Below are 57,671 nucleotides of genomic sequence, written 5' to 3'. Positions count from 1 at the left end.
TTCCCCATCGAGTCAGTCGTCGAATGGATGGCACGTCTGCGTCTGGTCTCCGCCGACCAGCCTGATCTGGACCAGACGACCGACACGGAGAGTGCCGCGGCATTGGCAACCGATCGATCGGATTTGGGGCGGAATAACGCCAACAAGATTCGGCACACCGGGGTGGTCTCCCGTGCCGGTCAATGGTTGGCGATCGGTTATGTGGCGATCCAATTGTTGCTGCCCTTGCGTCCCTGGTTGCTGCCGGGCAATCCCAGCTGGAATGAACGCGGACAGCGTTTTGCGTGGCGGATGATGTTGCGTCACAAGCAGACACTGCTGTGGTTCAAAATCGAAACCGAAGCCGACTACCTGTTTGTCCCGGGTGGTTTGGTGATGTCCCCCAATCAACTCCAACGGGCGCCGCGTGATCCAGAGCTGATTCGCCAGGCTGCAAACGAAATCCGACGACTTGCTGCATCATTCGCGACCGAACGGCCACGCATTTACGCGCTGGCCCTGGTCTCGCTCAATGGCCGACCCGCCCGGCTGATGATTGACCCCGACACCGACCTGGCCGAAGCACGTCGCGGGTGGTTCAGCGACGATTGGGTCAGCCAGGATCCCGGTCCACTTCCGCCGTCTGCCTGGCGCGTCCCGACCGATCAATGGTGGCAGTCGGTTTCGATGCCAGATCGATTTCGACCACTCGCATCGCTCCGTCCGAGCGAGGCGCAAGCGATGTTCAACCGTCTTGGCCAGTCGCATCGGTCCGACGGCTCGGCAGCGTCGACTCCGAACCGCCAGAAGTGATCTGGTCGATCGCCCAACGACAAGCTTCGGCCACGACGGGGTCTGGATCGGCACTGGCCTTCCGCAGCAGCGGCAAGGCGGAGGCATCACGCTGGTTCCCAAAAACAATCGCCGCGTTTCGCATCATTCCGCGGCGACGCGTACGCCACAACGGCGTCTTCCGAAAACGATCCCGGAAGTCCTGATCATCCATTTCAAAAAACTGACGAAGGTCCAACTGTCGCAGCGGATGCATTGACCGCGGGGAAGTCATTGACCCCGGGGACATGGCACGTCGAGCCGGCTTTCGATTCCAGGGACAAACCTCCTGGCAAACATCGCATCCAAATACCCACTCCCCCATCCCCGATCGCAATTCGGGATCGATTGGCCCGCGATGTTCGATCGTGAGGTAGCTGATGCATCGCGAGGCATCCAACACGCCGGGACGCGGAAATGCATCGGTGGGACACGCGTCCAAACAGGCCGTGCAAGTCCCGCAGTGTGTGCTGTCGTGGGGCGCGTCGCAGGGCAAATCGACATCAAGCAACAGGCAAGCCAGAAAGAAGTAGCTGCCAATTTCTCGATTCAACAGCAAGGTGTTTTTCCCACGCCAACCGATTCCCGCCAACATCGCCAATTCGCGTTCCATCAGCGGGGCCGTGTCAACGCATCCTCGCACCCGAGTTTCGGGCGCGGCATCCAACACCAGCCGCCGCAATTTCTTCAATTTGCCGTGAATCGTGTCATGGTAGTCATCCCCGGGCCAGGCGTATCGGGCTACCTGACCGTGACCGACTAGCAAATCGCCAGCCAACTCCGTGGGATAGGGGAACGCCAGAACCATGATGCTCTTGGTTCCCGGCATCACGCCATCGGGATGCCGGTACGCCGGCAGCCGGTTTTCGAAATAGTCCATGTCCGCGGCATACCCCTGATCGATCCAGCGGACCAAATCGGAGTAGCCCTGTGAATCAACCGCCGGTGCGACGCCAATTCTGACGAACCCCAACTGATGGGCCAGATCGCGGAGGGGCTGCAACCACGACGGCACTTCGTTCGGGACGGATGGATCGGACAAAACGGTTCGTCGGATTGACGGCGGACGGGTGCGTGATGCCAAAGGCCGCAACGAGAGATTCAAGCGTAGACGGAGACCTTGATGCGGACCGTCCACCTTAGATCGTCCGCCGTGGTCGATTCGAACGCAAGGCCCGCGAGCGAGCCAAAGCGTTCCGCAGCGTGACCAGCAAGATTCCGCCTCGGGCGTGGCGAGGCTGATAAGATGGTGCTTCTGCACTCCAAATGTTCGTTTCGACGGTTCGTGCCGCGTCCCAGACAATGTCATCCGAAATCAATCCCTACGCCGCCCCCACGACGACCGGACCAGCGGCACTCCCGCAGCCCACCCCCTCCATGCCGGGGCGACTCCGGACGTCACTGTCGTTCCTCTGCGCTTCGCTGATCGTGCTCGGCTGTCCCATCGCGGCTTGGTTTGCCAACGAAGACATCGAGACCATCGTTGGTAGTGGCCCCGCTTTGGGGATCCTTTCCCTGATTCTGTTGTGGGGTTCACGTCGAGCGGACCTGCGCGGCCTGATGCCGATCAGCATTGCCATGTTGCTGATCATTTTTGCGATCTTCTTGACCATTTTTCTGCTGTCCTGGAGACCGGCGGACGCGCAACGACCGATCGGAACCGCGACGATCTTTTGCGCCGGATTCATGCAGATTGGAATCTTGGTGATTGCTTTTACAGCGGCGGCGCGAAAACGAATGGCAGAGGAATCAGACATCGAGATCCCCGATTCCGGCAGCGAGCCGCTTCGAGAACCGGCGAACGCATGACACCGTTCAGCCGCGAAGCGGCGACAGCAGTACCGCCTCAACGAGTAGAGCGGCAATCTTCCCTTGCTGCGTCGACTGGATGCATCACCGGCCGCCTCTGGGCTAAACTAGGCTCTGTCTGAAAGTCGGACGAGCGAAATGGGGCCATCGCCGCTGGTTCTCAGACAAGACCTAGCTGGACAGCACCACTTTGCGTGAGCCGCGTGGCGCTAACCGCGGGTTTTCCCGCCTCAACCGGCGGCTAGCCCCTCGCCGCTCCTAGCACTGCAAATCAAGGTGTTTTTGGATTGATAGTGGCGCTGCCCAGCGAGCAGCGTTCCGAATCAGATCGCGGCACCCGCCCTCCCTTCCGAAACCGATATTCTTCGAATGCAACCTCCGTCCCCCAGGCTTCTGCCGCATTTGATCGGCACCCTCTGCTTTGCCGCGACAGTCGGGATCAACGCGTCCTGCTTCGCGGTTGACTCTTCCGAATCAATCGAGTTGGTCTTGCAAGCGGTTCAAAACGCCGATCAGGACTCGACGCGTGAAGCATTGCTTCGCGGCATGTTACGAGGTCTGGAAGGGCGACGCCGCATTGCCGAGCCGGCGACGTGGCGTTCGTTAAGCCAAGAACTGAGCACCAGCGAGAATTCGGCAGTCCGTGATGCGGCCGCTCAGCTGTCACAGATTTTTGGGAACGAAAAAGCGCTACAGAACGCGTTGGTGACGGTAAGGAATGAAGGAGCGTTCCCCGCGGATCGTCAGTCTGCCCTGGCGTCGCTGGTGTCCCAGCGTTACCCCGAGCTATCGAAATACCTCGAACCCCTGCTTGACGTTCCAGAATTACGGGTCGACGCGATCCGCGCCTTGGCGGTGATTCCTCGTCAAGACGCCCCTTCGATCCTGTTGGAACGCTATCGGGATTTCCCCAGCGAAGCACAGCGTGCCACTGTGGAAACGTTGGCGACACGCGAACGTTACGCTCAAGCCCTGGTCGCCGCTCTCAAGCGTGGCACCGTCAAGCGTGAAGAAATCCCCTCCTACGTCGCAAGGTCGTTGGATGAGCTGATGGGTGAGTCCTTTCGGAACGTCTACGGAACCATCCCGGCGCTGCAGCAGGACACGGCCGAACGCATCGCCAAATTCAAATCGATCATCACGCCCGACTTGCTGGCCAAAGCCGATCCGTCCAACGGCCGCGCGGTCTTCAACAAAACGTGCGGGGCATGCCACCAGATGTACGGATCCGGTGGGAACATTGGCCCCGACTTGACCGGGTCGAACCGCGCCAACCTGGATTACCTGTTGCTCAATAGCGTGGCCCCCAGTGCCGACGTTCCGGCAAGCTATCGCACCGTCGTGATCCAAACGGTCGACGGGCGCATTCTGACGGGCGTCTTGGCCGAGGAAGACCGTCAGCGGGTGGTGCTCAAAATGGTGGACCAGCCTCGCGTGGTCATTGCTCAAGATGACATCGAAGCCAGGAAGGTTTCCGAAAAGTCGATGATGCCCGAAGGCCAGTTGGAACAGCTTCAAAAGCGGGACTTGATCGATTTGGTCAAGTACATGCAAACCAAACAACAAGTGGAGGCGGCACAGTGAGTCCGATGCATCGCACGTTGATGATTCGAGTCTTGTCATTCGCACTGATCGTGATCGCCGCGTGGTCACAACCGGCGGCGTTGTTCGCGCAGCAGTTGTTGGAAAAGAAGCAACACCGAACCAGCGACGCCCCGTTTTTGTCGCCGCCGGATGCGGTCAAAAAGATGTCGATTCCTAAAGGATTTCAGGTGTCAATCTTTGCCGCCGAACCAGACATCGCCGAACCGATTGCGTTTTGCTTTGACGATCGAGGTCGTTTGTGGGTTGTCGAAAACTTCAATTACCGGACGCGGCGGGAACACACCGATGATCGTGTCAGCCGGATCCAGATTTTGACGGACCGCGACGGTGACGGCGTCTTCGACCACAAGAAAACCTTTGTGGACGACCTGACCTTCACGTCCGGAATCGCGGTCGGGCTTGGTGGCGTCTACCTCGGATCCCCGCCGCATTTGAAATTCATCCCCGATGCCGACGGCGACGACCGACCGGACGGCCCCGCGGAAATCCTGCTGGATGGATGGGGAATCAACGACCGCCACGAAACGCTGAACAGTTTTATCTGGGGCCCCGACGGCTGGCTGTACGGTTGCCACGGCGTCTTCACCGAATCGTTTGTCGGCAAGCCCGGGCAGGACGAATCGCAGCGCCAGTTCATCGACGGCGGAATCTGGCGGTTTCACCCGGTCAGTAAAAAGTTTGAAGTCTTTGCCCGCGGCCTATCCAACCCGTGGGGATTTGATTTCGATGATCACGGCCAGTCCTTTGCGACCTGCTGTGTGATCCCCCACCTGTTCCACGTCGTTCAGGGAGGGGTGTATCACAAGCAAAGTCGTCCGCACGTGAATCCACACATCTACGACGACATCAAGACGATCCGCGACCACACGCACCTTTCGGCTCATGGCGGTGCCAGGTTTTATCTGGCCGACGCCTTTCCGGCCGAGTACCGAGATCGCCTGTTCATGTGCAATATTCATGAGCACTGCGTGTTGACCGATGTCATGGTGCCCAACGGTTCGAGTTTCATCGGCAAACACGGGGACGATTTTCTGCCGGCGAACGATCTGGCTTGGGTCGGTTTCAGTTTGGAGATCGGTCCCGAAGGCGGCGTGTACGTGTTGGACTGGCACGACACGGACATCTGTGGCAATGCGATCAATTTTCCGCAGAGCGGGCGGGTGTATCGAATCATGCCCGAAAACGCTTCTCCAATCGAACAACCGCGATTGCGTGAACTGGCCGACGCCGACCTGGTCAAGATGCAATGGCACACCAACGACTGGTACGTGCGGCAAGCGCGGGTGCAGCTGCAGCACCGGGCCATTTCCGGAACGCTGGATCGCGGTCTGGTGAAAACCGAATTGCAAGACATGTTTGAATCGGCCGAATCGTCACCGCATCGTCTACGCGCGTTGTGGGCAATGCACGTGACCGGAACGCTGGAGGGCGACCGATTGCGCGAGTTGCTCAAGCACGACGACCCTTATGTTCGCGGATGGTCCATCCAATTGTTAACCGACCCGTCCGCGATCGACGCCTTTCGCCCCGAGCGTGCCCAGGGAGAAACCGTGTCGGAGTACGAGCCGTCAACGTTGCAAGCGTTCGCCGATCTGGCCCGGCACGATCCGTCGCCGATCGTCCGCCTGTACCTGGCGTCGGCCACCCAGCGGATGCGGTTCGAGGATCGATGGCCGATTTTGGAAGGCCTGCTGACACATGAGGAAGACGCTCAGGATCCCAACTTGCCGCGGATATATTGGTTCACCATCGAACCGATGGTGATGCGATTCCCACAAAAGTCGCTGCAACTGGTTCTGGGGGGCGTGCTGCCGAAGCTTCAAGAGTTCGTCGCGCGGCGGCTGGTCGTCGGTGATGACGATCCGTCGTCCCAGAATTCCGCCTGGAAGCCAGTCGCCGACCAATTGCTTCCGGGTTTTGCGGTCCGCGACGTCGGGGAAGGCGGTATCGTGGGTCACGACGTGTTCAAGAATCGCCCCGCGCTGCAAACACACCCCAAAAACCAGAGTCAACCAAGTCGCCTGACACGCAGCGTTCAGATCCCCGCGGAACGGAACACGTTGCTGCGGATCCGAGTCAGCCATCATCCGCACGGCGATTGGCAGCTACGAGTGCTGGCCAACGGCGAGGTCCTTGCGGACGAAATCATCGGACCTGAAACGGTTTCCAACGAATGGCGTGAAATCGAAGTTGACCTCAGTCGATTTGCCGGACGCCCGATCGAATTAACCCTGGAGAATCGTGCCAACGACTGGCATAACGAATGGGCTTACTGGAACGAAGTCAAGTTGGAGAGCCGTTGAAGGATCAAAACCGCCAGAAGCGACGCTTCGTCACGTCCTTCCGTCCGACATCGATGACTTCGTTGTAACCCGCCTGGTCGAAGCGTTCGAGCAACTTGGCCGTCCCTTTGTGCAACTTGTAATCCATTTCATTTTGGAACAAGGGCACGATGGCCAGGAAATAGATCGACTTGTCGTCCGACAATTTCAGCTCGATGAATTCTTGTGGCACCGTGCTGGGGAACGTCAGCAGCCAGCCGATGAAGTCGTTGGAGGGGTCCAGCGGTTCGGCGGGATCCCCGTTGGGGACGGTGTGACCGTCAAACAGCCAGGTTTCGTACTCGTGAGGAAACCGTGCCAAATACTTCAGCCATTGTATCGGCCAGTAGTTTTTGGACTCCTCCAACGAATTCTCATCCAACTTCCAGTCCGAAGGCAGACAAACCATCAGCTCGGTGTATGCGAGTTCCTCCGCACCTTCGGGTGGGGACATCGCCCGGTCGCTCATTCCCGAGGTCACCAGGGTGTGAAACGGTCGTTCCTCGGTGGGCCGCACCCAATGAACGTCAATGTGCACAAGATCCGAAACCAGTTCGTGCCAGACGCTGTTGACTTCGCCGATGTATTTTTCGATGTGCGCGTCGATGCGGCGGATCGACTGTTCATCGCCGATCGCGACTTCGAATTCGCGTGATCTCGCTTCGTGTCGGTACACCGTGCTGCCGCCGCTGGTCACCTCGTCCGGGATTTCCAGCGGCGGGTAGGGGACCTCGATGGTTTCGCCGCATCGGCTGCAAGCCGTCGTCCTGCCCGAATTGGAGTCACTCGTTTTGAATCGCTTTGCACATTTCGGGCATCGAAATTCGACTTGCACTGCACTTCTCCCCGTCACCGTCCGGTTCTGCTCATGATGACAAGTTTAGCTGGAAATGTCGCCATCGTGCCGCAGGCTTGCCGGGCGTGATGTTCTTCGAACACGATGCAACCCGCCAGACGCAGGCGTTGCCCGACCGGTCAGGGTTCCTGAACGGGCGCCGCATCGTCGGACCGCTTCTTGCTGCGGGCGGTTCTGCCGGCCGAAGCGATTTCTTCGGGGTGGTCGATCACCAGGTAATGCCCATGGTCGGCGGTCAGAATGACGGCCGTGTGGTCCCAGGCGTTGTTGCGATCGACCCAGTCCATCACGACGCGAAAAGCCTGTTCGCCGCTGAGCACCGCGCCGATGCTGTTGTCCAGGTTGTTGGAGTGGTTGGCCCAATCCACATCCCCGGCTTCAACCATCAACCAAAATCCGTCGATGGATTGCTCCAGCACCAACAGAGCAGCTTCGGTCATATCAGCCAGCGTCGGGTTCTCACGCACGTCTTCCGGCGAATACCTCTCGGCGTTTTTGACGTCGATGGTCGGCTGGAAGTCTCCGTCGGCCGTCGCAAACGGCAGGTGACCGCCCTTGGTTCCAAAGAATCCTAACAAACGTTCGCCGTGATCGGCCGCCTGTTGGGCGGTTTCCAATAACAGGTCTCGCCCCGATTTTCCCTTGGTCCTTTGGGCGACACGGTAGCGGCCTCCATGCTTCAAATCGCTGGCACGCAGGTCGTCCTGATGGAAATAGGGATTGCCTTGGGCAAAGTTGCGCCCCTGCACTTTGTCGGCCTGTTTGCCTTCACCCCAGCCACCGCCGATCAGCACATCCACACCGGGAAGCGGAGGTTCACGGTGAGCCGCAGAAGGCAGACCGACCAAGTCGCGGGAAATATCCTGGTAATCCTTGCGGGAAACATTGTTCGCGTACGCGGCGGCCGGAGTGGCATGGCTGACGGGCACGCTGGTCACCACGCCGATCATGAAGTCCTGCTCGGCCTGCAATTGCCGTGCAATCGGTTGGACCTGGTTGCCCTCGACGTCCACATTGATCGCCCCGTTGTAGGTCTTGATGCCGCTGAACAGGCTTGTCGCCGATGAAGCGGAGTCCGTCACGGTGTGGGCGCGGCTTCGATCCTTCCCCAACAGGTAGGGGCTGCCTGTTCGTTCGTGCCACGGAGCCGTTCCTCCCAACCGCACGTCAAATCCGCTGTGAGTCCCCTCGTTGACGCTCAGCACCGTCTGGGCATCGACGTCGGTTCGGGCTCCTCCGGCCGCAGCACTGGTGCACACAAATCCAAAGTCGGTGATCGCGCGACGATCGTCTTGAAACGCCAAGCCCGAGCCCCGACCGGAAGGCTGGTCGGCGTTGCCGGTCTTGTAGATCGAAGCGGCCCGCGTGGTGTTCCAATCCATGCCGTCAAAGACCATCACGATGATGTTGCTGTACCCCGCATCAACGGCGGCCTGTTGCAGATCGTAGACCGCCGTTTGGTCGAAGTACAAAGCGATCGGATTGAAGGCATCGTTGTTCGACTGTCCGGTCAGTTTGTCCAGTCGCTGTTGGTCCGCATAGGCACTCCCACGCTCTCGCAAACGGTCCAGCGTGATGCCGTAGGTGTAAACAGGAATCAGACGATTGCTGTGGCTGGTCCAACTGCTGTACTTGCCCTGCTCGAGTCCCCAGTGACCGTAGACCGGTTTCTGCGTCGTGACCGACCGCTTCTGCAAATCTCGCATCACGTCGGGTTCGGTTACCTCCGTCTCTTCCGAGGCATTGGACTGGGTGTCGGTCGGTTCGGCGGCCGAAACGCTGGCATGGCGAGATGGATTGTCAGCCGGCACGCCGGAAACGTGGGCCCAAGTGAAAGCCAACAGCAGCAGAAACAAGTGGGGATTGCAACGCGTCATTGTCAAAGTAGCAGACCGTAGCGGTGGGATTCAGGAGGGAAGGCGACGTCCCGTCCGGGACGTGCGGGGCACTAAAAGATAGTTGTTTCGCGGCCAAAACGAGAGAGGCAAGGGGCCGAATTTGGGATCTTCGAACTCCCTTTTTCGTCGCGCCCAGCGTCGACGTCGCGCAGTCTTGTTTCACCCTCCGTCCTGTAGCGTCGCGGAGGAGCTTGCGACGACGGGGGGAGGGGACGTCCGGCGTCTTTGATTTCAGCTGGCTCTATTAGCTGGGCAGCGTTACTTCGCGTGAGCCGCGTGGCGCTAGCCGCGGGTCTTCTCGCATCAACCGGCGGCTAGCGCCTTGCCGCTCATTTAACTGCAAATCACGGTGTTTTTGATTGAAAGTGTTCACCCTCCGGCCCCGTTCAAGCGGTCTCGCGGATGCTGACCGATCCTTCTGATGCGACCACGATATGGTCCAGCACGGTGATCCCGATCAGCCGTCCCACCTCGGTCAAACGATCGGTCACCTGGTAGTCCTCTCGGCTGGGCGTCGCATCGCCGGAGGGATGATTGTGAACCAAAATGACCGCCGAGGCGGAATCGCGGATGGCGGGCCGGAACACCTCGCGGGGATGCACCAGGCTGGCATCCAAAGTGCCCCGGGTGATGAAATGCGTGTTGATCGGCAGATGCTTGGTGCTCAGCGTGACGATGTGGAACTCTTCCTGCACGCCACTGATGGCCAATCCGCCGAAACGCTCGTCGCAGTACTTGACCGCCGCGCTGGTACTGGTAATCGGCGAACTTGAAACCCGATGCAGTTTTTCATGGCGGCTGACGCGACGGCCCAATTCGATTCCGGCCATGATGGCCGCATAGCTTGTCACCGTCACCGCGGGACTGATGCGACGCAGTTCGTCTTTGCTCGCCCGACGGAGGTCGGAAAGCTTACCGGAGTACGTTTTTGCCAACCGTTTGCCCGCATCGATCGCCGATTCGCCTTTGACCCCCACGCGGATCAGAATCGCCAACAGATCCGCATCGGAAAGCGGCTCGGCACCGCCGGCGAGCAAACGTTCTCGTGGTCGTTCGCCTTCCGGCTGCGCCGTGACCTGGGACCCGTTGATCTGTCTTGAAATCCAAGGATCCGGATCGCTGCGGACGCGGGCGTCGCGCCAGGAGAACGTTTCTTCCTGAGATGTCTCGTATCGGTCCAGGATGCCCTCCCGGACCAGGTCGCGCAACGTGGCCGCCAGGAACTGCGGCGTCAAATCCGGACACCGCTGACGTGCTTGCTGTTTGGAAAACGCCGCGACCGGCGCCAATGTCTCAAAGAGTCGACGGAGCTTGCGCTCTCGCTTTTCCGATTCACCCATTTCGTTGCCCCAAGTCGAACGTGGCTGTCCACGGCATCGGACCACGGAGCGCACTTGGTCATTCAAGATGCATTCGCCGACCCAACACCCAACCTGAACCGAGAGCGTAACGGATTGGAGCAGCCCCGTGGTGGCTCAGCGATGTCGCCCCGCGACAGACGACGGATCAGACGCTGTCCGAAGGAAATCGATCGCGCGTTGCAGATCGGCGGGCAAAGGAGCTTCGAAGGTCATCATTTCGCCGGACTGGGGATGCTGCAGCGTCAACCGACGGGCGTGCAGCGCCTGCCGCGAGAGGACCTCGGGACTTCCGTCGATGGCTCCCTGCCCTCGCAACCACGACTCCGTGGCGACTGCGTGACCGGCGTACAAGCGATCGCACAGGATGGGACAACCGATGTGCGCCAGGTGCACGCGGATCTGGTGGGTGCGGCCCGTTTTGGGACGCACGTTGACCAGACTGAATCGCCCGACCCGTTCGGCGACTTCGTAAAACGTGCTGGCCGGTCGGGTCGTCGGATGATCGTGGCGAATCGCCATTTTGTCGCGCTGATACGGATGTCGGCCGATGGGCGCATCGATCACGTCTCGGTCACGATCGATCCGTCCCACCGAGATCGCGAAGTATTCCTTTTCCACCTCGCGATCATGCCATTGCTGGGCCAGCGCGATGTGCGTCGCATTGGTCTTGGCGACAACGATCACACCGCTGGTATCCCGATCCAAGCGGTGCACGATCCCGGGCCGCGTCGGCCCGCCCACGTCCGACAGCGACTGAAACCGATAGGCCAACGCGCTCGTCAGCGTCCCGGTCCAATTGCCGCGCGCCGGATGCACCACCATGCCGGCCGGTTTGTTGACGACGACAAACCCGTCGTCCTCGTACAGGACGTCCAGATCGATCTTCTCCGGCACGACCTCATCGGAGAATTCCGGCGGCAAGCGGAACCGAATGGTCTGGCCGCCACGAACTTTGAAACTGGGACGGACCGTGCGACCGTCCACGTCCGCCTGGTCGTCTTGAACGGCCTGGCGGATTTGCGTTCGACTGTACCCGTCGCAAGCGGCGGTCAGGAACAAATCGATTCGCTGGCCCGCTGCCGAATCCGGAACGACGAACTCGCGTGACGCTCCGTCATCCGAGTCCGAATCATCCAATTCGTCAAAGGATTCGCCTTCTGCCGGGTCGGTCGGCTCCGACACCGCTCGTTGCGCGGACACCGCAGGCTGCTCGGGCGCCGCCGGGTCACGTGGATCGAAATTGCTCACACGCGACTACTGGCTGTCGTCGGAATCGGAGTCAGCCGGCGCGTCCGAAGGCTCGGATTCTGCTGCGGGGGATTCATCCGAATCACCGCTCTCGGTCGTCCCCGTTGCTTCGGGCGCCGGTGCCGGATCGGTCGCCGCATCACTGGTGGGTTCTGCAGCCGGGGAATCCGCCCCGGCATCGCTGGACGCACCGTCGGCTTTGGGCTGCTCAGGTGCATCCTCCGCGGGTGATTCGTCTGCGGGCAATTCCAAGCCACCTTCGAGCGATTTCGCCGGAGTGTCCTCCGCTTCACCGGATTCAGAACTCGACATCTCGTCACCCAAATCCAACTCCGGCAAATCCAGATCCGGAAGCTCGGGAAGCGACGATGCGCCCGGCAATTCGGGGGGCAAAGACGGGTCGGCGGGCGAGAAATCTTGCTCGGAGAACCAGGCGATGAAATCTTTGGTGCTGGGGTCCGACAACCGGTCGATCCGTTCCTGAGCCACTTCGACCATTTGCTCGGATTCATTCGCGTCGATCGTCCGTTTGTAGGCCTCGATCGCTTCGTCGATCTCTCCCAACGACTCCGACGCCATCCCCAGACCGAAATTGGCTCGCGAATCCAGGATCGTGTCGTTGGACGCACCCCGGGCATCGATGAACTGCGTTTTGGCTTCGGCCAACAGCGTCTCCGCCTCATCCCGATCGGTGTACAGGGCGCTGATGCCGCGTGCCAGGTTGTCGTTGCCCTGGTACAGCAGCGACCAGGCTGCAGCGACGGTTCCGGGATATTGCTGGGCCACTTCGGGGTTATCCATCAGCAATTGCAGCGTCGCATCACTCCGCTTGGCGGTTTGCCCGCTGGTGTACAAACCGATCGCAATCAAGCCCACGACGATGGCGACGATGCCCGCCAGAATCAACTTGGAATAGGGTTCAATTTTCTTGTAAGCGTTGGCCAAGCCGTCGGCGACCAGGTTGTGTTCAAGTTGATGCTGACGCTCATTCATGGGTCGTGCCGGGGCGGGCGTGTTTCAAACGGGGGATCAGAAGGGTTCGACTGGCGATTTCAGGGTGAATTCGGCCTTTCCGCGACGTCCTCCAGCAGGCCGGGCGCGGACTCCGCGGGTCGCTCGCGGGGGCGGAAGTATAGAAATCGTCGAAACTTATCGTCAATAGAACCGCCGTCATTCTGAGGCATGCTGACGCAGTTCTTCCAGCGATGCGAACTCCAAGGCCGACACGTGGGTCGCCGCCAACACGACTTGCGGCGCCCTGCCGGCGTCGAAAGCCTCCTTCCAGCGAGCCGCACACAGACACCACCGATCCCCGGGTTTCAATCCTGGAAACCGGTACAGCGGATTGGGGGTGCTCAGATCGTTGCCTTTCGCTTTGCTGAACTCCAGGAACTCCGCAGTCATGATCGCGCAGATCACGTGAATGCCGGCGTCGGACGATCCGGTGTTGCAGCAACCGTCCCGATAAAACCCGGTCATCGGATCCGTGCTGCAGGTTTCCAGGTCGGTTCCCAGGACGTTTTTTGCCATGACTTGGTGGGGTGGAAGGACGGCGTGGGGAATTGGGCGCCTCGATTGGACGGCGCCGCTGTGCGGCAGGCTGGCCCGCCAGAGCGTGGGAATTACCGCACGGAGACCGTCCGGCGACGGTCGCCACACGGAGTCGTAATATACCCGCTTTCCAAGTCACACCGGCGTTGTCCAACTTGGTCCATCCATGGTGGGGCGCGCCCCGTCCATGGTGGCGCACGCGCTCTTTCGATCCATCGGGCGTTGATTGAAGTGTAACGGGATGGCGGCCGCGGGGGCAGTCGGCGGAATCGGCGCGGCGTGTTTTGTCGTCGGCGACACCGCGTTTTGTCTTCGGCAACACCGTGTTTTGTCGTCGGCGAGACTGGGCGGACGCAGACCCGATGCCGTTGCGGCGGTATGATGCGATGGATCCTGTTTCACGGGATCCTGTTTCACGACCGATCGGGTCGATTCCGCTACCAACGTCACGGATTCCACGGTGTCATGGATGCCCTGTTGAATGAATTAACGCCTCCGCAACGAGATGCCGTCTGCCATGTGGACGGGCCGATGCTGATCCTGGCCGGACCGGGCAGCGGAAAAACGCGCGTCGTCACGCATCGGATTGCGTACCTGCTGCAACACGGGATCCCAGAATGGCAGATCGCGGCATTGACGTTCACCAACAAGGCTGCCGACGAGATGCGGTTGCGGGTCGACGCGCTGGCCCCCGGACGACAGGTCTGGATGGGGACCTTTCACCGGTTCTGCGCCCAGCTGTTGCGGCGGTACGCGTCGATGGTCGGGCTCCAGGAAAACTACTCGATTTACGACACGTCCGATTCCAAGCAGGCCATGAAGCGGGCGATCGAAGCGGCCGGCGTCTCCACCAGCCACGCTTCGCCGGAGCAAATCGCGCAGTCCATCAGCAAGGCGAAGAATCAGTTGATGACGCCCGAGACGATGCAAATGCACGGGCTTTCGCCAAAGGAAACGGTGGCCGCCAAGGTGTATCCGGTTTATCAGCAACAACTGTTGACCGCCAACGCCGTCGATTTCGACGATTTGCTGCTGCACGTCGCCAATCTTCTGCGCCATCAGCCCGAGTTGCGATCCGATTTGGATGCCCGATTCCGCTACATCCTGGTTGACGAATACCAGGACACCAACCTGGCGCAGTACGCGATCGTTCGCGCGTTGTCGATCGACCACCCCAACCTGTCGGTCACGGGGGATCCCGATCAATCGATCTACGGGTGGCGAGGCGCCGATTTGAACAACATCCTGGACTTTGAGAAGGACTACCCGTCGGTCAAAACGGTCCGGTTGGAGCAAAACTATCGCAGCACACCCAACGTGCTGAGGGTGGCCGACCAATTGATTCGGCACAATCGCCGCCGCAAACAAAAGGAATTGTTCACGGACAATCCGGATGGCCAGCCGGTCATCTTGCGGATGTTCGAAAACGGGTACGAAGAGGCTGACGCGATCGCCGACGAAATCGTCTCCGCCGTCTCGACGGACGTCGCACGTCCCAGCGACTTTGCAATCTTCTGTCGGATGAATTCCCTGACGCGATCGCTGGAACACGCCCTGCGCGGACGCGGGGTTCCCTACCAGATCGTCAACGGTGTGGAATTCTATCAACGAAAAGAGATCAAGGATGTGCTGGCGTATCTGCATCTGATCAACAATCCCGGCCACGATGTTGCACTGCAACGCGTGATCAACACGCCCACCCGCGGCATTGGCGCCAAGACGGTGCAGCGGCTTCAACGCTTCGCCGACGATCACCACGTGCCGATGTTGGAAGCGGCGCGTCGCGCCGACGAGATCGATTCGCTGGCCAAACGCAGTGCGACGATGGTCAAGAAATTCGTCACGCTCTACGACCGGCTGGCCACCAAAGCAACGGCCCCCTTGGAGGACTTGCTGCGTTTCGTCGTCCAAGAGAGCGGCTACGACAAACACCTGGAAAAACACTCGATCGAAAGCGATGACACCAGTCCGCTGGCAAACGTGGATGAACTGATTAGCGCTGCCGTCGACTTTGACCGCCGTCACCCCGATGATGGTTCACTGGAAGCGTTCCTGGAACAGGTGGCTTTGGTCAGCGATACCGACGCCTTCGAGGACAACGATCAGCGCGTCACCCTGATGACCCTGCACGCATCCAAGGGATTGGAGTTCCCCCGCGTGTTCATCGTGGGCGTCGAGGACGACCTGCTGCCGCACAAGCGTTCCAAAGAAGATGATTCACAGTTCGAAGAAGAACGGCGTCTGTTGTTTGTTGGCATCACGCGTGCCAAGCAATGGCTGCAATTGAGCTGCTGCAAGCGCCGGATGATTCGCGGTGACACGCGTCCCGTGATCCCCAGCCCGTTTTTAAATGAATTGCCGCTGGAGGAAATGGAGCGGATCGAATCCACGGCCCGAAGAGACTGGTTCGATCACGATATCGACCAAAGTCACCCGGACGCCTGGGAACTGCCGGAGATCCAAATCGATTCCGATTCAGCTGATCCCGAATCGATCGATACGTCCTTTGATTTTGGTGCCAATCAGGATCCAGGTCGGGACGACCATGCCCAGGAAACGTTGGCCCGCTTCGACGAAGCCGATGCGAAACCGGCACCGGCCGCCAACGCACACGACCAACCGATCCCCGAAATCGGATCGTTGCGCACCGCGGCCGACCTGCTTTCGAACAAGCGACCGCCGCTGACCGCATTCCGCGAAGGGATTCAGGTTCGACACTACGAATACGGCGAAGGCACCATCATCGCGGTTTCGGGACGCGGCCCCAAGCGAATGGCGCGCATCCAATTCGCCGACGGCGAACACAACTTTCGGCTGGCATTTGCGAAGCTGGAAGTTGTCGGTTAAGCGGGGCACGGCAATTGGAAGCGGAGAGTCTTCGTTCGCGCGCTTGACGCAATTGCCACCGCCAGAAGGTGCCGCTGCCGTGATCTCGACGCTCTGGCGAGCGTCGCTCCATTTGTGAGCCGGACGGTGGAGGTGCCGCATTTCCAACGTCTCGGTGGGCCACGGTCGCCGCGTCAGAGATTCAGGTCCAGCGAATCTTTCATTGACGCCTGCAACTCCTTGAGCTCCGCGACCAGCTTGCGAAGCGTTCCCTGATGCTCGGCAGACTGTGCCAAGTCGTGCTGTTCGTGCGGATCCGCAACCACGTCATACAACCTGGCGACCCCTGCCCTGGGATACACAATCAACTTGTGAGTGTCGGTTCGAATGCTGCGTTGACGATCCAGGTAGGCACCGTAGATGGATTCGTACCGGCTCGGTTCTCCGTCCAACAACGGCAACAGACTTTGAAAGTCGACGTGCTCCGGTTTCTCCACTTCGGCCAGTTCCAATGTGGTTGGCATGATGTCCTGCAGGTACACGGGCTGGTCGATCTTTTCTCCGGCCGGCACATCCGGACCGATGACCATCAACGGAACACGGACGCTGTGATCGTAAAGGTTCTGCTTGCCCATCAGCCCGTGCTGTCCACACGCCAAGCCATGATCGGCGCTAAAGAAAATCCAGGTGTTGTCCGCGCGGCCGGTGTTCTCGAGTGCATCCAGAATGCGACCGATCATGGCGTCCATGTGCGTGATGATGGCATAGTATTCCTGACGGTGTGTCTTGACGGCCAACGGGGTCCGCGGAAACGGTGCCAGCCGTTCGTCTCTCAATCCGTGCCCGGCGCCCATGGCGTCGGCATACGGATACTCCGGCAAAAAATTGCTCGGCAGTTGGATTTGGTCTCGGGGATACTTGGCGACGTACTCGGCCGGGGACTGTCGCGGGTCATGGGGAGCGTTGAAGGCCAGGTACATGAAGAAAGGCGCCGACTCCTCAGACGCCTGTCGAAGAAAGTCCTCGCTGTGATTGGCGACCACTTCGCTCCAGTGGGTACCGCCTTGCCAGAAACCTCCAAACTTCGGATCGCTGGGTGACCAAGGATCCGTCACTTCCCCGGTCTGCGGATCGACCTGCGGTCGGTCATAGCCCGCATCGGTCTGCTGCGGCATCCCGCCCCGCACGTCGCGGACGACGTCGAATGCCTTCTCCGCATTGGCGCGGCAGTGCCACTTGCCAGTCATGTAGGTCCGGTACCCGGCGTCCTTCAGGTACTCGCTCCACCACCGTCCCGCTTTGCGCTCCTGTTCGGAATTCCGGTACAGCGGTTCAGCGTTCCAAATGAAGCGCCCGGAGTTAAGCATCATGCGACTGGCGACGCACACCGCTCCCGACCAGGAGCCCATGTTGTAGGCGTGCGTGAATGTGGTTCCCCTCTGTGCCAAACGGTCCAGGTTAGGTGTTTCGACTTCGGAATTGCCCAGCGCCGCGATGGTATCGAAACACTGATCGTCAGCAAAAATGAACACGATGTTCGGTCGTTTCTGGTCGTCTGAGTCGGCGGCCGTGGCTTGAGTCCCGATCAATGCCAAGGCGGCCAGGGCTGCAACGGTCAAGCGAGCCTGTAAACGGGGAGCGCCGGTCAGAAGTCGGAGGGTCATAGAAAACGTCGTCGCGTGTGGGGAATGAGGTCGTCGGTCACCAGGATAAACGAATTGCTGCCGGCTTGGGGCTTCGCCGGGCAAACCGACTTCGCGTCAAACCGCGTCACGGTCGTCGTCGTTCGGTGGCCGTTCGGTGGCCGGGCTGCAACTTCCACGCTCTGGCGAGCGTGGCTACGATCGCCCAGGCTCGGGCGAGCGTGGATATCCAAAGCCGGCCCTGTGAGACGGCGCACCTTCCGTCGGCTGCCCGCCAGCGATGCAAATCACTTCGCTATCCCCAACGGTGCGGACGCCCAATCAGGGTTTCCAGATCCGCAAAAAACTCCGGGTACGTCTTGCCGGTACAAGAGGGATCCAACACACGAACGCCCTCGGCAACCAATCCCGCCAACGAAAGACTCATCGCCATGCGATGATCGTGATACGTTGCCAGCACAGCCGGTTGCACGCCGCCCACCGGCGGAACGATCGTCAACCCGTCGTCGTGCTCCTGCACGGTTGCTCCCAGTTTGCGGAGTTCACACGCCAGATCGCCGATCCGATCGGTTTCTTTGAACCGATTGTGCGCGACGCCGCGCACCCGAGTCGGGCCGTCCGCGAACAAAGCGACCACCGCCAGGGTCTGAACCGTGTCACTGATTTGATTCATGTCGACGTCGATGCCACGCTTGGCGCGACCGGAGATCGTCATGCCGTGGGGACCGGATTCGTAGCGGCAACCCATTTGCTCCATCACCTGGCAGAACCCCACATCACCCTGCATGGCCTGTGGGGTCAGCCCCAGGACCGTGACTTCGCCCCCGGTGATTGCGGCAGCCGCCCAAAAATAGCTGGCCGCCGACGCATCCGGTTCGATCTCGTAGGTAATTCCCCGGTACCCGTCTCCATCGACGATCACGCGAGTCGAAACGCCCTCGGTGGTCGCAGATTTCGTGCCTTCAGCGCCGACGTCTTCAATCCGGATCCGCCCGCCGAAGGATCGGATCACCGCAGCGGTCATTTCGACATACGGTCGCGAGACCAGTTCTCCGACGACATCGATTTGAACTTGGCCAGGCCGCGATTCTGCCGCCTCAGCAACGTCCGCCAGCGCGATCGGGGCCGCCATCATCAAACCGCTCAGATACTGGCTGCTGACATTTCCGGCGACGCGAATCGGGTTCGCGTTCCAGCCGCGTGAATCGATTTCCACCGGAGGGCAACCGCCAGGCGAAAGACATTCGATGGTCCCTTTCTGGACCGAGGAAAGGGCGTCCACCAGATCGGAAATTGGACGCTCGTGCATCCGCTGGACGCCCCGCAGGTGATAGCGTCCGCCCGCGGCGGACAACGCGGCGGCCAAAAAACGGATCGTCGTTCCACTGTTGGCGACATACAAATCCCGACGGGCACCATCCCGATTCCATCCCGTTCGCCCTTCGACCCGCAACGATCGCCCGCCCTCGGAGACATCGATGCCGACGCCACATTGACGCAAGCTGTCGATCATCACGGACGTGTCTTCGCTGCGCAGCGCGCCGGACAATTCGGACACACCTTCGGCCATCGCGGCGCAAATCAACGCCCGGTTGGTCAGACTCTTGCTACCGGGAGGCCGAATCTGCCCGCGCACCGGGCCTCCGGGAAGAACAGTCACGGCCGCGGAAACGGCGGTTTCGGGGGCGGACGAGGGAGATTTCATACGGGCGGCGGTGGGGCGAGACGACGGCGATGGAACCGGGCAAGTCGTGACGCGTCACCATAAGGAATCTTGCCGCGTTGAGGGAGCCGGCTCGATCCGGCGGGTCTCCCAGCGAAACACCTTCTCCCGGTTGCTTCCGTCGCCAAATGCCGGAATGCCACGCCCTGGCAAGCGTCGCTCCACGTTGTCAGGCCCAGCCTGGCACTGCCTTGCCAACGCAGGTTGGACAACGCAAGCGAACCTTGACTCACCTTTCTAACGACGACCGACGGCCAAACGGGTGCACCTGTGCGGATGCGAACACCAAACCGCGGTCATCAATCAGAGAATGACGGATCCGTCACGCGCAGGAACCAAAAACGCACCCATTACCATCGCGGCCAGTGTCACCATGTGAACCAGCCAGACTTCGTCCAAGCGAGCGACGGTTTTCAACGTCACCAGGCTGATGATTACCAGCGCGATGAAGAACCTTCTTTCGGCGCGTCGCAGTGCTTCGCCGATCGTCAATTTAATTGCGAGCAAAGCCCAAAGGCCAAGCAGCGGCAACGCGGTAGCATCGACAACCGCGAGCAGTTGGAAGAGGTCTGGCATCGGATCCGTCCGCCGGTTTGAGAGAAGAGACATCGATCCGCGGTTGATCGACAGCACGTCCTGGCCGTCATCGTTGCGACCGCAGTTGCGATGAACTTTAGAAAAAAATCCGATCAAACGCTAGAAAGATTTCCCGCATCTCGCTGGACGCCGCGCGTGAAACACGACAAGAATACGCTCAGTGAATCAATGCAAAGGATCTTCGACATCACGAGTAGCACCACGGCATCCAGGCAAGTGTCGTCTTTGTCTTCTCTAAGACTGTGCGGTAGGAGGTTTTTACCCGATGTCAATCAATTCGAAAGTGGCCGTCAGAACGGTGGAACGGCCACCGGAGCGGTCTCGCAAGAAACAGGCGGTTGCGGCGGCGGTGATCGATCTGGGTGACTACACCGAGTCACCCCTGGGCGGCACCGAATCGTCATCGTCGTGGGCGGCCGACGCAACGGACCCTTCCACATCATCCGCGTGGGACTCTTCCCATTGCAAACACTTCAGTGAACGACGCATCGACGGCCAGCCGTTGTCGGTTCGGATGGCGCGGCGGTTGAGCGAATGCGAATGGGTCGACGGCATTTACGCCGTGGGCTGCAACGTTCCGACGTCGGTGATGCGAAATCACCAGATGGTTCTGGAGCCGATCAGTCTGCCGCCCTGCCACTTGGTCGAACGCCTGAGTGCGGTGGTGGATCGCACGGACGCCGAATGGATCGTCTACGTGCCAGCCAACCGTCCCTTTGTGGACGCCGGGCTGATCGACGGACTGATCGCGAAGGCCGCGCGAACAAGCAATTGCGACTACGTGGGCTACAACTCGGACAAGGCTGGCCCGAGCCGGATGCTGCACCTGGGGTTGGCCGGTGAAGTCGTGCACGCCGATGCCCTGCGACGCTTGCGGCGAAATGCCGACCGCCTGGCCCCGTGTTGCTCGATCGCCGAATGCATGCAGCACGCCCCGGGAGACTACCGGCTGAAATTCGTTCCAGTTCCGCGCGAACTGGATCGCGCGGATCTGCGTTTCGCGGTTGAAGACGAATCCGATTGGGACGATTTGCAGCTGCTATGCGAATCGGTTTCGGATGTCGACGCGAGCTGGATGCAGGTCAAGCAACTGGTCGAAGCAAACGAACCGCTGCGATCGTCGATGAAGTCGCGAAACGGCTGACCAGGTTTTCTGAGCCCGGATTTTGGGGTTCGGGCCACGTTCACGCGAGTGTTTCCAGGGCGAACGGCATTCAAGCAGCGACGGACAGGGCGATGCCCCGTCCGTCATGGTGTTGCCATGTCTGCCTGGCTACAGGCCCGGCTGGCTACATGTCCGCCCGACCTCACGTGCGAGTTGCTAGTTACGAATCATCACGCCGATGGCGTCCAGGTATTTCTGAACGGTTTCGACGCTGACGTCACGCCATTGCGTTGCTTTGTGTCGCAGCAGTGCCAGCTTCATCGATTCGACGGCATCGCTCAGGTCGTCCGGCAAAGCCGGCAGACCGATGAACGGTTGGACCGGCGCGTCATCCGAGGCATCGCTGCGATCGTCGGCACCGGTCGCGGACGAACCGCCTTCCGCTGACTGTCCGCCCAAGGATTGCAATTCTTCTTCGTCACCAAAGTCGGGTCCTTCGAAGGTCGGTCCCGAGGCGACGCTGCCCGAATCGTTGTCATATTCGCGATCTCGGCCTCCGCCTTGTGCCGGCAGCGTCACGTCCTCGTCCAATTCCACGTCGACGATCTGGCTGCGGCTGGGCCGCTGGCTATCCACCGCGCCTTCGGCTTGCCAGCGTTTCTCTCGCATCGCGGAGATGCTCCAGTTCTCTTTGCTGGCTCCCTCCAGCCACAGCGGCGCGTCCTCCCAGTCCAAGGCGGCCAGGAAATGGCTCCAGTACAGCCCGTCGTAACTTTCAAAGCTGTTGGCGAATCGATCGTAAACCCGTCTCAAACGCCCGACGTGCGGCGCCGTGACGCCGCCGACGCGTCGCGCCCAGGCTTCGTCGGAGTACTGGGTCGCGTCAACACCGGATTCGATCAAAGCCTGGCGCCATTCGCTGACGATCCGACCTTTCTCCCAGTTGGTGGTACTGATGAGCGTGTTCCAACGGCCGACAAATGGTTCGGCCAGCTCGCCCGCCTTGCGAAGTTCCTCTTCGCTCAGTTCGGCCGGGGCGTCGGAGCTAGCCGGGGCATCAGAGCTGGCCAGACCGGCGGGACTGGAAACACCATCCCAAGCCGCCTTGGCCTCGTCCAAATCTTCATCGCTGATCGCCGACGGGTCGTCGCCCGTCATGGAAACATCGTCGTCCTGCGGTCGCTCGTCCACCGACTCCAGGGGGGCAGTCTCAGGGTCGGAGGCGGTTTGATAATCGTCCTGGGGCATCAGTGTCCGTTGGGTTGAAATCCGTGCAGAAACATCCTCGCGGCAACACGCCGCTGGAACTCGCGTGTCGCACACGCTATCCGACAGGCCCGGAGAGAAGAAATAGGCCCACCCCGGAGACCTCCGAAGTCCGGGAATTTCCGGATCGCACGGACGTTCTGGGCAAGTTTTAGCGTGTGGAAAGACTGTCGGCCCCCAAGGTTTGGTTTGGCCAAAACTCAGAATTGCGGTTATCTTTAAAGTCCCGCCATTTTATCCCACCTTGCGAAATCCCACCGTGCGAGAACACGCTACCCCCTCTGGGCTGCGGCCCTGTTGCCTGTCGATGCTGTGCTTGTTGGTGGGGCTGTTCACCTTCCCGGCCGACCATTGCGTCGCGGCCGACGTGGGATCCGCCCCAACCGAAACGCATGATCCGTCGGCACAGATCTCGGCCGACCATCTGGAATTCTTTGAAGCCAAAGTGCGACCGCTGCTGGTCGAACACTGCTACGACTGTCATTCCGAAGAAGCGGGCGAATCGTCCGGCGATTTGATGGTTGATAGTGCCGACGGGTTGCGTCGAGGCGGGTCGATGGGGCCGGCCGTGGTCGCTGGCAAGCCTGCCGAGAGCCTGCTGATCCGCGCGATCCGTTACGAGCACAGCGACCTGGAAATGCCACCGACCGGGAAACTGGACGATGCCGCGATCGCTACCCTGGAACGCTGGATCGAGCTCGGGGCACCGGACCCACGCCGCGCTCAGGGAGCACCGACCGAATCCGTCTCACCGATGGATATCGACCCGAAGTCGCACTGGGCCTTCAACGTGCCCCGCAACACGTCGCGGAAGATCCAGCCCGGTGCTGACGATCGCGACGTGATCGATTCGATCGCCCGCCAGGTTGCCGACCAGGCGGGGGTGCAAGTTTCGCGGCGTTGTGACGACGCAACTTTGGTGCGGCGTCTTTACCATGACCTGACCGGCTTGCCCCCGACGGTCGACCAGATTGCCCGGTTCTGCGAATCGGATCGCCCCGACAAAGTTGAACGTCTGGCCGATGAATTGTTGGCCTCTCCGGCTTTCGCCGAGCGATTCGCACGACACTGGATGGACGTCGCTCGCTACGCCGACACCATCGGCTATGCCACCGCCGGCAAAGAACGTCGTCTGACCGGCAGCGAGCGATACCGCGACTGGCTGATCCGTGCTTTTGCAACGGACCTTCCCTACGACGAAATGATTCGTTTGCAATTGGCGGCCGACCGGCTGGATCCAGAAAACGAACGGGGGCACCTGGACGCGATGGGATTCTTAACCATCGGGCGGCGGTTTCTGAACCGGTACGACACCATTGACGACCGTATCGACGTGATCACCCGCGGATTGATGGGGATGACCGTGACGTGCGCCCGCTGCCACGATCACAAGTTCGACCCGATCCCGACGACCGACTACTACTCGCTGTTGGGCGTGCTGGAAAGCAGCACGATTCCGGAAGAGGGTGCCAGCCCGCTGATGATGGTCGACAAAGACAACCCGCACGACAGCAAGGTCTTCCTCCGCGGCCAACCTCACAACCGTGGCGAGGTCGCCCCGCGACAGTATTTGACCGCACTTCGCCAGCCGGACGAACCCCGCTTCACCGACGGCAGCGGTCGCCTGGAACTGGCTGAAAAGGTTGCTTCGCCGGACAACCCGCTCACGTCTCGGGTGTTCGTCAATCGGATCTGGTCGCACCTGATCGGTCGCCCCTTCGTTGATTCGACGAGCGACTTTGGGGTTCGCACCGAGACCCCGGCGTTGGTCGAAGTCCTGGATGAGTTGGCCGCCGACTTCAGCACGGACTGGAGTATCCAGCGTCTGATCCGGCGCATCGTGACGTCAAGGATTTACGCGCAATCGGATCAAGCGGCAACGCCCGCATGCCGCACTGCCGATCCGGAGAACCGTCTGGCGGCCAGGGGAAACCGGAAACGCCGTGACTTCGAATCCATGCGAGACTCAATGTTGGCCGTGTGCGGGATGCTGGATCGTCGCGTCGGAGGCGACCCCGTGGAGATTCACCTGAACACGCCCAATCCCAGGCGAACCTTGTACGCCATGATTGACCGGCAAAACCTGCCATCGCTGTTCAGAACGTTTGATGTCGCCAGCCCCGACGCGCACACGCCCAAACGCTACTTCACCACAGTTCCCCAACAAGCCCTGTTCCTGATGAACCACCCGCAGACGGGTGTCCTGGTCAGCGAGTTGGCAGATCAAGTCCGGGCAGAGACGCCAGACCCTGAAGCTCAGATCCGGCAAATGTTTCGACGCGTGGTCGGACGCCTTCCCGATCCGAATGAAATCGAAACCTGCCGAACGTTCTTGCAACAAGACGCGTTGCAACCGCCGGACGAATTCGACCCTCGCTCGGCATGGCGTTATGGAACCACAACGGTCAACGAGGAAAGTGCCGTGACCGACTTCCAACCGCTAAAAACTTTCAGCGGGTCTCAGTGGCAGGACACCGACGAGTTCCCGTCCAAAGGCGAACTGAGTTACGCGTCGCTGGGTCTGGAAAACGGGCACCCCGGCGGACAACACGCCGTCGTGCGACGCTGGATCGCTCCGGCCGACGGTCGCGTCACGATCAGCGGCATGGTGGGACACCGCAACAAACAGGGCGACGGCGTCGAGCTGGCAATTTGGATCGGAGGCGAGCGAGTCTGGCGCGAAAACCAAAAAAGCAACAACCGCCCCTTCAGCAGGATTCGCGGAAAGGTTGCGGCCGGACAAACGGTCGACTTTGTCGTTTCCCCACGCCAAACCCCAAGCTTTGACAGTTTCTTCCTCCGTTGCCAAGTTTCACTGCGTTCCAACGACGGCGAATACTTCGAAGGCGACTCCAAACGCGACTTCGCCGGGCCGCTGAACGAAGCCTCCCAGGAGCCACTCGATCGCCTGGCCCAGCTTGCCCAGGTGTTGATCCTGTCCAACGAGTTCCTGTTTGTTGATTGACCGTTGCCCCGACGGCCGCCGCCGGCCCAGGACTTGAAACACGGTACTTTGAACACAGCTCCCCAATGACGCCCCTTTGATGATGCTCAACCGACGACAACTTCTCAGCCAATGTGGACTCGGAATTGGCTCCCTGGCGCTTTCCGATCTGTTGATGCGTGACGCTTCCGCCACGGAGTTGCATTTCCCGGCGAAGGCCAAACACGTCATCCACCTGTTCATGAATGGGGGCCCCAGCCACGTCGACACCTTCGACTACAAACCCAAGTTGAATGAACTTGCCGGAAAGACCGCGCCGACCGGAAACCTGAAAACCGAACGCCCCACGGGACATGTCCTGGGGACTCCGTTCAAGTTCAAACCGTACGGTCAGGCTGGCATCCCGGTGAGCGAACTGTTCGCCAAAACCGCCGAACACATCGACGACATCTGCTTGATCCATTCGATGCACGCCGACGTGCCCAATCATGAACCCTCGTTGATGTTGATGAACACGGGCGAATCGCGGCTGGTGCGTCCCAGCGTGGGGTCCTGGTTGACCTATGGTCTGGGCAGCGAGAACGCCAACCTTCCGGCCTTCGTCACGATGTGTCCTGGCGGGTACCCGATCAAGGAATCACAGAATTGGCAGAATGCTTTCCTGCCGGGGAAATACCAGGCCACGTACGTCGATAGCAGCCACCGGCAAGTCGACCGCTTGTTGGAAAACATCGAAAGTGACCTGGTGGCATCGTCCGACCAGCGAGACCAATTGGATCTACTGGCCCAATTGAATCAGCGCCATGCGAAACAACGGGCGGAAGACGAACGCTTGCGGTCCCGCATTGAATCGTTTGAGTTGGCTTATCGGATGCAAAGCGAGGCGGCCGAAGCGTTCGACGTGACGCGAGAAACCAAGGCGGTGCGTGAAGCTTACGGTGACAGCGATTTCGGACGTCAAACACTGATCGCACGGCGGTTGGTTGAACGGGGTGTCCGCTACGTGCAGCTGTACACCGGAGCCGGGCAACCGTGGGACAATCACGACGATATCGAACCGCGACACCGTGAGTTGGCGCAAAAGGTCGACCAGCCGATCGCGGCGTTGCTGGCGGACTTGAAACGGACCGGGCTGCTGGATGAAACGCTGGTGTTGTGGGGCGGCGAGTTTGGCCGCACGCCGGTCGTCGAGATGCCCCGTGAAGGTGCCAACCAAGGCAAGATGAATGGACGCGATCACAACCACTATGGATTCACCATGTGGATGGCCGGAGGCGGCGTGCGCGGCGGCTCGGTGGTCGGGGCTACCGACGAAATCGGCTTCCAGGCCGTCGAAAACCGCGTTCACGTGCATGACCTGCACGCAACGCTCTTGCGGCTGATGGGCCTGGACCACAAACGTCTGACTTACCGCTACGCCGGACGCGATTTCCGTTTGACCGATGTCCATGGCCGCGTGGTCGATGAAATTTTGGCCTGAGACAAGCTGAGCCGATCGATTTCCCGCGAGTTTGTCCTGGCCGCTGGCTGGCCGTCGGCCAGACCTTAGGCCACTAGCTGCCGTCGCGATCGGAGAGGAAAGCCACGCTCTGGCGAGCGTAGCTACTCGGTTTCAGACAAAGTTTAGTGCCGAAGTTTGCGGAATCTGGCCGAAATCGGGCCCGATCCAAGAGGCGTGGGCTCCCGCGCCCCGAGCGACAAACCCTGCCGATGGCGCAGACGGGATGCCTTGTAACGGCACCCCCCGGACGAACCGGGCTATTTGACGCGCTGTCTCGATCGCATTACAGTGCAACGATCCAGGCGGTATCTTTGTTCAGGTATTCGTTTGACGGAAATGGAGAAAGATCTCCGAAACCCTGGGTCCAAACCATGACAGCGGTCGTTGGAATGGTGAGGATGACGCGGCCGTCGCGAGACCGTATCATGTTCACCGCCCCAGCGGTCCCACCTCCCCACCTCAGCAGTTTCACGACGATCCGTATCGGCGATGACACTGTTCCCACCACCACCCCGGCATGGGCCTGTTCGAATTCCGAACGCTCCGGCCGGTTCCGTTAATTGAGACATCCCAGCGGCTCAAACCGGGCCGTCCCGACGCACGGGTCCCGACGCACGTTCGGCGGGATGGAACAGCTTGATTCTTCCAACCCCATCATTGATTCACGGAGTCGTTAGATGCGTTGCTACGGAAATTCACTGAGCCGTCGCGGATTTCTGACAGCGGGAGCCTTCGGAGGCATCGGTCTGTCACTTCCTGAATTGCTGATGCGAGAGGCGTTCGCCGAGCAAAAGCATTATGACTTTGTTGAAGCGAAGGCGAAAAGCGTCATTCACGTCTACCTGCCCGGCGGAATGGCCCAGCAAGAATCGTTCGATCCGAAACCGTACAGCCCGATGGAATACCGGGGCGAGATGCGGACGATCAAGACCAACACGGGCGAAGTGTTTAGCGAAGCCGTTCCCCAACTTGCCAAGCGGGCTGACAAGTTCAGCATCATCCGCTCGATGACGCACGGCGAAGCGGCACACGAGCGTGGCACGCACAACATGTTCACCGGCTACAAGCCCAGCCCCGCCTTGAAGTATCCTTCTTTCGGCGCTGTCGTCAGCCACGAGTATGGGCCTCGCAACAACCTGCCACCTTACATCTGCATCCCGAACGTGCCGAACGAGTATGCCGGGACCGGATACCTGCCCAGCAGCTACGGCGGGTTTGCCTTGGGGGCCGATCCGGCCCAAAGCAATTTCCGCGTCCGAGACTTGGACTTGGCAGGCGGCGTTGACGCGGAACGGTTCATGCGTCGGAAAGAAGCGCTCAAGACCGTCAATAGCCAATTCGCTTCCGTGACGGCCGCCGACAACGTCGCGGCGATGAACACGTTCTACGAACGAGCCTACAGCTTGCTGGACACCCCGGCCGCCAAGGCCGCGTTCGATTTGGAAAAGGAAGACGGCAAAACGCGTGACCGCTACGGCCGCAACCAGGCCGGTCAGCGGTTGCTGATGGCACGTCGGCTGGTCGAAGCCGGCACGCGGTTGGTCACCCTGACCTACGGCGGCTGGGACATGCACCAGAACATCACCAGCGGTTTCAAGAACACGATGCCCGCACTGGACGTTGCCCTGGCGGCATTGCTGGATGACCTGGGCGAACGCGGCATGTTGGACGAAACCCTGGTCATGGTCAGCAGCGAATTCGGCCGAACCCCGAAGATCAACGCGGATGCCGGACGCGACCACTGGCCCAAGGTGTTCAGTGTGATGTTGGCCGGTGGCGGAATCAAAGGTGGCATGATCCACGGAGCTTCCGACTCCACGGCCGCCGAACCGGAAGACAGTCCGGTTTCGCCCGCCGACCTGGCAACCACGATGTATCGTTTGCTGGGCATCGTCGCGGACAAGGAATTGATGGCGCCGGGCGACCGCCCCATCGAGATTGTCGACGGCGGCAAGCTGATCCAGCCGCTGATGGCGTAAGCCACACGCGAACCTCCCGCTCACGGCGACGCACGAACTTCGCCGCAATGTGCATGAACCTTTCGCGTCCGCCTGACCGGGCGTTCCCCCCTCCACGATCGTTAGCGAATAGACGATGAGCCCCCTGACTCAAAAACTCTGTCGATCGGTCGTAGTCATCGCTGCGACCCTGTTGGCGTTTCCGACCTGCCAGGATGCCCTTGCCACGTTGCCGGAGGTTCGCAGCATGGAACCTCGCGGGGTCGTGCGAGGCGAAGAAACGGTGGTGCAGCTGAAGGGCGCTCGGCTGGGCGACGCAACGGAAGTGTTGTGTGACTTGCCTGGAATCGAGATTCTGGAGGTCAAGCCGGTCAACGGAAACACCGTCGACGTGAAATTACGAGCCGCCGCTGACCTGACGCCCGGCCTGTATCCGATCCGGTTGGTGACCAAATCCGGAATCGCCAACCTCCGACTGCTGGGCGTCGGCGCGATGCCGCGGATCCAGGAGGTCGAACCGAACAACGACTTTGCCGAGCCGCAACAGGTCGATTTGAATCAAACCATTGAAGGCGTGGTCACGCGTGAAGATGTCGATCACTTCCGTGTCGAGCTGAAAAAGGGACAAACGTTGAACGTCGAAGTGGAAGGCATCCGGATTGCCAATTCGCTTCGCAATCGCAACATCCTGGACCCGTACTTGGCGATCCTGGATGACGGTCGGTTCGAAGTCGCCTCCAGCGACGACTCCGCCTTGCTTCAGCAAGACGGCTTTTGCACGTTCACCGCCCCGGCCGACGGCGTCTACACGGTTCTGGTGCGTGACAGTTCGTTCCAGGGCAGTGACGAAGGCGCCTATCGATTGCACTTGGGCACGTACCCGCGTCCGGTGGCCGTGCTGCCCGGCGGTGGCCAGCCCTCCACCACCTTGGACGCACAATTGATCCTCTCTGACGGTTCCACCCGCCAGGCATCGATTCCGCTTCCCAGTGAAACGTACGAACAGTGGGGCGTCGTCACCGAAGGCGACGGCGGAGTGACTCCCTCGCCCAACTGGATTCGCGTCAATGAACTGCCGGTGGCATTGGAGCAAGAGCCGAACGACGACCGCCGCAAAGCGCCGACGGTTCCGGTTCCCGGTGCTTATTGCGGCGTCGTGGAAAAGCCCGACGACTACGATTGTTTCACGTTCGAAGCCAAGAAAGGCACCAAGTATCGCGTGGAAGTGTTCGCCCGGAACGTCTTGCGTTCTCCGTTGGACGCCGTGCTGAATGTGTTTGACCCCAAGCACAGCACAATCACCTCCAGCGACGACAGCCGCGGGATGATCGACCCGTTTCTGGAATTTGACGCGAAGGAAGACGGGCCACACACCGTCCGGATTTACGACCATTTGAAAGGTGGAAGTCCCCTGCACACTTACCGGATCGAGGTCACGACGCCGACCCCGGCCGTGAACTTGACCCTGAAGGAACTTCGCCGCGACGAGGCCCAAGTTGTCGCGGTTCCGATCGGCGGCGACGCGGCCATGGTCGTTTCGGCCCGACGTGATCGCTACAACGGTGAAGTCAATTTATCTTTGGACGGTCTGCCCGACGGCGTGACGGCGACGACGTTCCCGATGCCACCCGGAAGGCCGGAGGTTCCTGTGCTGCTGACGGCCGCGCCGGACGCGAAGCACAACGCGTCGCTGTACACGATCTTCGCCAAAGGCGATGACAAGAACCCGCTGGTGGGCGGCAAGTTGTCCCAGCACCACAACCTGGTATTGGGTCAGAACCGTCGTTCGATGTGGGGCTACGACACCGAGCGGGCGGCGATGGCCGTCACCGATGCGGTTCCGTTCAGCGTGGAAGTCATCCAGCCCAAGACGCCCATCGTTCGCAACGGCAGCAAGAATCTGGTCGTCAAACTGACTCGCCCGGAAGGATTCACCGAAAAGGTTTCGTTCCGAACGCTTTACAACCCGCCTGGCATCGGGATCAACAATAGCCGCTCGATCGACGGTGACAAGACGGAGGTCGAGATACCGATCACTGCCAACGGTGGTGCAGGAATCGGCGAGTGGCCGATCATTTTCCTGGCCTATTACAACACGCCCAGCGGGCAGGCCGTGACCGCGACCAAACCGATCATGCTGCAGGTCGAGGATTCGCTCTTCCGTTACCAGTTCCCCAAGACCGCCGGCGAATTGGGCTCCGAAGTGACTCTGACCATGCCGGTCGAAATCCTCCGCGAATACAAGGGCGACGCCGAAGTGCAACTGGTTGGCATTCCGGCCGGTGTTACCAGTCCCGCCGCAACGCAGAAGATCACTCCGGATTCGGAATCCGTCAGCTTTCCGCTGGTGATTGCCGCCGACGCCAAGGTCGGCACTCACAAGACGCTGGTGTGTCAGTCGCGGGTGAACGTCGATGGAGAAACGATCATCCAGACCGACGGCACCGGTGAATTGCGAATCGACAAACCGCTGCCGCCGAAAGTCGACGCCCCGAAGACCGAAGCAAAGAAAGAAGAACCCAAAAAGCCGGCCGCGCCGAAGCCGCTCAGCCGACTGGAACAGCTCCGTCAAAAGAAGTAGTTCGACCCGAATTCACAGCCGTTACGACAACGACTTCCGTGTTGCTGCGGTCTTCCCGCAGTGCCATCCCCGAAAAGTGCTAACCCTATGATATCTCGCACCGTCGCATCGCTGCTGCCGCTGGCCTTGTTCGCGCTGTCGGCCTTTGCCGCCACACCGGCAGACGAGAGTTCGGCACCGCCGTCGGACCCGCCCAAGAAACCCGATTTGGCCGTTTACCCGCCGGAAATCAATCTGGGATCGGCCCGTGACTTCCAATCGTTTGTCGCGGTGCTGATGCGTGATGATGGGATCACCGAAGATGCCAGCGATCGCGTGATTTGGCGGATCGCGGATCCGGCCAAGGTCAAACGCGAAGGATTCAAATTGCTTCCGGTTGCCGACGGCAAGACCGAATTGGTCGCCGAGTATTTGGGCACGGAAGTTCGCATCCCGGTCACCGTCAGCAACGCCACGGCCAAACCGCCGATCAGCTTCACCAACGACGTGATGCCCGTGCTGACGCGTTCGGGTTGCAACACCGGTTCCTGCCACGGAGCCGCCCGGGGGAAGGACGGCTTTCGTCTGAGCCTGTTCGGATTCGATCCGCAGGGCGACTACCAACGCATCACGCGTGAGATCGGCGTCCGCCGTGTGAACTTGGCGCGTCCGGAAGAAAGCCTGTTTCTGAAGAAGGCGATCGGGTCCGTCCCTCACACCGGCGGCAAACTGTTCGAAACCGATTCGGATTACTACGCCACCATCCTGGAATGGCTTTCCAACGGCGCGGTTGCCGACGCAACCGATCCCAAGCCACCCACGGTGGACTCGGTCTCCATCTACCCGCCGCAAGCGGTGATTGAAGGGGAAGGCGCCACGCAACGGTTCGTTGCGGTAGCTCGATACAGCGACGGGACGACGCGCGACGTGACCCGTCTTGCCGCCTTCACCTCGAACAACTCGGGCACCGCAGACATCGACGATGTGGGCGTGGTGACGGCCGGTCGACGGGGCGAAGCGTTCGTGATGGCCCGTTTCGACACCCACACGGTCGGGAGCCAGGTGCTGGCGCTGCCCGCCGATCTGCAGTACACCCCACCGGAGATTTCCGGCAACTACATCGACCAGTTGGTCGGGAAGAAACTGCAACAGCTGCGCATCCTTCCCAGCGGATTGTGCAGTGACGAAGAGTTCATCCGCCGGGCGACCATCGACATCACCGGTTTGCTTCCAACGGAAAAAGAGTACGCGGACTTTGTCGCCGATCCCGCCCCGGACAAGCGTGCGGCCTTGATCGATCGACTGCTGGAACGCAAAGAATTCAGCGAGATTTGGGCGATGAAGTTCGCTCAACTGCTGATGATCAAAAGTACCAATCAGGTCAGCTACAAATCGGCGTTCTTGTACGCCAACTGGTTGACGGACAAGTTCGCCCGAAACGTTCCGATGGACCAAATGGTCCGCGACCTGTTGACCAGCACCGGCGGCACCTTCAATTCGCCGGCAACTAATTTTTACGAGATTGAACGAGACACCCTGAAGACGGCGGAGAACGTCGCCCAAGTCTTCATGGGAATCCGGACGCAGTGTGCCCAGTGCCACAACCACCCGTTCGATCGCTGGACGATGAACGACTACTACGGCTTCGCCTCGTTCTTTTCGCAGATCGGACGCAAAGGTGCCGAGGACTATCGCGAACGGGTTATCTACAACCGCGGCGGCGGCGAGATCAATCACCTGGTCACCGGAAAGCCCGTGCCGCCTACCTTCCTGGGCGGTGAATCGCCCGACACCCGAGGCAAGGATCGTCGAGAAGTCGTTGCGAAATGGTTGACCAGTCCGGAAAACCCGTACTTTGCCACGTCCATCGCCAACCGGGTCTGGGCCCATTACATGGGTGTCGGACTGGTCGACGAGGTCGATGACATTCGGGTCAGCAATCCGCCCAGCAACCCGGAGTTGTTCGACAAGCTGGGTGAAAAGCTGATCGAGTACAACTTCGATTTCCGACGCCTTGTTCGTGACATCTGCACCAGCCAAGCGTACCAGCGGAGCAGCGAAACGAACGAAACCAATGCTCACGACCACCGCAATTACGCTCACGCGGTGATTCGTCGGATCCCCGCCGAAAGCCTGTTGGATTGCATCTGTCAGGTGACCGAAGCGCCCGACAAGTTCAACGGTTTGCCGGTGGGTGCCCGGGCGGTCCAGATCGCCGATGGCCGCACCTCCAACTATTTCCTGACCACCTTTGGACGGGCTCCCCGAGACACGGTTTGTGAATGCGAAGCGTCGACCGACCCCTCGCTCTCCCAGGCCCTGCACCTGCTCAATGGCAGCAGCGTCAGCCAGAAGGTCGCCAACGGCAACAAGGTCAAGAACTGGATGGAGAAAGAAGGACTGAGTGAGCAGCAGGTGCTCGATCGCATCTACATCCGATGTCTCGCTCGTCGTCCCAGCCGTGAAGAATTGGACCAGTTGATGCCGCAGATCACCGCCGCCGAGAACAAAGCGGCGGCACTGGAAGACATTTTCTGGGCCGTCTTGAACAGCCGCGAATTCGTTTTCAATCACTGACCCCCGGGTCGCTTCCGGCCCAATCCCTGCCTTCCCACCGACGACGATCGATTGCCCCTTTCGATCGCCATCCGTTTTCGAATTCCACCGAGTCGATCCATGAGTGTTCGTTCAGCTTTCTTCGCATGTTTCGCGGCCGCCGGAGCAATTGCCCAGGGCGCCGACCTGCCTCAGAAGGTGACCTTCGAAGAGCACGTCAAGCCGATCCTTCGCCAGCACTGCTTGAACTGCCACAACCAAGGCGAAAAGAAGGGCGGCCTGGCGCTGGATACCTACGGATCGCTGGTCGAGGGCGGTGGCAGCGGCGAAGTGGTGTTCGACGACGGCGATGCCGAAGGCAGCCGGCTGTGGCAGTTGGTCAATCACGATGACACGCCGGTGATGCCGCCCAACCAGGACAAGCTTCCCGACGAACAGCTCGCTCTGATTCGCGCCTGGATCGAAGGCGGGATCCTGGAGAATTCCGGCTCGAAAGCCAAAAAGAAAAAGACCAATGCGTTGGCCTTCGTGGCATCCACCGGAGGTAAGCCGGAAGGCCCGGTCGCGATGCCCGAGTCGATCCCGCAAAGCACACCGGTCGTCACCGAGCGGGCGGCCGCAATCACCGCTCTGGCGGCCAGCCCCTGGGCGCCCCTGGTCGCCATCGCCGGGCAGGAGCAAATTGTCCTGTATCACACCGAGACGTCCGAGCTGCTGGGCATCCTTCCCTTTCCCGAGGGCATCGCCCAGGAAATCCGCTTCAGCCGCGACGGAGCCTACCTGATCGTGGGCGGGGGCGCCCACTCGGTCCGCGGCTTGGTCGCAATCTATGACGTCAAAACCGGCGAACGAATGGCGACCATCGGGGACGAACTGGACACTGTCTTTGGTGCCGATGCCAACGACTCTCTGTCGCGGGTCGCTTTGGGCGGCCCCAAAAAGATGCTGCGAATCTATGACGCCGGATCCGGCGAGCAATTGTTTGACCTGAAGAAACACACCGACTGGATTTACTCGGTCGCCTACAGCCCGGACGGCGTGTTGATTGCGTCCGGTGACCGCTCCGGTGGTCTTTGCGTTTGGGAAGCGGATACCGGACGCCTGTACCTGGATCTGACCGGGCACAAGGGTGCGATCAATCAAGTCGCCTGGCGCGACGATTCGAACGTTCTGGCCAGCGCAAGCGCCGACGGCACGGTCAAGCTGTGGGACATGCACAACGGAAACACCATCAAAAGCATCAACGCGCACGGGTCCGGCGTGACCGCCGTGACGTTCGACCACCAGGGTCGACTGGCGACCGCCGGACGTGACAGCCGGGCGAAGCTTTGGGATGCCTCCGGCAAAGAGATCAAGGCATTTCAAGAAGGCAACGAAGCCATGCTGGAAGTCGCCATCTCGCATGACGGTAAACGCGTCATCTACGGAAACTGGGATGGCAAAGTGTTCAACACGCCGGTTGAGAATCCTGACGCCAAAGTTGCATTGGCTGCCAATCCGGAGCCCATCAAGAACCGTATCGACGCAGTGAAAACCACATTGGTTTCGATGCAGAAGCAACTGGCCCCCGCCAAGGCGGCACTCGACCAGGCGGTTTCCGCCGTCGCCGCGGCCAAGAAGCCAATTGACGAATTGGATGCCAAAGTGGCGCAGCTGCGTGAACTGGCCAGCCAAAGCGAAAACGCGGCGAAACAGGCCGAACAGCAGGTCGCCCAGTTGGACCAGTCGCTGCCTGGATTGACCGACGCGTTGCGGGATCTGCAAGACCAGGTCACCGCCGTCCGCGTCGCGTTCAAGCAGGACGCGTCCAAAATGCAGCAATTGGCCGAAGCGGAAGAGAAGCTTGCGGAACAACTGACCACGACCGCGGCGAAACGGCGTCAGCGAATCGCCGCCCACGCCTCGATCGCGACGCACCGAACGGCAGCGGCCAAGCACACGGCGGCCGCGGAGGCATTGGTCGCAACCCGCGGCGAGATGGAAAAGAAACTTGCCCAGGCGCAAGCGGCCGCCGATCAAGCCAAGGCGGCCCACGACGAAATCGCGGCGGTCACGGCAAAGGTCCAGTCGAAAGTCGACCGGATGCTCGCCGAGCTGAACTGATCCTGCCCGCCCCGGGCGGCAGCCCTCCGTCGCTGCCGTTGCGATCGCGGCAGAATGCAACCCCCGAACGCGGGTGGCGATCCTTAGCTGGCAATCCCCGGCTGGCCCGCGTTGCCTCTAAGGGAGCCACGCTCGCCAGAGCGTGGCGTAGGCATTTACGGTAGCCATTTTCGTCAGAGCTTCGGGGCAGCCCTACTCGCTGATCATCGCTCCTTCTCCGACACCCCGCCCGCCATCGCTTGACAGCGATTCCGCGGGTCGAAGCGGTTGTGGCGGCCGCGTCGACGGTGAATCGTGGGTCGATCGGTCCGCAGAATTCTGTCCCCTGGGGATTCCGCCGCCACTGTTCTAAACTCATGGCGTGACCGGTCTTCCGGGGCCGGGAGGATGTCACTGAAGTGGCCCGCCCCGCTCGGCTTGACCGTCGCGTGGACGAATTTGACCTCATCGGTGGGGTTCGAACGTGCGCTTTCGGGGCAGCGACCAGCATCCAGCACATTCCTGCCGCCGCCTCGCCGATGACCCATTATCAAAACGCTGACGAAGAAGTCCGATGGAACTGATCATCCTCCGCTGCATCTTCCTGCTCTGTGCCGGCGGTGTATCGGCCATCATCAATACGGCGTTGCCCAGCGATGCTGAAATCAATCCCTACCTGGTCTTCGCGGGGGTGATGGGAACAGCGGTCGCGACCATCCTGGCCGATATCTTCATCCCCAGAAAACGCATCGACTCGATTTCTGCGGTGTACTTCGGCGTCCTGATTGGCATGCTGCTCAGCTACATCCTCTGGATCGCGATCGCGCCACTGTTCGCGCAATCCTTGCTGGTGGGAAACGCCGTCAAGCTGATCATGGGCATGTTGCTGTGTTACGTCTGCGTCAGCGTGTTGATCCAGACCAAGGACGACTTTCGGTTCCTGATTCCGTACGTTGAATTCGTTCGCGAAGTGAAAGGTTTCAAACCCCTGGTATTGGACACCAGCGTGGTGATCGACGGTCGAATCGCGGATCTGGTGAATACGGGTGTCTTTGACAACCAATTGATCATGCCCCGTTTTGCCCTCAGCGAACTGCAAGCAATCGCCGATAGCAGCGACAAACTGCGGCGCGTCCGGGGACGACGTGGGCTGGATGTGTTGAACCGGATGCGTGCCGACGACAAGGTCGACCTGATGATTTTTGATCGGGATCTGCCGGAACTGGCGGGGCAAACTGTGGACCTGAAATTGGTCCTGCTGGCCAAGCATCTCGAGGGCAAGGTCGTCACGGGGGACTACAACCTGAACAAGGTGGCCAAGCTGCACAATGTCCCGGTCATCAATCTGAACGAGATCAGCAACTCGCTGCGTCCGGTCTACCTTCCGGACGAAACGTTCCGGGTGAAGATCATCAAACCCGGGGAAGGTCCCGAGCAGGGCGTGGGCTACCTGGACGACGGGACGATGGTCGTCGTCGAAGGGGCTCGCAATCGCATCGGACAGGATCTCGACGTGCGGGTGACCAGCACGCTGCAAACCAATGCCGGGAAAATGATTTTCGCCAAGTACGAAGGCTAAACCGATCGTTCCGCTAAAGCGACTGTCCCGGACCGCGGCTACAACCCGACTCCTTTGCTCCGGCGATCACGGCTGCCGCCATGGATTCGCTCGCTCCCGTTCTTAACGGCGGCGAAAACGGTTGCCCCAGCGGTCTTCCGGTGCGACGCGGCGAAGAATCTCGTCGGGCGGAAGCAGATCAACTTCATCGCGGTTGTTTAGCTCCAGATACCGATCCAGATCCGATCGTTGGTCGGCATCGAACATCGGTGCTTCGCGTCGGATCGCCTCTTGCGCCCAGGCTCGCATCGTCATGACGACCGCCGCGTCTCGGGCAAAGGGAGTTTGCAGGTTGGTCAGGGCATTTAACTTTTCCATTGCTTCGTCGCTCAGCAACAGCGTCAGTTCATGCAATTCCTGTTCGGTGATCTCAGCGGGATACCACGATCGCTCATCGGACGAATCCGACGACGACGATCCCGGACCCGAGGGTGGGGGGCGAAAAAATCCGGGGCGTCCACGGGAATCGCGGCCATCGACCATCATTCGCAAGTAGATCCCCTCGGTCCGGTCGCCAAAGACGCCGCGCCGCGAGCGTTCCATGGATTCGGCAAGTTCGGGGTTGGATTCCACACGCAGCTCCAACAATTGGCGAAGCCGAAAGAACAACCGTTCGGCCGTCTCTTCGCTGATGGACGTTCCGGATCGACGCGCCAAATCTTCCATGGTTTCCGAAATCGCCTGCTGAGCAGCGCTGCGTGCGACCTTTGGATCGTCGCTATCCAGCTGGTCCTTCACGTCGTCATCCAGATTTTCGCGCCACACGGAAAATGCTTTCATGGTTTTCAGCAATTGGTCGTGATCCGGCTGGTCGGCAACCTGTTTGGCCACATCACGGACCGCCTGCTGCTTTTCCTCACTCAAGCGCTGAAAGGTGTACCAGCGCGATTCCAACCGATCGCGTTGCTCGGACGAAAGCGAAACGATGAACTCGTCTCGACGGCTGACCGGGATCGGCTGCATGGAACTCTCCGGCGAGATCGATTGTCCGTAAACATCCTCCATCGCCTCCAGCATCGCGATCCATTGCGGATTGGCGGCCAATTCTCGTAAGAAGTCGAAATCTGCACCGACCAGATAGGCGTCCAGATCCTCCGCCACCTCCAGATCGCTCAGCTCGCTGCGCAGCATTGCGTGCCGACTCATCGCCATCCCGGCCGCGCCCACCAGCAGACTTAACAGCGACAGCAGCGTGAGGGCGATGCCACGGTGATGACGTGCCCACCAACTGGTCGTTTGCGGTGCTGCGGGAGCAATGTCGGAAACGACCAATTCGATCGTTGATTCGACCAGCTTTTCGTTTGGTGTTTCGCCGGGCAACTCGTCCAGCCATTCCCACCCGGTCTGCAGCGACTGCAATCGTCGCCGCAGCGATTCCTCGTTGATCAAACGCTGTTCAACGGTCACACGCTCGCTCTCTTTCAGCTCGTCATCCAGGTAGGCGACAAGCAATTCGTCATCCGGATCGACCGGATTGTCGTCGGTAAGCAGGACGCTATCTTTCATTTTTTGATCGTCTCAATCACCAGAGACGCCAGCCAGAACATACAAGATTCTTCCGACCTTTCACGGATCCACCTCATTGGGAATGACGCCGGCATCGATGTAGGGTTGCAGGATTTCGCGCAAGTTCACACGCGCGCGACTCAGCAACGACTTCACCGCTTTGGTTGACAATCCCATCGCTTCGGAGATCTCGGCATAACTCAGGTTTTCAAACCTGGACAGCATCAATGCCGTCCGCTGCCGCTCTCCGAGCACACTGACCGCCTGCCGAACGATTTCCGCCCGCTCGACACCTTCGACCAACCGCGTCGGCATCAAGCCACTCGCTTCCAAGGCGGTCGCTGCCAGCACGCCGACCGCCTGCGAACCGTCCGGAGCCGCCGGGGCGTCCACCTCACTAACTTCCTGTCGTCGGCCCATGCTGCGCGCCGCGTTGCGGGCGACATTGGCCGCAATGGTGAACAACCATGTCGAAAACTTTGCCCCCGGTTCGTACCGATGGCGCGCACGGAAGACCCGCATGAACGTTTCCTGTGCCAGGTCCTCCGCCAAATCGGGCCGAGGCCCGATGGTCCGCATCAATCGCACCAGGCGGGGATGGTACTTTCGAAGCAATTCCTCAAAGGCGGCGGCGTCATCGTCGCGGACGCGCAGCATCAGCCGGACATCGGGGTCCGATTGCTGATAACGCAACGCCGTGGATTCACTGACAGACAAACGCTTTTGAGACTTCAAACGAGGAACGCGGATGGTGACACGGTCAGTTTATCATGTTGAAACCCGCCCACGCGGAACAAGTTTCGCGGGGGAATGCTGCCGAAATCAGGTCGCCGGATCGAGGCGTTCGCCCCCCTTCCAGCGTTGAGCCGAAGTGACCACGCCCGCGGCGACTAACTCCACCACGATGAACAGCAGCCGTGCGGCAATCGCGGCCAACAGGGCTCGTGATTCGCCCACCACCGGCCCCAGAACGACAATCAACGTCAGCTCCCGAATTCCGGCACCGCCGGGCAACAACGACGCGAAACCGACGACCATCGCCAGGCAAATGGCGGCGATCGAGGCCGCCGTTGCCACCACGCCAAACGTCTCGCCGTCGCGGCCAGGAATGGACGCGACCAGCAAGGCAAACGAACCTCCGATCAATGCCCAAGCGATCGTTTGCCAAAACCACGCCGCGCGAAAGTATCGCCACCCGCCAGTCGGATTGGCGGGAACCTCCGCAATGGATTCCGCCACCGGATCCGGCGTCCCCAGGTCGCTGTCCGCCTGGGTCGCCAGCTTTGACACACCGATCCGCGCCACCAAACGGCGCAGCAGCGGCGGGACCGTCGGCACCGAGGCGGAAATGCCGCCCACCAATGCCAACACTGCCATCCAACGGGGCACCGGAAGCAGACAAATCAGTGCACCGCCCCACGCCGCACCGACTGCCATCATCAGCAAGGTTTCCAAGAACACGGCCGTCGTACCGATTGACACCGGAACCCCACTGGCCGACAGCCGAGCCGCCCGGATGACCACCACCATGGCCTTGCCAGGCACGTACTTCCCTAAGTGTCCCATGACTTGGGCGATGACCGCCTCTCGCAGCGGCACCCGACAACCGAACGTTCGCACGCCCTCCGACAGCACCACTCCGCCCGGCACCAGACCGACGAAGTACAACAATGCGGCGGCGGAGATGCAGGACCAACGCAGATTCGTCAAACTGGGGATGGCCGCCGAAGCCGCCCGCCGATCAGCGCTCAGATGCTCTCGTTCGGCCAAAGACGAGGACGCAGCAATCCTCCGCTCGATTTCCTCCACACGCTCTTCGGCCCGGCGAGACTGCTCCTGCCACTGCTGAATTGCCCGGTGCGTCGCCACCGTCAATCCGACCACCACAATCAAGGCGATCAGGACTTTGGCGACTCGCTTCAATTCACGCATCCGACTGCCGAGATTCGAACCATCTGGGTATTAACCGGCCCGACGGCTTGAGAGAAGTTTCCGATTCATGCAACGATTGAGGAACCGCGGCCCCCATCGATCCGCAATCTGCAACGGATCATAGCAATCGGGATCACGAGGAACCACCGGGCCGCTCGATACGGCTTCAACTCCTATTGACCACTACTACCCGCTCCATGGTATCCGTCCATTGGTGTCTGCCAGAAAACGTGCTCTGCTACTTTCAATTGCGACCGTCGTCTACAACCTTGGCGAGGGTGCGGTAGCGATGATCGGGAACCAGCTATCCGGAAGCCAGGCGCTGTTCGGCTTTGGCCTGGACAGCTTTGTCGAATCATTGTCCGGCGCCGTGATGATCTGGCGGTTTTGGGCGTTCGGCATGCAAGAGGATGATGAATCCTTTGAACGAATCGAACGACGCGCCGCAACCTGCGTCGCTTATTCCTTGTTGGCCCTGGCTGCATACGTGGGTGTGGACGCCACCAAGTCGCTGATCCAAGGAGATTCACCCGAAGCCAGTTGGATTGCGATCGCTCTGGCGATCACTTCGATCATCGTGATGCCGTTTCTGTTTCTGGCGAAGTACCGACTGGGTAAATCCATCGACAGCCCCAGTCTGGTTGCCGATTCCAAAGAAACCCTGGCATGCCTGATGCTCTCGGTTGCGCTGCTGGTCGGAAGCGGGGCGTTCTTTCTTTGGCGGTGGTGGTGGTTGGACTCGGTCACCGCCTTGGTGATTAGCCTGTTGATTGTTCGCGAAGCACTCGAAACCCTGAAGGAAGCCAAGGAGGACTAAAACGTCACCGCCGGCCGATCATTCTTCATCCGGCGGAGCAACGGCCGGATCCGGCCAACGGATGCTCTCCTTGTTCAATCGCACCTTCCACTTCTTGACGACTTCGTCGCGCCGACTGCTGACAGCTTCCTCGGGGCGGAAAAACAAGGTCGTCCCGCTAATATCACGCAAGTTCTCGGACGCCAAGACTCGCACGGGCATGGACGCGGACTCCAAATCGGCGACCAACTCGGCATCACCGCCGGTCTTCAGCTGGTCCTGCGAATATCCCATCAGCAGCCGGAACAGGGTGTCGCCGTCGGCGTTGTCCATCGCTTCGTTCTCACCGGCGATCGCACGTCGCACTGCCAACGCATCGTCGGCACTTCGACCGATGGTCTTGCGAAGCGCATCCAAATGCGAGGACCAATACAACCGCTGTTTCGGATTGCTCAACAATCCGTCCACGCCGAAATACGCGGACGCGTCACCCAACGCCAACATGGTCTTCCCGGCCAACGCGGCGACTTCGTTGCGTCGAAAATCCAAAGCGACCCGCAGCGAGAGCAACAGCGACTTGGCATCGTCCTGGCGAACCAGGGATAACAAATCCGTTGCCGCTTCCGACTCCAGGGTTCCCGTGTCGGTTTCCGGATCCACCCACGACGGCATCTGGTCCAACATCACGGGCTCCGAAGCGGTCAACTCGTCCGCCCGGACCTGAAAAGCCAGTTGTTCTCGCGTCTTCAAATCGGTCGTCCCATCGGACGTCTCAATCTGGACGTCGCCGGTGGTTGCGATGAATCGCATTTCGTTGCGATGGTTCTCCGGAACCCGCGGATCGGTCCCCAACTCTCGCGTTTGGACCAGATGGAACGCGACCGTCGCATTGTCCGACGCCGATCGGATCAACCAGGTCTGGTCCGCGAAGCCGATTGACACGGTTTGTCCCGCCTCGACCATCGCCACCAAACCTTTGCCGAACACCACGTCGAACGCAGCGGTCTCGGGCATGGGTGCCCAACCAATCCTGGTGGGTCCGACCAGCGTCACCATCACCGGCTTGGTGCTGGAAGCAGATAGACGGGCTCGATATTCGGGCGCACAAACCAAAACGTCACCGGGCTGGATGGCATCTTCGTTTGCCAACAATTGCCAAGTATCTTCATCGACCTGTTTGGCAACCAGGGCATCCTCGGAGGCCAAAACGGCGCCGACCACCGAAAGCGGCTGCTCTTCCGTCGGCGGTTCGGCAAGCCCTTCGGCCGGCTCCGTTTCAGCCTTCGGTGTCATCGCAACCTCCGCGTCCGGCGTCCCCGCTCCTGGCGGAACCGGCGGCGCTTCGTAAGTCACTTCCTGATCGCCCGGAGCGGCGGATTCTGATCGCTCGTTGCCGGAATCTTCCATCGCAACATCGGAGTCTGGTTCCGGGATGCTGTCGGTAGCGGTCGGCTGGGACGCATCTGCGGTGTCGGGTTGCTCCTTCTCAGGCTGGCCAGGGTCCGCGCCGGTTTCCCGCGATGGTTCGGCCGTCCCATCTGATTCAGGTTCTTCGCCTGTCGCTTGATCCGCTTCGCTTGCTTGCGAACCGGTCTCAGCTTCTTCGGCGACCATGTCCGCGTCGGACAAATCCTGCCCGCCATCGACGTCCGTGGAAGCCTTGCCCCCCGAATCATTCTCCGGCAGATCTGTTTGCGTTTCGACGTCAGGATACGTCTGCGACACTTTCGAGTCGTCTTTCTGAGCGACACGATCGTCGTTCATCAGCGGCGCGAAGATCTGGCTGATTGCAAACAACAGGGCGCCGACCAATGCCAACGAGACGAGCCAGGGAGTGATCCGAGACGGTCTCACGTCGCCTTCGTAGAAATCGGAGCGCCGCAACTCCGACATCGGGCGGCTGCCGGCCAACGGCGCCGCGTCTTCCAACCCGGCCGAAGGCTCGGCGAACGGATCCGACTGACCGCGCAATTTCGTCGCCGCCTGAAAGACCCCACTGTCGTCCACCCCGACCGGTTGCACCGGCGGAGCCGGCGGGCCCATGCGACGTCGGCCCGAATCCAGTGTTTCGGCTTGTGAATCACGTGGCGGGTAAGTCGGTTCCGCGTCGGAAACGCCGTCACCGAAATCCGCCTCCGGCGGTTCCGGCAACGGCGGCGACGGTCCAGCCGCGTCTTGGTCCATCTGGATATCGGAATACCGAGGACCGATCTCGCCAGCGATGGCCCCGACCGCTTCTTCGCCGCCCGCGGCAAAACGAGTCCCACCGATCCCCGGAGCCACCTTGCCGTCCGGACCCACCATCGCGCAGATTCGATCCCGCAACTGGTCAGAAACTTTTGCCGGTTGTCCCAACACCATCGTCAAGATCTGGTGGCAAGCGGCCGCTTCGGCCAAATGCGGCTCGGATTCCAGACAAGCCTTTTCGATCTCGGTGATTTGCTCCGGTGACAACGGGCTGTCCAAATACGTGCTGTCCAAATACTCGCTCATCATGTTCGGCTCCTCGATCGGATGAACCGAATCGGGGGCCGGCGCCGAAAGGTTATTCGCCGCCAGAACCGCACGAATCCGCTGGACGACCTGGGTCGCGTACCCACTTTGCTCCAGCTTCGCACGCAATGCCTGCGCGTCCTGTTCATCCAGCGTGTTGTCCAGGTAAGCCAGCAAGGTGCGTAGAGTGAGTCGCATCGGAACCGCGCGGATTGGGGGTGTATTGCGGGACGAAAACCGAGTCCCGGCCGCCTACCCTGTTAGTGCACTTCCGCGGCTGCATCCGTGCAGAAAAATGCGATTCCTTTTGGGAAATCTTCCCACTTGAGACTTTGCCGAGGCGAAGGCAGGCGGAGCCTGGATTGCAGCCGGTTCCAAGGCCGGAGCCTTGGAACCAGGGGGGCGTTGGCCTCATCCCTCGTTCCCGGGCTCCCGCCCGGGAACGCACTGCACGCTGGCTCCGCCAGCCCCGATGCGAAGGTGCGCAGGCGGAGCCTGCCGGACAGCCGGTTCCAAGGCCGGAGCCTTGGAACCAGGGGAGGCCAGTTGGTCAGACGAGCACGTCCAACAGGGCCACGTTGGTTGCCAGGGCAATCACCAGCACCACCACCAGGATCACCAGGTAGACCATCAATCCCACGCCGGCGTACAGCCAGAACTGACTGGCAGTTTTCACCGTCATCAGCGCTGCTGCCGGCGATGCATATTCTCGTAGCGATTGGATTTTTGCCGCGACCTGCAAAGCCAGCACACCTGCCATTCCCAGCACAAGCCCCAACGCGACCCGCACCGCCGTGGCCAGGTAATCCGCATTGGTGGGGCCGGTCCCCTGACTGAGCGCGAACAGTTGAGCAATCACCAGAACGCCGCCGGTGGCGAGTAACGCGATTCCCAACATCAACGTCCCCGCGTATTGAGACGAAAGCTCACCAGTGATCGGTGTCATGCCGCCGGCTTCGGCTTCGTCGCCCGCACTGGAGGAAACCATTCCCTCCTTGCCGGTTTTCCCGAACAGTTCTCCCAACACTTCGACAGCCGGCTTCCACGCATCCATGCCGTTCTTCCAGACCAACGAGTCCTTTTTCAGGATCTTCGCTTCGGCGTACAGACGCATTTGATCCATCGACACGGGCCCCTGCTTTTCGCCGTTGACATGAGCGTACCACTGGGCACTCGCGTTTTCATTGGCGGTCGCTGCGGCGCCTCCGCCCTGCCCTCCCGGTGGGACATTGGAAGCTTCCGCCGCCAGATCGCCCGATTGCACGGAGCTGACCCTGGGAAAGAAACTCCCAAACTGGTCCGCCTTCATCCAGCTTAAACCGTCGCCGGAAAGTTCATGCATGCGAGTGACCTGCCCTCGGCGCACCATCTCCTGAATCTTTTCCGGACTGAACGGACCGATCGTGCGGCCACGAAATCGGACAAAGACACGTTCAAGCTGAGTCATACCGTTTAATTCGGGAACAGGAAGATGGGGCGTCCGGGCACTTGATGGACCGGATTGGGCGACAGGCGGATATGGCCCTGATTCAATTCGCCGACCGAAACGATCGACGTATTGGCCGCCGATTCGGCCGGCGCGGCGACATACAGTTTGCCATCCGTCTCAGGCAAAGGACCTCGCAAATGATACTCGATCTGGCCCGAAGCGGATTTGGCGAGAAAGCCGATCCATTCCAAACGTTCGGAGGCGACCGCTTGATAGTGGCTTAGCGGCTCGCTCAAGCGACGCAGTGCGATCGGCATCTCCGCGCGCAACATCGCGTCCAATTGATCGTTCAGCGACGTATCGAAGGGGCGGGGCTCGTACCATCGTTGACGCGCGGCGGTCCGCCGACGCAGTATCTGCATCGTTTGCGGGATCAACGATTTCAGCTGCTCACTGCCCTGGACGCCCGCCGCGAGCAGTTGGTCGATCAGCCATTCCTTGAACAAACCGTCGACGTCGTCGCGTTTGCGAACGTCTGCGACCAACAGGATCAATGTCCGTTCCCAGTACTGATCGAAATTGATTCGCTGCTTTGTCTTCTGGCTGACGATGTCGGCGATGGTGTCCATGGGTTCGGTCAACACTTTGGGAAGGGGACCGTTGAAGGGACGATTGCGAACGCCACCCAATTCGTCCGAGATCACTTCCAACCCCAAACTGCCGCTCTGCGAAAACCGATCGGCGTTGGCTTCGGCATCGTCGGCGTACAGAAAGTAAGCCGTCTTGCCGTTCGGACTGGAGGAATCGTCCACCGCCAGGGTGACCACCTTGGCCAACGGATGCCGTGAAATCCGGGCCATCGTATCCTCCAGGATCTGCCTTCTGCCGGTGATCTCTTTCATCGTTTCGGTGAAATCGGGCATCGCCCGGAACACCGGATTGGGCTCCGTGGCCCGTTTCAGTTCCTGGGCCGATTCGATCAATTGGTTGGCTTCGCCCGACGACACGCCGCTTTTCAATCGCTGCTCCAATTCCTTCAACCAGGCATTGGTGCGATCGACATCTCGCCACTGTGATTCTTCGTCCAACACCGTTCCGAACTCCATGAATCCGGTCCGCGAGACCGATCGCGTGGAGTAGTCGCGAAGCAGGTCGGCATACACGTCCAACGTCCGGGCCGACACCAAAGCGCCGATGGCTTCACCCCGTTGTTCGGCGATCATGCCGGTTTCTTTCAAACGATTCAGCGTCGACGACACCTGATCGCGAAGCACGCTCTGCTTGGCCACCGCGTCCTGGCCACGCAGCGGGAATTGATTGGGAAGTCGTACCACCGACGTCAACAGGTTTTGTAGTGCCTGCAGATTGGCGGGGGTTCCGCCGCGCGATTGCAGCTGGTTGAAGGTGTTTCGCAGTTCGGCCAACTTACCCAACATTTGATCGGTCTGGCGTTCCGATTCAAGCTTCAGGTACTGCTCTTTGCGACGTTTCAAATCCTCAACCCGAGCCCGCTCTCCGTCACTTTCCGCCAGTTCTTCCAACTGGGGCAGTAATGATTCATCGATCAGGGCTGGATCGTCGCTGCTGGCCTGGCGCATCAACTTCTCGAACCGCTCCAGACGGTAATCTTGCTTCTCGATCGCTTTTTGTGCCGTCGCGTGCAATGCCACCATGGTCGAGTCCGCAGCCAACTCCGGATCGGCAGATTGCAGCGAAGCGAAAAAGGACAGGGCAGCATCGTATTGCTGTTTGTCGACGAAGTCTTGCATCTGCGCGACTTTGTCTTTGCGGTCACGCTCCTTGCTGGACTTGAGAAACATCATCGTCCCGCTGACGATTCCGATGACCGCCAGCAGCCCCAGCGCGCCCGCGACCAACTGCATCTTCCGCCGGCGATGTTTGGCCGGCGCATGCGTTCGGTCGTGCACGCGTTGAGCCAGATCCTCCGGGACACCGGGCGTGAATCGGGATGCTTCCTCGAACGCCTGCTTGACGTCCAAGATGGAGTGATTCTCGTCCAATGCGGTTTCCAGCCGCTGGATCGCCATCTGTCGCTCACTTTCCATGACCGACTGGCGATCCAGATCTTCCAGCCAACTCATCGCCGGGGCGATGCTCTGTTCCAAGTGACTTGGTACCGGCACGCTGTACTTGGATCGAATCGATTGCCACTGGGAACGCAGCGATCGCCCCGCGGTCTCGTCGCGATTCTGGAATGCTTGATTCAGCTGCGGCGCCAACTTGCCCAGCTCCGCTTCCTGGTTCTGACGCACGTGGGCTTCGGCGGCAAACGCACTCTGCTCGATCAACCGAGGTGCCGGTGTGATCTGCCAGGAATCTCCCGTCAGTTCGCGATGCAAGTCGTACAGGCGGCGTGCGTCTTCATCCTCCAGCGCGTTGCGTAGTTCTGCATCGATCTGCTGCAGCCGCACCTTCTCCCAGGACTCCACATCTTCATTCCAGACCCGATTACTGGAATCGACGCGTGCGATCTGTCGCAGCGTTCGAAGACGGGCTGACAGCGGCGCCTTGGCGATGGCCAGCCGGCGATGGCGCCGCAACAGGGCATCCAGCGGCAGACTTTCGATGATCGCTTCATTGATTTGCGCGACGTACTCGTGGTTCAACCGCGGCGGCAGTGGGATCCCCATGAATTGCAGGATCTCATTCCAATCATCCCATTCGGGGAAATCCAGATCGGCGGCGGCATCCAAGGCGTTGGGCGTCATCTCCACGCGTTGGATCGCTTCGCTCCGAAGCCCCTTTCGCAGCAACATCACGGCATCATCGAGTCGCTGATTGACCGCCTGGACCTCCGACCGGTAGGACTCCGCCAGCGGACGCATTTCCTCTTCCGCGATCCCGTCACGTTTCTCCAAAGCGCTTCGAATTTTGTCTACGGTTGTCGGCATCGTGAACGTTACCAGGAAAAATGAAATCGAAGCGGGAGACGGCGTATCAGGTCGCCGTCTGAGTCTTGAAAGCGCAAATCGGCTACGTCGACAGTCCAGCCCTGTTGCAGCACATGAAAACTTTCTTCCAATTCTTGTGCGGATCGAACAATCCGCTCGCAGTCCGACACGGCGCGCAACAACGCGTCTTGCTGAGACTTATTCAGCGGTCCGGCTTGGCCCGCTACCTCGGCCTGCATCTGATCGGTCACCGCCATCGCTTCGTCGATAATCTCGTCCATGTCGTCTGCCGAACGCAACAGAGACCGAACCAACGATTCCCGACCGCGATTGCCTCGCAGTACCAAAGGGGCGACGATGCTGCGAAACGATGACGGCAATTCTGCACTTTGTTGCTGCAGCGATGCAAATAACGCTGACAGGTTCGCCAGCGACTGACCGACCGTCCGGTAAGCGGCCGCTTGGCCGCCACTCGCGGCGTCCCCGCTGGAATTGCCGTCGGCATGCCAATCGAATCCGGAAATGGCAATCAAATCGTCACCTTCCGGACGCCAATACACACGCGTGCTGGCACTCAGTGCCGGATCAACGTCTGGGATCGGATGCACCTGGAACGTGCCGACAATGTTGGCGAGGGAAGTCGATTCGATCCGCACGGACTCCGCCGGCGGCAGGCGCACCGCTTTGCCTCCCCAGGCGATCAGGGTTGCCTTGAAAGCCGACTCGGTTGTCGCGGCCGAATCCCGTCGCGCATTCTCTCGGTCCGAGCTGGCTTGACCGCCGTCCGAGGCCGTCGCGGAGTTCAGTGCGCCGGGGGCGTTCGACACAGGAGACGGATCGGCCACCGATGCTTGAACGGTCTCGCCGGACTCTCGCGGCCCCAACGTGGAGGGGAGATTCAAACGACCACGCAAGGAGATCGGGCTGGGCAACGGCGTCTCGGCGTCCGGATTGCCCAGCACCCAGCCGAGCATCTGCTTTTGATCGTAACGGACAGGAAACTCAAGCCGCTGAGTCGGAACCGTCGGTTGTTCCTCGGTTTCCGACACCACCGGCTCGGTAACACTGGCATCCGGCGGAGCGACGGCGAGCGGGGCCGCCGGCTTTGACGCACCTCCAGGCAACAGGGGCAAACCGGCCCAGTAACGCGACAGGCACCAAATGCCGGAGAGCATCAGGAGGGCGACAATCACCGCCAAGGAAGACCACCACAAACGCCCGCCGGAATGCTTTCGCAGCTGGTCGGGCAATGCCGGTGGCTGAGGAGTCGGCGGTGGCCCCGAAGCCGATTCCTCCGACGACGACCACACCGACGCTCCTTCACTGTCGACCGGATCCTGGACCGCGGAAAACCCGGTCGACGTTCCCACCGACACGCCATCGCCGCGCAGCTTTCCACGAGCCCGCTCGACCCATTGCGAGGCAGTCGTGATGGACTGGGTTCGGGTCAAGTCGACGCACTTGCCGGCGGAGGTTGCAAACCGCGCCTCTTCGGTTCCGGCCGGTACCATCCGAACACGACAATCGACGTCGGGTGGCACATTGACCGCAAACGTGTTGAACGTCGCTCGCCAACGTTGCGACGGTGGCAACAGCGAGATCGATTCGTCCATCATCTCCAACAAGCGGTCCTGGTGGTCCAACGAATAGACGATCCAAAACGGCTGGCCCGCGTCGGCGGCAAACGCTTCGGCAACCACGCCGCCCCAGCCGGCATCACCGGTCACGGACTTCCAGGACGAACAGATGCGTGGTGGTTGGTCGCCGCGAGGAATTGAAGGTCCGGTCGGCGGCGTTTCGCATTGACCGTACCACTGCGAACGCATCACGGTCGGCTGTTGCAACAACCAGGCGGGTCCCGCCTGGGGCAGTTCCGACGCATCCAACGCCACGTGATGAGCCAGCTTGTTGGTCCGTCCGGAGTAGTCGGTGCCATAGGCGGCGATGCGTGAAATCACCGAAACGAGTTGCCCGCCCAAGCTGACCCGCTGGTGGGCCTGGGTGACGGGATTCTCACCGGCGCGCGGACTGTCCGGCGGAAACAGATGCCGATAACCGGAGATCGACTCCAGTTTTCCGATCACGTTGATCGGCATCCCCGACGTGGTCAGCACGGTGCAAAACCCACGACTGCCGTGGCGAAGCCCCTTGGGAGCAGACGTGTAAAGTAATTCGGTACTCATCAAACGCGTTTCACGCCGTCCGCCGGAATTACAGCTTTTCCACCATCCAGCGACCGTCTTCCAGCAGTGCCCCGCCGTCAGTCGCCCCGATCAATCCACTTGCCCAATTGCGCAACGCCAACAGCATCGGGATTTCAACCCAATAGGGCTGGAGGTCACGAGGCCGAATTCCCAACGCACCGGTTGCCGGATCGACGGTCGGGCTGGTGCCGCTGGCACTGACCGGGATGAACGTCAAACTGGTCGAGAAACCTTCGGCGGCGGCAACGATCTCAGGACAGATCTCCGCCATCAACTCACCCACCTTGTCCGAAACGTTCTTGATTCGGGCGCTGTCCAAGCGGCACAGCTTCGATCCTTCCACCGGCAGGTAGGGTTCCTCGTTGGAAATGTCCGGCAACAGATTCTTCCAGGCGTCCCACTTCGTCACGATGATCACCAATGGTCGCTGATGAAGTTCATCGTCACGCAATCCCGCGTGCCGCCGCACCCGCTGGATCGCTTCCAACAAAATCGTGTCCTGACGGACGGTGGTTTCACGCGCCATCCTGGACGTCCGCGACGCCATCTGGGGATCATCCGACTTGCCCTCGCAGGCCCTCCGGAATCGCGTGTCCTGGGTCGGATCGAAGCAGAAGAACAGACACTTCGAACACGCCAAGTGACGCGTGACCGGATTGACGGTCTTATCCGCCCCGGGAAAAAAGCTTTCCCCCGCGTTGTCGTACAAACAAACCAGCTTGGAAATCTCTCGGTTGCGACTGTACCGGGGATGGCTGGATAGCGGCTGCAAATTGAACATGAACGGACGCGGCAGCGACACGCTGTGATCGCCCATGTCCACGGTGTCGTACATGTCGCCCTGTTCTTCGGTCTTCGCCAAAGCGACGGGCGTGTCCAGATCCGGGTTCATGAATTGCAATTCTTCGTATTCATGAATCCGCGAGTTGGTCGCCGCGTCGACGTCGCTTAACGAGACCGCGAAACGCTTCGGAAGCGTCTGCCGCAACTTCCAGGACATCGACGTCAGAAAATAACTCTTACCGCACGCGGGGGCGCCAAAGATGCTGAAAAATAAACTGGGCACCTGGTACATCGACCGGGGGACGTGCAAATGGCAGCGCGGACATGCCATCCGAGTCGCATACTGTCCCAGTTCGTCGATCGCATCGCCCTGGGGGCTGAATCGGCTGGGGAGAAAACGCTTGGCGTGCTGGAAGCCCAGCTTCGCATCACCCAACAGATCCGGGTGCTCCGAAATCCACAACGACTCCTCGGGCGCGTAGGCGTGCCAACAGTGCGGACACGTCACCTTGTTGAGCAGGGTGAGCGATTGAGACTTTGCCGTGCTGAGCATTCCAGAGGCTATTCAGTCGCGGTGGGAAGCGAGGGGAGTTCAGGGGATCACTATACATGGCGGCCATCGCACATTCCACCGAACGGGTGGTGTGCGAATCCCGTTCAGGGTCAAACGTTGTGCGTTCCGCCCGGCCAGGGATTCAGCTGACCAGAAGTTTCGTAACCTTTCCGACCCGAACCTAGGGGTTTTTATCCGCTGCTAGCCTTTTGGACGCCGCTGATCCTTCGTGAGTTCTTAGAAACGGACGAGGATTGCGGTAATCTGCCGGACCGTATCGATTACGCCGCCAACCAGACGACCATGCCGCTGCGCCAATTCGGCGCCCCGACCCCCAGTCGCAAAGCGCCGACAGCCCCCTGCCGTCGACTTTAGCCGACGGAAACGGCTACACGGACACCACCAGCCGCGAAGCGGCGACAGCCACACTGCCTCAGCAAGATGAGCGGCCGTCTTTCACAGGCTGAAAGAATCCTGAACCCGCGGTGGCAGAACCGGGAGCCACCGGATAGCGGTCCGCAATCAATTCGTAGACGGCCAAACGCTCGGTGCCGCCGGCGATTGCGTTGCGTTCGACTAGCTCCGCTTGAAGCTGACCGTCCGTCATGCCGCTCTGACGCAGAATCTCACGGCACTGTTCCCACGTGGGCAACCACACCAACCGGCGGCGAAATGCGTCCTCACCGCCGGCCAATCGCATGAAATGGTCGTAGTTGAGCACGAAGTAGACACCTGGCTGAAAGGGCGATCCACGATCGACGATGCCCTCCCGGTCGAGAACGTAATCACCGGCCGCGGGAGTCCATGGAACGCCACCGGCTTTGAAACGCACCGCCAACTCGATCATCTGCTCGGAGAACTTCACGAATCGGTTGTCCTACGGTAGGCATTCTGCCTGGTGGGAGTGACGACCGCGAGTGATTCCTCGTCAGGGAGATAACGCTCTGCCGCAGCACTTTCACGGACCGCGGCGAAGGCCGGATGCCTGGCCAGCAACAGAGGAAACATCGGCGCGCCCGATTCGTCCAGCCGACCGGGAAGCTCTTCCACGACCACGTCGCCCGCCCGCAGATCAAAGATGGCGCGATTCAAGGTCGGCCCGAACGGTCCATAGGGAATGTCGACCAACGTTTCCTCCCTGCGTCGAAAGTATTCCTCGGGATGATTGACCGACTGCTCCCATCCGAACAGTTCCGCGGCCAACCCAAATTGTCGTTGCTCCTCGTAGATGTCGATCAACAACCCGGTCATCAGATGGTTGGCCGGATCACGCTCGGTGGCCCCGGACAAATACGACTTGGCGTCGCGGATGGCGCGTTCCGGGTAGTGAAAGAACCAGTCGGCACGACAGCGATCCGCCCGGACCAACACCGACATCGGATTCATTTTGCTGGCGGCCCGCAACATGTCGATCGCCGCCGATTCAACTCCAAGGGCGGTCAATAGCAATCCGAATTGGTGCTGGATCTGCCACTTGTATTCATGCGTCATGGCCAGTGAGCCGAAAAGGTCGCGCGCATCCTGGTAGTGTTGCAGCGTCTGCCATTCGTACATCGCCTGAGCCAACTGGGCATCCATCGAATCGGGATCGACCTGAAGCGCGTCGACGAACGACTGATTCGCCTCGCCCAACAAAGCTTTCGCGGTGTCGTCTTCACTGCGTGCGGCAAGCAGCAAGGCGGTCACCGCAACCGCTGCCAGCGGCTCCACCAACCGACTGTCGACCTGATAGGAATGCCGGAAACAGTCCAAGGCACGCTGCAATCCGACCACACTGTCGATGTCCGCCTGAGCCCAACCCTTGACCATGCATCCGTAGGCTTCGGGTTTTGGAAACCGACCGCTCTGGGCGGTGCTGACCAAGACACGATCGATCCGTCTGGCAATTTTCGATGCCACGCCCGTCTGCGTCAGCAACCGCTCTCCCAATTGGTCGCCGCTAAGTTCACTGACGAATTGTTCGCCGTACAACACATTGCCGCGTTGTGCGCTGACCAGCTGCCAATTGAAGACCCAATATTGGAGTGCCCCGTGTTGCTGAAATTCGAACGCGCCGGTGAGCAACGCATCGACATTCAAGTTCTCACCGATCCTGCGGAAGTCGTCAGGAGAGTCTGCCATCTGCGGACGAAACGGACGGACGGCCAAGCCCTCCACACCGGACAGCTCATTGACCAACGCCACCGCGATTGCTTCGCCATCGGACATTCGCCGCCCCGCCAAGGGCAATCCGCTGCGATCTTGCGTCGCGTTCTCGTTCAAGTTGCGGGGCGTCAGCACCGCCAGCGTGCGAATGTCTCCCAACCGACCGGCGGCGTTGTCACGAGGCCACAGACCCCACAGCATTCCAGCGACGCCACCTGACAAAGCGACCATGGCGTGTCGACGCGACCAGTTCCCGTCGTTGACAAGCAGCGACTCCTGCGCCGGAACCGCGGAGAGTTGACGGAGCCTGCGATAAACCTCCGTCGCACTGGGACGTTTCCCAGCTTGCTTTTCCAGGCAATGCGAGATCAGGTCACCCAGCTCCGGGGCCTCGCGATAGCGATTGAGGTCGGACTGGACGTCGCCCGCCAACGTGACCGCCAACCGGTCGGCCGGGGTTTGACCGGGCAACGCAGCCGTGCCGTAGAACGCTTCGTGCAGGATGCAGCCGAGCCCGAAAATATCCGCCGCGTCTTTGGCCGATTCTCCGCGCACCTGTTCGGGTGCCATGTAGCCCGGAGTGCCAAGAATCGTCCCCGATCGTGTTTCGCCGGCCGGGACTTCCGCGTCCGGCAACACGGCATCACTGACGCGCGACAGTCCAAAGTCCACCAGCTTGACCCGGATCGCGTCGCGGTCGTCAGAGTCCCCCGGATCGACGACCATGATGTTTTGCGGTTTCAGGTCACGGTGAATCACGCCGGCGGCATGGGCGGTCGCCAAAGCACCGGCAATTTGCATCCCAACCTGGCGAGTCTGTTCGGCGGACAAAGGCCCATGCGCGAATCGCTTTGCCAACGTCGTCCCGTTGAGAAGCTCCATGACCGCGTAGGGCATCGCGTGCTGCACGCCGACGTCAAACAGCTCCACGATGTTGGGATGCGACAAGGCGGCCACCGCCCGAGCCTCGCGTTCGAAACGGTCGATCAACTCCGTCCGCTTCGGATCGCTGCCCGCCAGGTGAGGGAACCCCAACATTTTGATCGCGACCGGTCGATCCAATCGCGTGTCGGTCGCGCGGTACACCACGCCCATGCCGCCACGTGCCAGCACATCGACGATCAGGTAGGGGCCGACCGAATCAGGAATGGTGTCGCCGGCCGTTTGCATGCCCCCGATTCCCGGCAGCGTGCCCCCGCCGACCGTCTCAGGTCCCGCTTGCGGGTCCGTCCCCGGCGCCGGGCTTGGTCGCCCCGGGTTTGATGCGGAATCTCCCTGGGAAGCTTGGCGATTCTCAGTCGTACCGTTCTCCGCCGTACCGTTCTCCGCAGGACCACTCGACGCCGGACGACCGGACGGCCGATCGCCCTGGGCTGCCGACACGGACGCCGCAGCGGGTGCCTCGCTATAAGTTTCCGGGCCGACTCGCGCCGTCGGAACCGGCTTGCCGGATTCGTCGCCGCCGGGCGGACGTGTTCGTGGCTGGAATGGCGTCCGCACCGGTTGGGACTGAAATTCGGTTTGGATTTCTGCGCTGTCCAGTTCCCGCTCGACGGCAATCAATTCTTGCCTCAACGGTTCTGCCAACGTGCCACGATCCGTCGCCGAAGAAGATTCCAGAAAGGATGTGATCACCGATTCGACCGAAACCCTGCGGCCGCTGCGAAGTCGCTGCTCAAAATCCAAGCAAACAGCATCGATCACGGCCAGTTCGGCGGCGGACAGCTGGTCAAGATTCATCTCGCGTTACCTGACTGGCCCAGAATGGCAGATGGGTTCAGGATGATTCATGGCTGGGTGGCTTTGAAGGTAGGCCGATCAGGAATGGGTGCCATCTTCATGATGAACAGCTTCCGACCACGTCCGCCGGATCAATTGCAGCCGGCGTTCGGTAGCCCGTTTGCTGATCTGCAGGCGGTCGGCGATTTCGTCCACCAGGAAACCGTCCATCCTCATGACCGCGATTTGCCGAAGTTGGTCGTCCGGCAACTGATCCAACAACCGTTCACATTCCTCCTGCAATTCCGCATTCAAATCCGGCGTCGTCGGCTGTCCGGAAACACCACCGATCCCGGCAGACTTTTGCAGGTCAGCGGCGTCCATGAACACCGATTCACCACGCACGGCTCCGCCCCCGCGTTTTTGGCGGGTCTGGTGACGCAAATGGGCGCTGACCTTGCGGCCGGTCAATGTGATTAACAGCCCCCACAGGTTGTCCGGACCGCTCAAATCGGGAAATTGGTCGCGTCGGATGCCGGCAATGAAGCTGTTGAATGCCGACAGGGCAATGTCTTCTTCGTCGGCCGACCGCCTGAGGTTCGTCGGCAGCCGCTTGGCGGCCAGGTGGACCAGCCGCTGAAAGTAGTTGTTCCAAAGCTCCGCGATCGCCTCGTCATCGCCGTCGCGCACCCGCTGCAGGGCGACCGAGAAGTTTTCGGCTTCGACGAACTTTTCCAGGTGATCCATGATTTCATGATGACCGAAAGGCGGAAATCGGCCAAGAGCTGGGGCCCCGGGCAGGCCCCCGGGATCACCGGGGGTAGGCCTGACGCCGCTGGGACAGAATCGGATCAGCCTGCAAAGTCATTTGACGGTGCTTGTCGAGTTCTTGTTCAAGCTTTGCATGGATTTCCCGCAGCGAACCCGAGACGGGTTCCGCCGCAAGGTCGTGTTTTTCACCCCAATCGTTTTGGACGTCATAGAAACGTCCATCTGCATACAGTTTGTGGGTCGCGGTGCGGACGTGTTCACTGGCCTGGTCTCGGACGCCGTTTCGTTCATACCAGCAATAGATAACGGGCTTTTTCCTCGCCTGCCCCGTGAACGCGGGCAGCAAACTGACGCCGCTGAGCTTGCCCGGTGTGGGCCGCTTCACGCCGGTCACCTCCAACAACGTCGGAAAAACATCCGAAAAGTCGACCAACGTGTCGGAGACGCTGCCCGGTTCGATCACGCCGGGCCAGCGCGCCAAAAAACCCACGTGGGTCCCGTTGTCGGTCGTCCTGCCTTTGCCTCCCACGTAATCGCGTCCCCGCCACTGCGAAGTGACACTCTGGTACGTTCCGTTGTCGCCGGTCCAC

Annotated in this window: 37 protein-coding genes (2 of these 37 cut by a window edge); 14 read left to right on the top strand and 23 right to left on the bottom strand. The window is 60.5% G+C overall.

Annotation, left to right across the window (positions count from 1 at the left end; translation table 11 throughout):
* Positions 1–792: the final stretch of an HTTM domain-containing protein gene (locus FYK55_RS23000; RefSeq protein WP_161604695.1), read on the top strand. It extends 810 nt beyond the left edge of the window; only the last 792 of its 1,602 coding nucleotides appear in the window; the start codon falls outside the window, past its left edge; its stop codon occupies positions 790–792.
* Here FYK55_RS23000 and queG read toward each other — a convergent pair.
* Positions 725–1,852, bottom strand: coding sequence for a tRNA epoxyqueuosine(34) reductase QueG (gene queG / locus FYK55_RS22995; RefSeq protein ID WP_235908917.1), 1,128 nt, complete (start codon positions 1,850–1,852; stop codon positions 725–727). The two genes, FYK55_RS23000 and queG, sit on opposite strands and share 68 nt — an antisense overlap.
* A gap of 260 nt (positions 1,853–2,112) precedes the next feature.
* Between queG and FYK55_RS22990 the strand changes: the two genes are divergently transcribed.
* The 3 genes from FYK55_RS22990 to FYK55_RS22980 all read left to right on the top strand — a co-directional run bounded on the left by FYK55_RS22990 (position 2,113) and on the right by FYK55_RS22980 (position 6,527).
* Positions 2,113–2,619, top strand: a complete 507-nt coding sequence (locus FYK55_RS22990) for a hypothetical protein (protein WP_150078967.1) — start codon at positions 2,113–2,115, stop codon at positions 2,617–2,619.
* A gap of 369 nt (positions 2,620–2,988) precedes the next feature.
* Positions 2,989–4,203 carry a c-type cytochrome gene (locus FYK55_RS22985; protein WP_150078966.1) on the top strand — a complete coding sequence of 405 codons (1,215 nt, stop codon included), beginning with the start codon at positions 2,989–2,991 and terminating at the stop codon, positions 4,201–4,203.
* Between the two features lie 5 nt (positions 4,204–4,208).
* The gene (locus FYK55_RS22980) at positions 4,209–6,527 is read left to right on the top strand and encodes a PVC-type heme-binding CxxCH protein (protein ID WP_150078965.1); all 2,319 of its coding nucleotides are present in this window, start codon (positions 4,209–4,211) and stop codon (positions 6,525–6,527) included.
* 4 nt (positions 6,528–6,531) lie between these two features.
* Here the strand turns inward: FYK55_RS22980 and FYK55_RS22975 are convergent, their stop codons facing one another.
* The 6 genes from FYK55_RS22975 to FYK55_RS22950 form a co-directional block, all read right to left on the bottom strand.
* On the bottom strand, positions 6,532–7,380 hold the full coding sequence (locus tag FYK55_RS22975) for a suppressor of fused domain protein (RefSeq protein WP_201743786.1): 849 nt from the start codon (positions 7,378–7,380) through the stop codon (positions 6,532–6,534).
* A 140-nt stretch (positions 7,381–7,520) separates the two neighbouring features.
* Positions 7,521–9,278, bottom strand: a complete 1,758-nt coding sequence (locus tag FYK55_RS22970; protein ID WP_235908916.1) for an alkaline phosphatase — start codon at positions 9,276–9,278, stop codon at positions 7,521–7,523.
* Between the two features lie 407 nt (positions 9,279–9,685).
* Complete coding sequence (gene radC, locus FYK55_RS22965) at positions 9,686–10,705, bottom strand: RadC family protein (RefSeq protein ID WP_235908915.1); 1,020 nt, start codon at positions 10,703–10,705, stop codon at positions 9,686–9,688.
* Positions 10,706–10,774: 69 nt separating this feature from the next.
* Positions 10,775–11,797, bottom strand: a complete 1,023-nt coding sequence (locus FYK55_RS22960; protein ID WP_150078992.1) for an RluA family pseudouridine synthase — start codon at positions 11,795–11,797, stop codon at positions 10,775–10,777.
* A 117-nt stretch (positions 11,798–11,914) separates the two neighbouring features.
* A complete protein-coding gene (locus FYK55_RS22955; protein WP_150078963.1) occupies positions 11,915–12,901 on the bottom strand; it encodes a tetratricopeptide repeat protein in 987 nt (328 codons plus the stop codon).
* 177 nt (positions 12,902–13,078) lie between these two features.
* Positions 13,079–13,438 carry a DUF2237 family protein gene (locus FYK55_RS22950; RefSeq protein WP_150078962.1) on the bottom strand — a complete coding sequence of 120 codons (360 nt, stop codon included), beginning with the start codon at positions 13,436–13,438 and terminating at the stop codon, positions 13,079–13,081.
* Positions 13,439–13,924: 486 nt separating this feature from the next.
* Between FYK55_RS22950 and FYK55_RS22945 the strand changes: the two genes are divergently transcribed.
* Positions 13,925–16,306: an ATP-dependent helicase gene (locus tag FYK55_RS22945; protein WP_150078991.1), complete on the top strand. Its 2,382-nt coding sequence runs from the start codon at positions 13,925–13,927 to the stop codon at positions 16,304–16,306.
* Positions 16,307–16,479: 173 nt separating this feature from the next.
* Here FYK55_RS22945 and FYK55_RS22940 read toward each other — a convergent pair whose 3' ends face one another.
* The 3 genes from FYK55_RS22940 to FYK55_RS22930 form a co-directional block, all read right to left on the bottom strand.
* Positions 16,480–17,949 carry a sulfatase-like hydrolase/transferase gene (locus tag FYK55_RS22940; protein ID WP_150078961.1) on the bottom strand — a complete coding sequence of 490 codons (1,470 nt, stop codon included), beginning with the start codon at positions 17,947–17,949 and terminating at the stop codon, positions 16,480–16,482.
* 274 nt (positions 17,950–18,223) lie between these two features.
* The gene (gene aroA, locus FYK55_RS22935; RefSeq protein WP_150078960.1) at positions 18,224–19,633 is read right to left on the bottom strand and encodes a 3-phosphoshikimate 1-carboxyvinyltransferase; all 1,410 of its coding nucleotides are present in this window, start codon (positions 19,631–19,633) and stop codon (positions 18,224–18,226) included.
* A gap of 321 nt (positions 19,634–19,954) precedes the next feature.
* Positions 19,955–20,284 (bottom strand): hypothetical protein, encoded by a 330-nt coding sequence (locus FYK55_RS22930; RefSeq protein ID WP_150078959.1) that lies wholly within the window; start codon positions 20,282–20,284, stop codon positions 19,955–19,957.
* Between the two features lie 229 nt (positions 20,285–20,513).
* Between FYK55_RS22930 and FYK55_RS22925 the strand changes: the two genes are divergently transcribed.
* On the top strand, positions 20,514–21,392 hold the full coding sequence (locus tag FYK55_RS22925; protein WP_150078958.1) for a hypothetical protein: 879 nt from the start codon (positions 20,514–20,516) through the stop codon (positions 21,390–21,392).
* Positions 21,393–21,569: 177 nt separating this feature from the next.
* Here FYK55_RS22925 and FYK55_RS22920 read toward each other — a convergent pair whose 3' ends face one another.
* A complete protein-coding gene (locus tag FYK55_RS22920) occupies positions 21,570–22,601 on the bottom strand; it encodes a hypothetical protein (RefSeq protein WP_150078957.1) in 1,032 nt (343 codons plus the stop codon).
* 277 nt (positions 22,602–22,878) lie between these two features.
* Here FYK55_RS22920 and FYK55_RS22915 point away from each other — a divergent pair, with 277 nt between their 5' ends.
* From FYK55_RS22915 to FYK55_RS22885, 7 genes are all read left to right on the top strand, one after another.
* On the top strand, positions 22,879–25,584 hold the full coding sequence (locus FYK55_RS22915; protein WP_235908913.1) for a PSD1 and planctomycete cytochrome C domain-containing protein: 2,706 nt from the start codon (positions 22,879–22,881) through the stop codon (positions 25,582–25,584).
* A gap of 79 nt (positions 25,585–25,663) precedes the next feature.
* Positions 25,664–27,043, top strand: coding sequence for a DUF1501 domain-containing protein (locus FYK55_RS22910; RefSeq protein ID WP_150078956.1), 1,380 nt, complete (start codon positions 25,664–25,666; stop codon positions 27,041–27,043).
* Between the two features lie 698 nt (positions 27,044–27,741).
* Positions 27,742–29,043 (top strand): DUF1501 domain-containing protein, encoded by a 1,302-nt coding sequence (locus FYK55_RS22905; protein ID WP_150078955.1) that lies wholly within the window; start codon positions 27,742–27,744, stop codon positions 29,041–29,043.
* 115 nt (positions 29,044–29,158) lie between these two features.
* On the top strand, positions 29,159–31,603 hold the full coding sequence (locus tag FYK55_RS22900) for a pre-peptidase C-terminal domain-containing protein (protein ID WP_150078954.1): 2,445 nt from the start codon (positions 29,159–29,161) through the stop codon (positions 31,601–31,603).
* Positions 31,604–31,690: 87 nt separating this feature from the next.
* On the top strand, positions 31,691–34,159 hold the full coding sequence (locus FYK55_RS22895; RefSeq protein ID WP_150078953.1) for a DUF1549 and DUF1553 domain-containing protein: 2,469 nt from the start codon (positions 31,691–31,693) through the stop codon (positions 34,157–34,159).
* Positions 34,160–34,258: 99 nt separating this feature from the next.
* Positions 34,259–36,241 carry a c-type cytochrome domain-containing protein gene (locus FYK55_RS22890; RefSeq protein ID WP_150078952.1) on the top strand — a complete coding sequence of 661 codons (1,983 nt, stop codon included), beginning with the start codon at positions 34,259–34,261 and terminating at the stop codon, positions 36,239–36,241.
* A gap of 553 nt (positions 36,242–36,794) precedes the next feature.
* On the top strand, positions 36,795–37,799 hold the full coding sequence (locus FYK55_RS22885; protein WP_150078951.1) for a PIN/TRAM domain-containing protein: 1,005 nt from the start codon (positions 36,795–36,797) through the stop codon (positions 37,797–37,799).
* Between the two features lie 102 nt (positions 37,800–37,901).
* Here the strand turns inward: FYK55_RS22885 and FYK55_RS22880 are convergent, their stop codons facing one another.
* The 3 genes from FYK55_RS22880 to FYK55_RS22870 form a co-directional block, all read right to left on the bottom strand.
* Entirely contained in the window at positions 37,902–39,344 is a 1,443-nt protein-coding gene (locus FYK55_RS22880) for a hypothetical protein (RefSeq protein ID WP_150078950.1), read from the bottom strand.
* Positions 39,345–39,404: 60 nt separating this feature from the next.
* Complete coding sequence (locus FYK55_RS22875) at positions 39,405–40,037, bottom strand: RNA polymerase sigma factor (protein WP_150078989.1); 633 nt, start codon at positions 40,035–40,037, stop codon at positions 39,405–39,407.
* A gap of 129 nt (positions 40,038–40,166) precedes the next feature.
* Positions 40,167–41,276 carry a lysylphosphatidylglycerol synthase domain-containing protein gene (locus tag FYK55_RS22870; protein ID WP_150078949.1) on the bottom strand — a complete coding sequence of 370 codons (1,110 nt, stop codon included), beginning with the start codon at positions 41,274–41,276 and terminating at the stop codon, positions 40,167–40,169.
* A 214-nt stretch (positions 41,277–41,490) separates the two neighbouring features.
* On the opposite strand from FYK55_RS22870, the gene FYK55_RS22865 reads away from it, so the two are divergent.
* Entirely contained in the window at positions 41,491–42,093 is a 603-nt protein-coding gene (locus FYK55_RS22865; protein ID WP_150078948.1) for a cation diffusion facilitator family transporter, read from the top strand.
* Positions 42,094–42,111: 18 nt separating this feature from the next.
* Here the strand turns inward: FYK55_RS22865 and FYK55_RS22860 are convergent, their stop codons facing one another.
* The 9 genes from FYK55_RS22860 to FYK55_RS22820 all read right to left on the bottom strand — a co-directional run.
* On the bottom strand, positions 42,112–44,763 hold the full coding sequence (locus tag FYK55_RS22860; protein WP_150078947.1) for a hypothetical protein: 2,652 nt from the start codon (positions 44,761–44,763) through the stop codon (positions 42,112–42,114).
* A 352-nt stretch (positions 44,764–45,115) separates the two neighbouring features.
* On the bottom strand, positions 45,116–46,012 hold the full coding sequence (locus tag FYK55_RS22855; RefSeq protein WP_150078946.1) for a DUF4339 domain-containing protein: 897 nt from the start codon (positions 46,010–46,012) through the stop codon (positions 45,116–45,118).
* 5 nt (positions 46,013–46,017) lie between these two features.
* Positions 46,018–48,906, bottom strand: a complete 2,889-nt coding sequence (locus tag FYK55_RS22850; RefSeq protein WP_150078945.1) for a hypothetical protein — start codon at positions 48,904–48,906, stop codon at positions 46,018–46,020.
* Positions 48,907–48,914: 8 nt separating this feature from the next.
* A complete protein-coding gene (locus FYK55_RS22845; RefSeq protein WP_150078944.1) occupies positions 48,915–51,089 on the bottom strand; it encodes a GAP1-N2 domain-containing protein in 2,175 nt (724 codons plus the stop codon).
* Positions 51,090–51,117: 28 nt separating this feature from the next.
* The gene (locus tag FYK55_RS22840) at positions 51,118–52,446 is read right to left on the bottom strand and encodes a hypothetical protein (RefSeq protein WP_150078943.1); all 1,329 of its coding nucleotides are present in this window, start codon (positions 52,444–52,446) and stop codon (positions 51,118–51,120) included.
* A gap of 433 nt (positions 52,447–52,879) precedes the next feature.
* Positions 52,880–53,311, bottom strand: a complete 432-nt coding sequence (locus FYK55_RS22835) for a hypothetical protein (protein ID WP_150078942.1) — start codon at positions 53,309–53,311, stop codon at positions 52,880–52,882.
* Positions 53,308–56,331, bottom strand: coding sequence for a serine/threonine-protein kinase (locus FYK55_RS22830; RefSeq protein ID WP_150078941.1), 3,024 nt, complete (start codon positions 56,329–56,331; stop codon positions 53,308–53,310). The genes FYK55_RS22835 and FYK55_RS22830 overlap by 4 nt, the downstream gene beginning before the upstream one ends.
* 78 nt (positions 56,332–56,409) lie before the next feature.
* The gene (locus FYK55_RS22825; RefSeq protein WP_150078940.1) at positions 56,410–57,057 is read right to left on the bottom strand and encodes an ECF-type sigma factor; all 648 of its coding nucleotides are present in this window, start codon (positions 57,055–57,057) and stop codon (positions 56,410–56,412) included.
* 64 nt (positions 57,058–57,121) lie between these two features.
* Positions 57,122–57,671 carry the final stretch of a sulfatase-like hydrolase/transferase gene (locus tag FYK55_RS22820; RefSeq protein ID WP_150078939.1) on the bottom strand. The gene runs 806 nt beyond the window's last position, so 550 of the gene's 1,356 nt are visible here — the last part of the coding sequence; the start codon falls outside the window, past its right edge; the stop codon is at positions 57,122–57,124.

The sequence above is a fragment of the Roseiconus nitratireducens genome (assembly GCF_008629675.1).
Taxonomy (GTDB): Bacteria; Planctomycetota; Planctomycetia; order Pirellulales; family Pirellulaceae; genus Stieleria; species Stieleria nitratireducens.
This window is presented reverse-complemented; position numbering and strand designations above follow the sequence as displayed.

What these genes read in the sequence shown, in the direction of transcription:
- FYK55_RS22990 (WP_150078967.1), top strand. Translation starts at nt 2,113, where the DNA reads ATGTCATCCGAAATCAATCCCTACGCCGCCCCCACGACGACCGGACCA.
- FYK55_RS22985 (WP_150078966.1), top strand. Translation starts at nt 2,989, where the DNA reads ATGCAACCTCCGTCCCCCAGGCTTCTGCCGCATTTGATCGGCACCCTC.
- FYK55_RS22980 (WP_150078965.1), top strand. Translation starts at nt 4,209, where the DNA reads ATGCATCGCACGTTGATGATTCGAGTCTTGTCATTCGCACTGATCGTG.
- FYK55_RS22970 (WP_235908916.1), bottom strand. Translation starts at nt 9,278, where the DNA reads ATGACGCGTTGCAATCCCCACTTGTTTCTGCTGCTGTTGGCTTTCACT.
- FYK55_RS22955 (WP_150078963.1), bottom strand. Translation starts at nt 12,901, where the DNA reads ATGAATGAGCGTCAGCATCAACTTGAACACAACCTGGTCGCCGACGGC.
- FYK55_RS22950 (WP_150078962.1), bottom strand. Translation starts at nt 13,438, where the DNA reads ATGGCAAAAAACGTCCTGGGAACCGACCTGGAAACCTGCAGCACGGAT.
- FYK55_RS22945 (WP_150078991.1), top strand. Translation starts at nt 13,925, where the DNA reads ATGGATGCCCTGTTGAATGAATTAACGCCTCCGCAACGAGATGCCGTC.
- FYK55_RS22940 (WP_150078961.1), bottom strand. Translation starts at nt 17,949, where the DNA reads ATGACCCTCCGACTTCTGACCGGCGCTCCCCGTTTACAGGCTCGCTTG.
- aroA (WP_150078960.1), bottom strand. Translation starts at nt 19,633, where the DNA reads ATGAAATCTCCCTCGTCCGCCCCCGAAACCGCCGTTTCCGCGGCCGTG.
- FYK55_RS22925 (WP_150078958.1), top strand. Translation starts at nt 20,514, where the DNA reads ATGTCAATCAATTCGAAAGTGGCCGTCAGAACGGTGGAACGGCCACCG.
- FYK55_RS22920 (WP_150078957.1), bottom strand. Translation starts at nt 22,601, where the DNA reads ATGCCCCAGGACGATTATCAAACCGCCTCCGACCCTGAGACTGCCCCC.
- FYK55_RS22910 (WP_150078956.1), top strand. Translation starts at nt 25,664, where the DNA reads ATGATGCTCAACCGACGACAACTTCTCAGCCAATGTGGACTCGGAATT.
- FYK55_RS22905 (WP_150078955.1), top strand. Translation starts at nt 27,742, where the DNA reads ATGCGTTGCTACGGAAATTCACTGAGCCGTCGCGGATTTCTGACAGCG.
- FYK55_RS22900 (WP_150078954.1), top strand. Translation starts at nt 29,159, where the DNA reads ATGAGCCCCCTGACTCAAAAACTCTGTCGATCGGTCGTAGTCATCGCT.
- FYK55_RS22895 (WP_150078953.1), top strand. Translation starts at nt 31,691, where the DNA reads ATGATATCTCGCACCGTCGCATCGCTGCTGCCGCTGGCCTTGTTCGCG.
- FYK55_RS22890 (WP_150078952.1), top strand. Translation starts at nt 34,259, where the DNA reads ATGAGTGTTCGTTCAGCTTTCTTCGCATGTTTCGCGGCCGCCGGAGCA.
- FYK55_RS22885 (WP_150078951.1), top strand. Translation starts at nt 36,795, where the DNA reads ATGGAACTGATCATCCTCCGCTGCATCTTCCTGCTCTGTGCCGGCGGT.
- FYK55_RS22880 (WP_150078950.1), bottom strand. Translation starts at nt 39,344, where the DNA reads ATGAAAGATAGCGTCCTGCTTACCGACGACAATCCGGTCGATCCGGAT.
- FYK55_RS22870 (WP_150078949.1), bottom strand. Translation starts at nt 41,276, where the DNA reads ATGCGTGAATTGAAGCGAGTCGCCAAAGTCCTGATCGCCTTGATTGTG.
- FYK55_RS22860 (WP_150078947.1), bottom strand. Translation starts at nt 44,763, where the DNA reads ATGCGACTCACTCTACGCACCTTGCTGGCTTACCTGGACAACACGCTG.
- FYK55_RS22855 (WP_150078946.1), bottom strand. Translation starts at nt 46,012, where the DNA reads ATGACTCAGCTTGAACGTGTCTTTGTCCGATTTCGTGGCCGCACGATC.
- FYK55_RS22850 (WP_150078945.1), bottom strand. Translation starts at nt 48,906, where the DNA reads ATGCCGACAACCGTAGACAAAATTCGAAGCGCTTTGGAGAAACGTGAC.
- FYK55_RS22845 (WP_150078944.1), bottom strand. Translation starts at nt 51,089, where the DNA reads ATGAGTACCGAATTACTTTACACGTCTGCTCCCAAGGGGCTTCGCCAC.
- FYK55_RS22840 (WP_150078943.1), bottom strand. Translation starts at nt 52,446, where the DNA reads ATGCTCAGCACGGCAAAGTCTCAATCGCTCACCCTGCTCAACAAGGTG.
- FYK55_RS22830 (WP_150078941.1), bottom strand. Translation starts at nt 56,331, where the DNA reads ATGAATCTTGACCAGCTGTCCGCCGCCGAACTGGCCGTGATCGATGCT.
- FYK55_RS22825 (WP_150078940.1), bottom strand. Translation starts at nt 57,057, where the DNA reads ATGGATCACCTGGAAAAGTTCGTCGAAGCCGAAAACTTCTCGGTCGCC.